The 56236-nt window shown below is 65.4% G+C and carries 58 protein-coding genes (2 of these 58 cut by a window edge); 31 read left to right on the top strand and 27 right to left on the bottom strand.

Going from position 1 to position 56236, the window contains the following annotated elements; translation table 11 throughout:
- Nucleotides 1–96, bottom strand: partial view of a cupin domain-containing protein gene (locus GLA29479_RS01675; RefSeq protein WP_211265024.1) — the beginning only. Its footprint begins 321 nt before the window's first position; the window shows 96 of its 417 coding nt (coding positions 1–96); it begins with the start codon at nucleotides 94–96; the stop codon falls past the left edge of the window.
- A gap of 91 nt (nucleotides 97–187) precedes the next feature.
- On the opposite strand from GLA29479_RS01675, the gene GLA29479_RS01670 reads away from it, so the two are divergent.
- A complete protein-coding gene (locus GLA29479_RS01670; protein WP_057970580.1) occupies nucleotides 188–634 on the top strand; it encodes a DUF6194 family protein in 447 nt (148 codons plus the stop codon).
- 102 nt (nucleotides 635–736) lie between these two features.
- The gene (locus tag GLA29479_RS01665; protein WP_057970579.1) at nucleotides 737–1426 is read left to right on the top strand and encodes a helix-turn-helix transcriptional regulator; all 690 of its coding nucleotides are present in this window, start codon (nucleotides 737–739) and stop codon (nucleotides 1424–1426) included.
- Here GLA29479_RS01665 and GLA29479_RS01660 read toward each other — a convergent pair.
- Nucleotides 1423–2325, bottom strand: a complete 903-nt coding sequence (locus tag GLA29479_RS01660) for a sterol desaturase family protein (protein ID WP_057973026.1) — start codon at nucleotides 2323–2325, stop codon at nucleotides 1423–1425. The genes GLA29479_RS01665 and GLA29479_RS01660 overlap by 4 nt on opposite strands.
- A gap of 626 nt (nucleotides 2326–2951) precedes the next feature.
- Here GLA29479_RS01660 and GLA29479_RS01655 point away from each other — a divergent pair.
- Together GLA29479_RS01655 and GLA29479_RS25125 are read left to right on the top strand one after the other, a co-directional pair.
- Nucleotides 2952–5657 (top strand): RHS repeat protein, encoded by a 2706-nt coding sequence (locus GLA29479_RS01655; protein ID WP_057970578.1) that lies wholly within the window; start codon nucleotides 2952–2954, stop codon nucleotides 5655–5657.
- 81 nt (nucleotides 5658–5738) lie between these two features.
- Nucleotides 5739–8903, top strand: coding sequence for an RHS repeat domain-containing protein (locus GLA29479_RS25125; RefSeq protein ID WP_057970577.1), 3165 nt, complete (start codon nucleotides 5739–5741; stop codon nucleotides 8901–8903).
- A 291-nt stretch (nucleotides 8904–9194) separates the two neighbouring features.
- On the opposite strand, the gene GLA29479_RS01645 is transcribed toward GLA29479_RS25125, so the two are convergent.
- Entirely contained in the window at nucleotides 9195–9401 is a 207-nt protein-coding gene (locus GLA29479_RS01645; RefSeq protein WP_169795593.1) for an energy transducer TonB, read from the bottom strand.
- 212 nt (nucleotides 9402–9613) lie between these two features.
- Here GLA29479_RS01645 and GLA29479_RS24195 point away from each other — a divergent pair, with 212 nt between their 5' ends.
- Nucleotides 9614–9925 carry a hypothetical protein gene (locus tag GLA29479_RS24195; protein ID WP_144436295.1) on the top strand — a complete coding sequence of 104 codons (312 nt, stop codon included), beginning with the start codon at nucleotides 9614–9616 and terminating at the stop codon, nucleotides 9923–9925.
- Between the two features lie 841 nt (nucleotides 9926–10766).
- On the opposite strand, the gene GLA29479_RS24190 is transcribed toward GLA29479_RS24195, so the two are convergent.
- From GLA29479_RS24190 to GLA29479_RS01635, 3 genes are all read right to left on the bottom strand, one after another.
- A complete protein-coding gene (locus GLA29479_RS24190) occupies nucleotides 10767–10994 on the bottom strand; it encodes a hypothetical protein (protein WP_144436294.1) in 228 nt (75 codons plus the stop codon).
- Nucleotides 10995–11311: 317 nt separating this feature from the next.
- Nucleotides 11312–11995: a TonB family protein gene (locus GLA29479_RS01640; RefSeq protein WP_057970575.1), complete on the bottom strand. Its 684-nt coding sequence runs from the start codon at nucleotides 11993–11995 to the stop codon at nucleotides 11312–11314.
- 48 nt (nucleotides 11996–12043) lie between these two features.
- The gene (locus GLA29479_RS01635) at nucleotides 12044–12718 is read right to left on the bottom strand and encodes an energy transducer TonB (protein WP_169795592.1); all 675 of its coding nucleotides are present in this window, start codon (nucleotides 12716–12718) and stop codon (nucleotides 12044–12046) included.
- A 361-nt stretch (nucleotides 12719–13079) separates the two neighbouring features.
- On the opposite strand from GLA29479_RS01635, the gene GLA29479_RS01630 reads away from it, so the two are divergent.
- The 3 genes from GLA29479_RS01630 (at nucleotide 13080) to GLA29479_RS01620 (ending at nucleotide 15363) form a co-directional block, all read left to right on the top strand.
- Nucleotides 13080–14081 (top strand): M23 family metallopeptidase, encoded by a 1002-nt coding sequence (locus GLA29479_RS01630; protein WP_057970573.1) that lies wholly within the window; start codon nucleotides 13080–13082, stop codon nucleotides 14079–14081.
- Between the two features lie 126 nt (nucleotides 14082–14207).
- Nucleotides 14208–14576 carry a hypothetical protein gene (locus tag GLA29479_RS01625; protein WP_057970572.1) on the top strand — a complete coding sequence of 123 codons (369 nt, stop codon included), beginning with the start codon at nucleotides 14208–14210 and terminating at the stop codon, nucleotides 14574–14576.
- Nucleotides 14577–14847: 271 nt separating this feature from the next.
- On the top strand, nucleotides 14848–15363 hold the full coding sequence (locus tag GLA29479_RS01620) for a hypothetical protein (protein WP_057919717.1): 516 nt from the start codon (nucleotides 14848–14850) through the stop codon (nucleotides 15361–15363).
- 160 nt (nucleotides 15364–15523) lie between these two features.
- Here GLA29479_RS01620 and GLA29479_RS01615 read toward each other — a convergent pair whose 3' ends face one another.
- Nucleotides 15524–15973, bottom strand: coding sequence for a hypothetical protein (locus GLA29479_RS01615; RefSeq protein WP_057970571.1), 450 nt, complete (start codon nucleotides 15971–15973; stop codon nucleotides 15524–15526).
- A gap of 256 nt (nucleotides 15974–16229) precedes the next feature.
- Here GLA29479_RS01615 and GLA29479_RS01610 point away from each other — a divergent pair, with 256 nt between their 5' ends.
- A complete protein-coding gene (locus GLA29479_RS01610) occupies nucleotides 16230–16505 on the top strand; it encodes a hypothetical protein (RefSeq protein WP_057970570.1) in 276 nt (91 codons plus the stop codon).
- A 74-nt stretch (nucleotides 16506–16579) separates the two neighbouring features.
- Here GLA29479_RS01610 and GLA29479_RS01605 read toward each other — a convergent pair whose 3' ends face one another.
- The 5 genes from GLA29479_RS01605 to GLA29479_RS01585 are packed head-to-tail and all read right to left on the bottom strand — an operon-like array spanning nucleotide 16580 to nucleotide 20745.
- Nucleotides 16580–17899 (bottom strand): sensor histidine kinase, encoded by a 1320-nt coding sequence (locus GLA29479_RS01605; RefSeq protein WP_057919720.1) that lies wholly within the window; start codon nucleotides 17897–17899, stop codon nucleotides 16580–16582.
- Nucleotides 17896–18636 carry a response regulator gene (locus GLA29479_RS01600; RefSeq protein ID WP_082638196.1) on the bottom strand — a complete coding sequence of 247 codons (741 nt, stop codon included), beginning with the start codon at nucleotides 18634–18636 and terminating at the stop codon, nucleotides 17896–17898. Before GLA29479_RS01600 ends, GLA29479_RS01605 begins: the two co-directional genes overlap by 4 nt.
- Nucleotides 18637–18654: 18 nt before the next feature.
- Nucleotides 18655–19233: a thioredoxin family protein gene (locus GLA29479_RS01595; RefSeq protein ID WP_425478869.1), complete on the bottom strand. Its 579-nt coding sequence runs from the start codon at nucleotides 19231–19233 to the stop codon at nucleotides 18655–18657.
- Between the two features lie 23 nt (nucleotides 19234–19256).
- Nucleotides 19257–19949, bottom strand: coding sequence for a cytochrome c biogenesis CcdA family protein (locus GLA29479_RS01590; RefSeq protein ID WP_057919721.1), 693 nt, complete (start codon nucleotides 19947–19949; stop codon nucleotides 19257–19259).
- Between the two features lies 1 nt (nucleotide 19950).
- Nucleotides 19951–20745, bottom strand: a complete 795-nt coding sequence (locus GLA29479_RS01585) for an alpha/beta fold hydrolase (RefSeq protein WP_057919722.1) — start codon at nucleotides 20743–20745, stop codon at nucleotides 19951–19953.
- A 345-nt stretch (nucleotides 20746–21090) separates the two neighbouring features.
- On the opposite strand from GLA29479_RS01585, the gene GLA29479_RS01580 reads away from it, so the two are divergent.
- From GLA29479_RS01580 to GLA29479_RS01560, 5 genes are all read left to right on the top strand, one after another.
- Nucleotides 21091–21753, top strand: coding sequence for an HvfX family Cu-binding RiPP maturation protein (locus GLA29479_RS01580; RefSeq protein ID WP_057919723.1), 663 nt, complete (start codon nucleotides 21091–21093; stop codon nucleotides 21751–21753).
- Nucleotides 21754–21839: 86 nt separating this feature from the next.
- A complete protein-coding gene (locus GLA29479_RS01575) occupies nucleotides 21840–22292 on the top strand; it encodes an HvfA family oxazolone/thioamide-modified RiPP metallophore (protein WP_057970569.1) in 453 nt (150 codons plus the stop codon).
- Nucleotides 22293–22347: 55 nt separating this feature from the next.
- Nucleotides 22348–23205 (top strand): HvfB family MNIO-type RiPP peptide maturase, encoded by an 858-nt coding sequence (locus GLA29479_RS01570; protein ID WP_057919725.1) that lies wholly within the window; start codon nucleotides 22348–22350, stop codon nucleotides 23203–23205.
- Nucleotides 23198–23998 (top strand): HvfC family RiPP maturation protein, encoded by an 801-nt coding sequence (locus tag GLA29479_RS01565; protein WP_057919726.1) that lies wholly within the window; start codon nucleotides 23198–23200, stop codon nucleotides 23996–23998. The genes GLA29479_RS01570 and GLA29479_RS01565 overlap by 8 nt, the downstream gene beginning before the upstream one ends.
- Nucleotides 23995–24648, top strand: a complete 654-nt coding sequence (locus tag GLA29479_RS01560; protein ID WP_057919727.1) for a cytochrome b family protein — start codon at nucleotides 23995–23997, stop codon at nucleotides 24646–24648. The genes GLA29479_RS01565 and GLA29479_RS01560 overlap by 4 nt, the downstream gene beginning before the upstream one ends.
- A 47-nt stretch (nucleotides 24649–24695) precedes the next feature.
- On the opposite strand, the gene GLA29479_RS01555 is transcribed toward GLA29479_RS01560, so the two are convergent.
- Nucleotides 24696–25637: a GAF domain-containing protein gene (locus GLA29479_RS01555; RefSeq protein WP_057919728.1), complete on the bottom strand. Its 942-nt coding sequence runs from the start codon at nucleotides 25635–25637 to the stop codon at nucleotides 24696–24698.
- Between the two features lie 189 nt (nucleotides 25638–25826).
- Nucleotides 25827–26264 carry a helix-turn-helix domain-containing protein gene (locus GLA29479_RS01550; protein WP_057919729.1) on the bottom strand — a complete coding sequence of 146 codons (438 nt, stop codon included), beginning with the start codon at nucleotides 26262–26264 and terminating at the stop codon, nucleotides 25827–25829.
- A gap of 156 nt (nucleotides 26265–26420) precedes the next feature.
- On the opposite strand from GLA29479_RS01550, the gene GLA29479_RS01545 reads away from it, so the two are divergent.
- Nucleotides 26421–27212 carry a class I SAM-dependent methyltransferase gene (locus tag GLA29479_RS01545; protein WP_345775649.1) on the top strand — a complete coding sequence of 264 codons (792 nt, stop codon included), beginning with the start codon at nucleotides 26421–26423 and terminating at the stop codon, nucleotides 27210–27212.
- A 16-nt stretch (nucleotides 27213–27228) separates the two neighbouring features.
- Nucleotides 27229–27723, top strand: coding sequence for a DUF2938 domain-containing protein (locus GLA29479_RS01540; RefSeq protein ID WP_057919731.1), 495 nt, complete (start codon nucleotides 27229–27231; stop codon nucleotides 27721–27723).
- 55 nt (nucleotides 27724–27778) lie between these two features.
- Here the strand turns inward: GLA29479_RS01540 and GLA29479_RS01535 are convergent, their stop codons facing one another.
- On the bottom strand, nucleotides 27779–27964 hold the full coding sequence (locus GLA29479_RS01535) for a hypothetical protein (RefSeq protein ID WP_057919732.1): 186 nt from the start codon (nucleotides 27962–27964) through the stop codon (nucleotides 27779–27781).
- Between the two features lie 29 nt (nucleotides 27965–27993).
- Nucleotides 27994–30108 (bottom strand): prealbumin-like fold domain-containing protein, encoded by a 2115-nt coding sequence (locus GLA29479_RS01530; RefSeq protein ID WP_057970566.1) that lies wholly within the window; start codon nucleotides 30106–30108, stop codon nucleotides 27994–27996.
- Between the two features lie 986 nt (nucleotides 30109–31094).
- Between GLA29479_RS01530 and GLA29479_RS01525 the strand changes: the two genes are divergently transcribed.
- The 3 genes from GLA29479_RS01525 (at nucleotide 31095) to GLA29479_RS01515 (ending at nucleotide 35108) form a co-directional block, all read left to right on the top strand.
- Nucleotides 31095–32924, top strand: coding sequence for a sensor domain-containing diguanylate cyclase (locus GLA29479_RS01525; RefSeq protein ID WP_144436292.1), 1830 nt, complete (start codon nucleotides 31095–31097; stop codon nucleotides 32922–32924).
- Nucleotides 32925–33020: 96 nt separating this feature from the next.
- The gene (locus GLA29479_RS01520; RefSeq protein ID WP_057970565.1) at nucleotides 33021–33464 is read left to right on the top strand and encodes a MarR family winged helix-turn-helix transcriptional regulator; all 444 of its coding nucleotides are present in this window, start codon (nucleotides 33021–33023) and stop codon (nucleotides 33462–33464) included.
- A 108-nt stretch (nucleotides 33465–33572) separates the two neighbouring features.
- Nucleotides 33573–35108: an aldehyde dehydrogenase family protein gene (locus tag GLA29479_RS01515; protein WP_057970564.1), complete on the top strand. Its 1536-nt coding sequence runs from the start codon at nucleotides 33573–33575 to the stop codon at nucleotides 35106–35108.
- A gap of 42 nt (nucleotides 35109–35150) precedes the next feature.
- Here the strand turns inward: GLA29479_RS01515 and GLA29479_RS25120 are convergent, their stop codons facing one another.
- A complete protein-coding gene (locus GLA29479_RS25120) occupies nucleotides 35151–35867 on the bottom strand; it encodes a DUF6304 family protein (protein WP_248842880.1) in 717 nt (238 codons plus the stop codon).
- Between the two features lie 213 nt (nucleotides 35868–36080).
- Here GLA29479_RS25120 and GLA29479_RS25115 point away from each other — a divergent pair, with 213 nt between their 5' ends.
- Nucleotides 36081–37064, top strand: coding sequence for an MBL fold metallo-hydrolase (locus GLA29479_RS25115; protein ID WP_169795590.1), 984 nt, complete (start codon nucleotides 36081–36083; stop codon nucleotides 37062–37064).
- Between the two features lie 38 nt (nucleotides 37065–37102).
- The gene (locus GLA29479_RS01500) at nucleotides 37103–37501 is read left to right on the top strand and encodes a hypothetical protein (RefSeq protein ID WP_057970561.1); all 399 of its coding nucleotides are present in this window, start codon (nucleotides 37103–37105) and stop codon (nucleotides 37499–37501) included.
- Nucleotides 37502–37613: 112 nt separating this feature from the next.
- On the opposite strand, the gene GLA29479_RS01495 is transcribed toward GLA29479_RS01500, so the two are convergent.
- On the bottom strand, nucleotides 37614–37943 hold the full coding sequence (locus GLA29479_RS01495) for a DUF1330 domain-containing protein (RefSeq protein ID WP_057919740.1): 330 nt from the start codon (nucleotides 37941–37943) through the stop codon (nucleotides 37614–37616).
- An 88-nt stretch (nucleotides 37944–38031) separates the two neighbouring features.
- Between GLA29479_RS01495 and GLA29479_RS01490 the strand changes: the two genes are divergently transcribed.
- Nucleotides 38032–38673: a Pr6Pr family membrane protein gene (locus GLA29479_RS01490; RefSeq protein WP_057970560.1), complete on the top strand. Its 642-nt coding sequence runs from the start codon at nucleotides 38032–38034 to the stop codon at nucleotides 38671–38673.
- Between the two features lie 140 nt (nucleotides 38674–38813).
- Here the strand turns inward: GLA29479_RS01490 and GLA29479_RS01485 are convergent, their stop codons facing one another.
- Both GLA29479_RS01485 and GLA29479_RS01480 read right to left on the bottom strand, forming a co-directional pair.
- Nucleotides 38814–39149: a hypothetical protein gene (locus GLA29479_RS01485; protein WP_057919742.1), complete on the bottom strand. Its 336-nt coding sequence runs from the start codon at nucleotides 39147–39149 to the stop codon at nucleotides 38814–38816.
- A 138-nt stretch (nucleotides 39150–39287) separates the two neighbouring features.
- Nucleotides 39288–42176 (bottom strand): LysM peptidoglycan-binding domain-containing protein, encoded by a 2889-nt coding sequence (locus GLA29479_RS01480; RefSeq protein ID WP_057970559.1) that lies wholly within the window; start codon nucleotides 42174–42176, stop codon nucleotides 39288–39290.
- A gap of 463 nt (nucleotides 42177–42639) precedes the next feature.
- Between GLA29479_RS01480 and GLA29479_RS01475 the strand changes: the two genes are divergently transcribed.
- From GLA29479_RS01475 to GLA29479_RS01465, 3 genes are all read left to right on the top strand, one after another.
- A complete protein-coding gene (locus GLA29479_RS01475) occupies nucleotides 42640–43581 on the top strand; it encodes a hypothetical protein (RefSeq protein WP_144436290.1) in 942 nt (313 codons plus the stop codon).
- A 187-nt stretch (nucleotides 43582–43768) separates the two neighbouring features.
- The gene (gene chrA / locus GLA29479_RS01470) at nucleotides 43769–45001 is read left to right on the top strand and encodes a chromate efflux transporter (RefSeq protein WP_057970557.1); all 1233 of its coding nucleotides are present in this window, start codon (nucleotides 43769–43771) and stop codon (nucleotides 44999–45001) included.
- 74 nt (nucleotides 45002–45075) lie between these two features.
- The gene (locus GLA29479_RS01465) at nucleotides 45076–45441 is read left to right on the top strand and encodes a hypothetical protein (protein WP_057919746.1); all 366 of its coding nucleotides are present in this window, start codon (nucleotides 45076–45078) and stop codon (nucleotides 45439–45441) included.
- Nucleotides 45442–45451: 10 nt separating this feature from the next.
- On the opposite strand, the gene GLA29479_RS01460 is transcribed toward GLA29479_RS01465, so the two are convergent.
- Nucleotides 45452–46093, bottom strand: a complete 642-nt coding sequence (locus tag GLA29479_RS01460) for a Vat family streptogramin A O-acetyltransferase (protein WP_082638194.1) — start codon at nucleotides 46091–46093, stop codon at nucleotides 45452–45454.
- Nucleotides 46094–46175: 82 nt separating this feature from the next.
- Nucleotides 46176–46583: a GNAT family N-acetyltransferase gene (locus GLA29479_RS01455; protein WP_057919748.1), complete on the bottom strand. Its 408-nt coding sequence runs from the start codon at nucleotides 46581–46583 to the stop codon at nucleotides 46176–46178.
- A gap of 273 nt (nucleotides 46584–46856) precedes the next feature.
- Here GLA29479_RS01455 and GLA29479_RS01450 point away from each other — a divergent pair, with 273 nt between their 5' ends.
- Complete coding sequence (locus tag GLA29479_RS01450; protein WP_057919749.1) at nucleotides 46857–47300, top strand: helix-turn-helix domain-containing protein; 444 nt, start codon at nucleotides 46857–46859, stop codon at nucleotides 47298–47300.
- Between the two features lie 110 nt (nucleotides 47301–47410).
- Here GLA29479_RS01450 and GLA29479_RS01445 read toward each other — a convergent pair whose 3' ends face one another.
- From GLA29479_RS01445 to GLA29479_RS24185, 3 genes are all read right to left on the bottom strand, one after another.
- A complete protein-coding gene (locus tag GLA29479_RS01445; protein ID WP_144436289.1) occupies nucleotides 47411–48652 on the bottom strand; it encodes an ATP dependent DNA ligase in 1242 nt (413 codons plus the stop codon).
- 434 nt (nucleotides 48653–49086) lie between these two features.
- Nucleotides 49087–49710, bottom strand: a complete 624-nt coding sequence (locus GLA29479_RS01440) for a response regulator (protein WP_057919751.1) — start codon at nucleotides 49708–49710, stop codon at nucleotides 49087–49089.
- A 318-nt stretch (nucleotides 49711–50028) separates the two neighbouring features.
- Complete coding sequence (locus tag GLA29479_RS24185; protein WP_144436288.1) at nucleotides 50029–50274, bottom strand: hypothetical protein; 246 nt, start codon at nucleotides 50272–50274, stop codon at nucleotides 50029–50031.
- A 79-nt stretch (nucleotides 50275–50353) separates the two neighbouring features.
- Here GLA29479_RS24185 and GLA29479_RS01435 point away from each other — a divergent pair, with 79 nt between their 5' ends.
- From GLA29479_RS01435 to GLA29479_RS01420, 5 genes are all read left to right on the top strand, one after another.
- A complete protein-coding gene (locus GLA29479_RS01435; protein ID WP_057920272.1) occupies nucleotides 50354–50977 on the top strand; it encodes a hypothetical protein in 624 nt (207 codons plus the stop codon).
- Nucleotides 50978–51035: 58 nt separating this feature from the next.
- Nucleotides 51036–52166 carry a TrbL/VirB6 family protein gene (locus GLA29479_RS01430; protein ID WP_057970554.1) on the top strand — a complete coding sequence of 377 codons (1131 nt, stop codon included), beginning with the start codon at nucleotides 51036–51038 and terminating at the stop codon, nucleotides 52164–52166.
- 2 nt (nucleotides 52167–52168) lie between these two features.
- Nucleotides 52169–52657 carry a DUF4189 domain-containing protein gene (locus GLA29479_RS23395; protein WP_057919753.1) on the top strand — a complete coding sequence of 163 codons (489 nt, stop codon included), beginning with the start codon at nucleotides 52169–52171 and terminating at the stop codon, nucleotides 52655–52657.
- Between the two features lie 147 nt (nucleotides 52658–52804).
- Nucleotides 52805–53209, top strand: a complete 405-nt coding sequence (locus GLA29479_RS23390) for a DUF4189 domain-containing protein (protein ID WP_082638193.1) — start codon at nucleotides 52805–52807, stop codon at nucleotides 53207–53209.
- Nucleotides 53210–53290: 81 nt separating this feature from the next.
- On the top strand, nucleotides 53291–53776 hold the full coding sequence (locus GLA29479_RS01420) for a hypothetical protein (protein ID WP_144436287.1): 486 nt from the start codon (nucleotides 53291–53293) through the stop codon (nucleotides 53774–53776).
- A 150-nt stretch (nucleotides 53777–53926) separates the two neighbouring features.
- Here the strand turns inward: GLA29479_RS01420 and pabB are convergent, their stop codons facing one another.
- Entirely contained in the window at nucleotides 53927–56116 is a 2190-nt protein-coding gene (pabB, locus tag GLA29479_RS01415) for an aminodeoxychorismate synthase component I (protein WP_057970551.1), read from the bottom strand.
- A 55-nt stretch (nucleotides 56117–56171) separates the two neighbouring features.
- Nucleotides 56172–56236: the 3' end of a 4'-phosphopantetheinyl transferase family protein gene (locus GLA29479_RS01410; RefSeq protein WP_057919757.1), read on the bottom strand. 667 nt of this gene lie beyond the right edge of the window; 65 of the gene's 732 nt are visible here — the last part of the coding sequence; the start codon falls outside the window, past its right edge — the gene reads right to left on this strand; the stop codon is at nucleotides 56172–56174.

Here is a 56236-nt window from a genome sequence, read left to right as displayed (position 1 = left end):
GGGACGCCGGGCATCTGGGCCGGGCAGGCCACTGCCCGGTTCTGGTTCGAATGGATTATCCGACAGGCCGCCCGCACGAACCGAGATGAGGAGCATTCCCGAGCTCGCCATGGACTGAGCCGAATGGCGGCCTTCCGCGCAGGCCCGATTGCTAGAATCCCTGCCCGCAGAACGCTGAGGCAGGCTCATGACCCAAGACGAAATTCGGCAGTATCTCGCTGCAAACGGCTCGGTCCGGATCCAGGTGGCGGCGCGCGAAGACGGCAGCCCGGAGATGGCCTGGGGCGATACCTTCTGCTTCGCCGTGGGCGCCGACGGGCAAGCGAAGAAAATGCCGTTCGTCACGATCGTCACCAAGGACTACCGTGGCTTCGACGAGGAGTCACGACTCGATCGCGGCCTATACCGGGTCAACCTCGATGTCGGCAAGGCGAAGTTCGAGGAGTTGTTCGGTTTCGGTCCGAGAGAGCTGGCCGATCGTCGCAGCGACTTCGACTTCGCCGCCGTCGACACGCTGATTCCGCACCCGGCCTATGGCGCGAACGGTTGGGTGTCGATCGTCGAACCCGGCGAGCGATCGCAGAACGCACTCGAACAGTTGCTGGCTTTCGCGATTCGTCGGGCGCTGGCCTGAGCGATTCAGCACCCACGCGACTCGACGCCTGGCCGAACGATGCAGCGTCCCCTGGAACGCTAGACTGACGTCGTCTACGCATCGCGCCGAACCCGAGCCCCCATGCCTGCCTCCCTGACCGATCCCGCCTGGACCGGCACCCTGTTGCTCGGTGAGCACGTCGCGGTGCTGCAGGGCCGGGCCGGCGGCAGTGGCCGCCACGCTCATTACGCCCATCAACTGCTGCTCAGCGAAGGCGCGCCGTGGCGGGTCGAGATTGACGGCGAACGACGCTCGGGCCAGCGCCTGTGGCTGCCTTCGTTTCAGCCGCATGCGGTGTTGGCCGCGCCCAGCGAAGGCTGCACGGTCTATCTCGAACCCGGCCATGCCGATGTGAAAGCGATCCTGCAGCGATTGCCGCGGCTGCCGGCCCGGCTGTCGGCGCTGCAGCCCCTGTTGCCCGAGCTCTGCCGGGCGCAGCCCCTCGACCGCCGCCTGCAGGCGGCCATCGCCGAGGTCGTTGCGCGCCTGCCCGACAGCGTCTGCGCCGCCGACATCGCCGAGGCCGCGCATCTCTCGCCGAGCCAGTTGCACCGCCGCTTCCAATCCGACCTGGCGATTACGTTGCGCGGCTGGGTGTTGTGGCGACGCCTGCATCACGCCTTGGCGCGCTTCCTGGCCGGCGACAGCCTCACCGCCAGCGCGCACGCGGCGGGTTTCGCCGACTTGCCGCATCTGTCGCGCAACTTGCGACGCATGTTCGGGATCGGCGCGGCGCAGTTACACGGCTTGCAACTGCAGGCATATCGCTAACCGCGCCGAACGCGCGCCCGCAACAGTTCCCCCGGCAACGCCGGCACCTCACCTTGCGGCAGCGCGCGGAACGGCGCCAGCAACTGGCCGACATAGTCGCGCGGGTAATCCGGCTGAGTGCCGATCCCCACGTCGCGACTCCCCAGCCGATAACCGGGCGCATCGAAAGCGGTGCCCAGCAACCGATCCCAGACAGTAAAGAACAGGCCGAAGTTGACGTCGCCGGCGGCCCCGTAGCGCAGATGATGGAAGCGGTGCAGCGGCGCCCAGGCCATCAGCCGACCCAACAGGCCGGGGCGCATGTCGACGTTGGAATGCTGCAACAGCAACTGGATGGCGATGGCGAACGCCAGCACCGCAGCGACCGGGTACGGCAGGCCGAGCAACAACAACGGCAATACCCCGCCCACCGCTTCGATCGCCTGGTGCAGCGGGTGTTTCATCAGACCGTTGAAGCCGTACATCCGGGTCACGCTGTGGTGCACTGCGTGCAAGCGCCACAGCCAGTCGATGCGATGGCTGGCGTAGTGCATGAGGGTAACGCCGAGGTCGGCGGCGACGATCGCCGTCACCAGTTGTAACGCAAACGGCCAGTCCGAAGGCCAATATCGCCACGGCATCCACGCCGCCAACAGCGGAACAAACGCGATCGATAGGAGGTTCAGCGCCTCATTGACCAGCGCGTGCGCGACATCGCGGCCCCGGTCGCCGTGGTCCTGGTTGAAGTGCGGGTCGTACGGCCAACGGCGTTCGGCCAGAAAGGACAGCGCCACCGCCAGACCCAGCAGAGGCAACAACCACAACGCATTGCCGTGACGGTAACCGACCCACCATGCGGCCGTGCCGACGAACCCGAGCAGGAACAACGGCGCATACCAGCGCAACATCCAGTCTTTCATCTTCAACCCAGGCATCGACGAGGCCAGCATGCTGACCCGACGCGGGGCTGGCGGCTTGAATAAACCGCGCATGCTGGTTGCGGCCTGTGGACTGAGTCGCCACCCGAGCTACAGGCAGGAGGCGCCGAGCGGAAGCGGAGCGACGATTAACCGGGGGCGAATCTACGCCGAATCAGAATTTTCCTACATCCGCCCGGATAGTCCCTGCATTAAGCTCGCCGGTACCTCCAAGCCGATATGCGGCCAGAAGAAAGCACATATAGCGGCATGCTTTCTTGCCGGCTATAAGCGGTTTCAGATCGGCCCAAGTACGGCTAGATATGCAGCCAGGGCCGATCGGCTCTTGCGAACACATCGTCACAGGTTAAGAATCTGATCACGAACGCCAGGTGGGTAGGGGCAAGTCACCGGCGCCGTCCAGGCGAGCACGAAGCATCCGCTGCAGCAGGAAGCACATGAGCACAAGGACCGGGCATTCTTCGCCGACTGAAGACGAATAGATCTATCCCAATGCGGACCCGCAGCCATCCAAGGCTGCGGCTTCTCAGCGTTTGGGACAAGGTGTTGTTGTACTGGGAATCCGTTGATTGACACAGCCGCCCGCTCAGGGCGCGGAAGGGGACAGCATGAAGGGATCGATCGAACGGCGCGCAGCTTGCGCGCTGGCCGCCGCCGTGGTTATCGCGATGGGGGCGGCGCACGCCCGTACGCCGGTGGCGCCGTTGGAGGAGTACTCCAAACGCGTACGTTCGGCCGAGATGGTCAGCCCACTGCAGTCCGATCTGATGGGCGAAAGCGTGAGCCTCTACAACGGCTCCACCGAATTCGTCGCGACCGATATCGATCTCCCGGGCAACAACGCCCTTCCTGTACGCCTTGGCCGGCGTTTCAAGGTCGAGTCGCGCAAGGAAGCACGCGTGCTGGGCGGATTCGGCGCTTGGGATATCGATGTTCCCTACCTGTACGGCGTGTTCTCGTCGAACGACAAATGGAACCTGTCGGGCACGGGCACTACGCCGAGATGCTCACAGGTCTGGTATCCGAACGCACCGGCCCCGTTCAGCACCTCGGATATCTGGAGCGGAACCTATATGCATATCCCGGGAGGCGGGGATACCGAAATGCTTCTTCTCTTGGCGAATACCGTCGCCCCCAGCGACGGCAATGCGTATATGTGGGGCACACGTTCGGATCATCGATTCCGCTGCAAACCCAATACCAGCAACGGTTACCCGGGCGAAGGCTTCATCGCCGTCGATACCCAGGGCAATCGCTACACCTTCGATGTCGGTATCGAACGCGAAGCCCCGGTGGTCAGCAAGTACGGATCCGAGGACGGCAGCGCCATGATCGGGCGCGTCAAGGTCTTTCTGATGGCCAGCCGAGTCGAGGACAGGCACGGCAATTGGGTCGCTTATAATTACTCGGGCGACAAGCTCGCCAGCATCATCTCCAGCGACGGCCGTTCGATACAACTGGCGTATACCGACGGACGGGTGACCAGCGCGACCGCCGATGGCCGCCAATGGACCTACGAGTACGCCGTACAGACGATCGGCGATTACCACCCCGAGAAACTTCTGTCTCGCGTGACCCAGCCGGATGGGTCGTCCTGGCAGTACCGTTTTTACGGTGAGAACGGCGTCATCAGCAACGCATTGCTGTTGCCCCAGTACCAAGGCCTCGACGCCAACCTGCGTTGTGCGCAGCCCATCGAGCCGGTGGACATGCTCGGGGTGCAGATCACCCACCCCTCGGGCGCCCTGGGCACGTTCCGATTCAACTTCATGCGCCACCTGAAGAACGGCACACCGGCCAACGCCTGCGTGTTCGATCATCGCGACAACATGGGCAACGAGTACTACTCGCTGGGTATCCCCGAGTATTTCGACAACTATTCGTTGGCCACCAAAACCATTGCAGGACCCGGCTTGCCGGCCATGCAATGGACCTACGAATACGAAGTTCCACAAGAGTTCGGCCGCGTCAATCAGATACCTTGCACTTCCTGCCGCGACTGGAAGCGGGTATGGGTTACTCAGCCCGATGGAAGCGTTCAGGAGCAGAAGTATGGGGCGCTGTGGCTGGTCAATGACGGCCGCCTGCTCGGTACGACCATCAAAAAGGCCGATGGAACCGTGCTTAGAACGCAGACCTCCGAGTACGTGTCCGAAAGCGAGATATCTTCGATGCCGTTTCCGGACATCTACGGCGTCCTGACGGGCTCCGACGACTCCAGCTCCGTCCGCATCCGTCCGATCAGACGCAACACCATCGTGCAGGACGGCGTCGAGTTCAGCTCATATGTCAACCAGTTCGACAGCTTCGCCCGGCCCGTCGCGGAGAGGAAGTGGAGCTCGCTCGGCTCCTCGAAGGTACAGACCACCGCTTATCACGACAATCTGGCGAGCTGGACTTTGGGGCAGGTCAGGTCGACCAGCGTCGACGGCGTACTGAGCGAGGAAACCCTCTACCACTCCACGACCGCGCTGCCGACCGAAATCCGTTCCTTCGGCAAAACCATCCAGACGCTGGCTTACAACCCGGATGCGACATTGCAGAGCGTGGCCGACGGCTTGAATCAGAGCACCAGTTTTTCGAACTGGAAACGCGGAGTGCCGCAGAACATCAACTACCCCGGTGGCACGTCGCAATCGGCAGTCGTCAACGACAGAGGTTGGATCGACTCGGTAACCGACGAAAATGGCTTCGCCACCAATTATGGCTATGACGCCATGGGACGTTTGGCCAGCATCGCCTACCCCACCGGCGACAGTACGGCCTGGAACCCGGTCTCGCTGTCGTTCCAGCAGATTGCCACCGATGAACATGGCCTGCCTGCCGGACATTGGCGCAGCAGTCGTGTCGAAGGCAACAAACATATCAATTTGTACATGGACGCACTGTGGCGGCCGGTACTGGAAGAGCAGCACGACGCCGCCGACACGGCCGGGACCTTGAGCCAGGTCGTCAAACGTTACGACTCCAACGGCCGGCTGAACTTCCAGTCTTATCCGCTACGGAACGTCGGCAACTTCGGCGATGTCGCTCAGGGCACCCGCACCTTCTATGACGCGCTGGACCGGGTCACGCGTGTGGAACAGGACAGCGAGCTGGGCGTCCTGGCCACGACCACCGAGTACCTGACGGGTTTCCAGCGACGGATCACCGATCCACGCCAGAAGGTATCCACGCAACGATTCCAGGTCTTCGACCAACCGTCTTATGACGCCCCCCTGGGCATAGATTCGCCCGCGGGCGTGTCGACGACCATCAATCGAGACATCTTCGGGAAACCGCTGGAGATGATTCGCTCCGGCCCTGAAGGCTGAGTTCGCACTCGTCGACACGAAGACTGAAGCTCGCAGCGATTTCGAGCGTTCCAGCGCCCTGGACCTGAAGGACCGAATCCGATGCTGTATTCAATGATTTCCCGACTGCTGCTGACACTGTTGCTGATCGGCGCCGTCACCGATGCCCGCGCCACCTACGTCACCATGACGTCCTCGGAGTACGGCAATGTCGTTGCGCCAGCCACCGTCACGATAGGCCTTAACGGGTACAACGACGACGACGGCATTCCGATCCAGCAAGTCAATCTGTTCCACAACGGGCAGTTGGTCGCGAGCAACCCGTATGGGCTGTCTCATACCTTTACCGGCCTGCAGATAGGCACCCATCACTTCACCGGCCAGGCGGTTGCGGACGGAGCCGGTGCCAGCGAAACCATTACGATCCAGGTCATCGCGCCGGGCGGCAATCCGCCGACAGTGACGATCAACGCTCCGGTTGGGGGGCCTTTCATCGCTCCGGCGACCATGACCTGGACCGCGAACGCCTCGGATCCGGATGGGCAAGTCGTTCGGGTCGAGTATTACGCCAATGGAACCCATATCGGCACCGCAACGAGTGCGCCTTATCAGATCACCGTAAACAACGTAGCGGTAGGCACTTACTCGGTCTACGCGAAAGCCGTCGACAACAATGGCGGGGCGACCTCATCGGCACCGGTATCAATCACGGTGGCGCAAACGGAAGTCACCGGTTCCATCGATAGCGTCGGCCTCGCCAACGGTGAGTACAAGGTCTTCGGCTGGGCCTGTTCGACCGGCAGGAATCAGTCCATCGACGTGCATATGTACGTGGGAGGCGCCTACGGCTCCGGGACATTTGTCGCCGTGCAAACCGCCAATCAGTCCAGCGAACCGGCGGTCGCGGCGGCGTGCCACGCTCAAGGCGCGGCCTATCGGTTTTCGATTCCATTGACGTCGGCGATGCGGCAGGAGCATGCCAACAAGAAGATCTATATCCATGGCATCTCGCCGGAAGGCGGTTCCAACCCGCTACTGAACGGCTCGGGTGTATACGGCGTGCCCGCCCCCTTGGCGCTGGCGCGTCGATACGTCTACGACCAACATCAGCGCCTTTGCAAAGTGATCGAACCGGAAACCGGCTCGACCGTGATGGAGTACGACGCGGCCGGCAACCTGGCGTGGTCCGCCAGCGGGCTGAACCTGCCCAGCACCACTGCCTGTAACCGCCCCGAGGCGCAGTCCTCGGGACGGGCCGTCGGACGCGGCTACGACGTCCGCAACCGGTTGACCGCGCTGAACTTCCCCGACGGCCGTGGCAACCAAACCTGGACCTATACTCCGGACGGGTTGCCTCAGGTATTGACGACGTACAACAGCGCGAATCAAGGCGACCCCGTAGTCAACGGTTATAGCTATAACCGGCGTCGCATGCTCGAGAGCGAGTCGGTCACTCGCCCGGGTGTACCGGCCGCGGCGGTCGGCTACGCCTATGACGCGAATGGCAGCATGAGCCGGACGACCTACCCCAGCGGCCTGGTCGTCGAGTACCTGCCCAATGCCGTGGGCCAGTCCAAAACCGTGCGGGATACGTCCGGCCAGGTGTATGCATCGGACATCGGTTACTACCCGAATGGCGCGATCCAGGCTTTCCGCTACGGCAACGGCATCCAGCACACCATGGCCCAGAACGCCCGGCAGCTGCCGGCGCGCAATACCGACGTGGGTGTGCTCGATCACGAGACCGGATTCGATGCCGCTGGCAACGTATCGCAGATTCTGGATCGCTTGAGGGGCGACCACTACAGCCGTTGGATGGCCTATGACGACCTGAACCGGCTCACCGCCGCAGGCTCTTGCAGCTTCGGCGGGGACTGCTGGCACCGCTTCAGCTACGACGCCCTCGACAATATGCGGACCTGGTCGCTGGGCGGCGTCAAGGACCATCGCTACTACTATGACTCGCGCAATCAGCTGACGAACGTCCAGAATGCAGGCGGCGCCACCGTCATCGGCTTGGGTTACGACGTACAGGGCAACCTGTCGAACAAGAATGGCGTGACCTACGACTTCGACTACGGCAATCACCTGCGCGAAGTTCGAGCGGCCGCGTCCACTCCCGCTTCGACCTGCACCTCAGGCCCTGGCTGCCTGGAACCATCCGAACCCGGCGGCGGTGGCGGAATCTTCATTCCGGACGACAGTACGCCCGCGCCAACCGCATCCACCGGGATTCTGGAGCGCTATCTCTACGATGCCGGTGGCTTGCGCGTGCTTACCGCAGGGGCCAACGGGAATGTAACGAGTCACTACGCGAAGTCCGGCCAATTGGTTCGACGCGTCAACGAGGCGACCAACAAGGAAACCGAGTACGTCTACCTCGCCGGCAGTCAGCTCGCCCAGCGCGAGCGTACGGACGCGGGTGCATGGGCAGTGAAGTATCAACATACCGACGCCCTCGGTAGCCCGGTCGCTGCGACAGACGCGAACAGAACGGTCCTCGATCCGACCGAATGGGAGCCATACGGAGCCGCCGTCAGTAAGCCTGCATACGACGGCGTTGGATACACCGGTCATGTCATGGATGGCGCGACTGGGCTGACTTATATGCAGCAGCGCTACTATGATTCATCCGTGGGAAGATTTTTATCGATCGACCCGGTTTCCGCGAACAATAATGATGGCGGCAACTTCAATCGCTATTCCTACGCAAACAATAGCCCTTACCGTTTTGTCGACCCCGACGGGCGCAATGGGCTAGATTACTCATCCAAGTATCTTAGTGCTTACAGTTCGTGCGCTCAGCAACCGGGCTGTAGCCCAATGGATGTACCCGACAGCATCGCTAGAGCACAGGAGCCATACGCGGAAGCCGTTGCTTCTCTCATACCAATGGAGCGCGTTGCTACTGGGATAATTAGTATCTTTCGAGTTGCCCAAGCCATTCGCCTGTCAAGAATGAGTGTTGCCTCGAAACTTGAAAGATACATCCTAAACCCTGATCACGCTGTCGGCGGCGCAAAAGCAAAGTGGTTTGAACAGGCTCTGGGCTTTACTCGCAAGAACATGCCAGATCTCGCAAAACAAATATCATTTAGCTCCAAAAAAGCCACCGTAACCGGAGTTAATGAATACGGAACTAAATACAATCAAATAATTAGCATAACCGGGGCAAATGGCAAAAAAATAGATGTCACTACGGCCTGGCTAAAATCAAACAAAGACGGCGTTGTCAGATTAACCACAATAATCCCCGCAAAAAAATGAAACCGACCTTTAAAGAGTATGACATCGTGATAGCCAAACAGACATTGAACGAGCGCATTAGGAAGGGTGCTAAAGGAGTCATCCTTTTAATACTGGATGCCGAAAATGGAATCTATGAAGCTGAGTTCGTAGACTCTCTCGACGTCACTCTCGGAGTCATAACAGTAGATGCAATGAGCATCGAGCATGCATGACCCCTTCAAAGCACGTTAGCTTTGACGTAGTAAGCCCAGAGTGATTCACAGAGGTTGCATGACAAGGTGGTGAACAACGTAGCCGCTCATACGCCACTCAACGAAAGCCCTCAGGCGTATTCTTGCCGTAGTGCAGGTGCATCCGAAGAACGCTGCGCGCCGGCTTACCGCCGAGCATCGCCGGCAGATACTTCCAGTTCTTCGCCGCGAACTCTGCGGCGGCACCTATAGCCGGATCGCCGCTGGTTGTTTCGCCCCTGACAGAGTGCGTTGAACCGTCTTCGTTAAGCAGCACCAGCAACACCACCTCGCCAGTGCCTGTCCACCACAATACTTAGCCAATGGGAAAAGGGTCCTGCATCGAGGACGGATAGTGCCACACCCTCCACGGGGAGCGACAACCGCAGAACGTCGGAATTACGTTCGGGAGAGAACACATGTGGAGCAACGGGATTGAGCACGAATTCGGATAGCATGAGAATGCTAGCTGGGCGGCTTCCGCTCGTGGTTAGGAGTGTGACCTACACAGATCCTTGCCTCCTGATTCACGGCCTAGGATGGCATCTGAGACTACTGACCGCGTGGCGGGTGCTCGACACAGGGAAGTTCCTGATCGGATCTGACGAAGTTGACGTTCCTTTACTTCAATCCGTTCTCGCCGGAAAGACGATCGTTGAATGCCGCAGCCAGAGCTCCACTGCTGGCTTCGATCCGGCGCTGGTTTTTGCCACAGGCCAGGTGCTGGAAGTCTTTTCTGTGTCGGCTATTGAGCCATGGATCTTCAGCATTGATGGCGCCGGACCTTTTGTAGCCTCCCCGTCGGCCTGATAGGGCACGTTCACTTCCTGGCTGCGCATGAAGCTCAGGGCCTGCATCGCGTTGTCTTTTTTGGGTCGTTGGTTGCTGGTCGCGATGCAACTGGCGCTTGCAAGCAAGGAGTCAAGTATTTTGTGCGCTGATGCTCTGCTTTACGACCGAGGTCGGCTCGTTAAGTTCCGACCGAGAAACTACTTTTAATTTGTTGGTCCAAAGTCCGGCCACACGAAGGCGCGCTCCTGCCGGGGCGATTTCGTCGCGTGGTGACACGATACTGCCCCACGATTATTTGAGCGATCTAACAATGACCCCGCTTTCCCCGAGCACTCTTTGGCCCAGCGGTGATTACATTGAACTGGCGACCCTGCAATTGGGTGAGTTACTACTAACGGGTTACTTCGGTAGAAGTTTGCTGGAAGGCGATGAGCCGGGTCTCGGGCCCTGGAGATCCATCGGTGCGCAATTGAAGTCTGGATCCGTCATTGAGCTAATTTCCTTTCTTCATCAGCAGGCAGGGCAATTTACTTTGCGCCTTGATTCCGCGAGTAGGCGGGAAGAGGTGATTGATGAAGTCATTGACTCTCTTGGCTTGGACCGTAGCGCTGTGCTTTGGGTGGCTCCGGACAGAGGAGACGAACGCAACTAATTCACTCGATGGATGGCACCATCAAAGGATTTGTTGAAGCACTTCAGGAGAAGGCAGGGCCACAATGGGTCAATTAATAGAACTAGTGTTCGAAGTGGTTCCGGTAGGTGCGTTAGAACCGCTTGTAGCGGAGCTCCTTTCCACAGAGCCGCCTTTTGATCTTTCGGCAAGCGAGCTTGAGATGGAGACCGGTGCCAACCTGGGTGATTATATTTCCGTCTTCAGTTCAGCACAGCCGCCCTCTCCTGGGATGTTGAGCTTGAGAGCAAATAGACTTTTGATTGGCGAGGCTTCAATTTCCCAGCCGTTAGTCCAGTTGATCTGTGCGGAAGGAGTTACCGATGCTCTGATCATCTTCGAGTGGAAGGACACGACTTCTGCATCGGGGCAGACGGCGACATCACTGAGACATGGAGCGGAACGGTTGGCGCTCAAGTACGGAGTTCGCTCTTTTTCGTGCGGGTACGAGCCGGTTTCTGACGGCGCCACTCTCATCTTTAGCGGCAGGATGGAAGGGCCGCTTTGGGATGCATACGCATCGCGCTAACGTGGAGGTTGCGTAGGGCGGGCTTGATTCCGTCCTACGCCAACTGAAGCTCCACGATTTGGCAGCACCCGCTCGCGAACTTTTTAAATCAGCGTATTGGCCACGGTGGGGACAGGCCGATCTCCGAATGTCGATTCGTTTACCTCTGGTGCGATCCAGATCGAGCCCCGGCTCACACCGAGCTCGCTGCCCCCGAGACGCTTTGTCAACGCGAACCAGGCTCGCCTTTGCCGTAACGCATGTGCAAACGCAGAACCGTGCGCACGGGCTTGCCATCGAGCAGCGCCGGCTCATATCTCCAGTTCTCCGCTGCATCCACGGCGGCGTAGTCGATGTCCGGGGCGCCGCTGCTGGTTGCGACCCGGACCGCATGCTTCCAGCCGTCTTCTTCGAGCAACACCAGCAACACGACCTCGCCGCTCAGCCCGTTCTCGTCGACGATGGCAGGCCATCGCGGTGGGGAGCGCTCTACCGAGGACGGCTCGGGTCGGGCCGGTGTGTCGGGAACCAGCCGGGTCCAGCAGCTTTCGTGCTCTTCGAAATCGATGGGGATGCGTATCTTGTCTGCGACGCGCGCGCCCTTCTCGTCACTTGCCGGGTAATACTTCCAGTGGCGCGCGGCTTCCAATGCGGCTCGGTCGAGGTGGGCGTTGCGGCTGGATTTCTCCACCACGGCTTCGATGAAGCTACCGTCGGCCGCGACATCGATGATCATCACCACCGTACCGGAGACGCAGGCCTTGATCGCCTCGCGCGGATAGATGGGGCGATGGCGGAGTTTCGAGGCTTGGTCGACGGTCGCATCGTAACTCGGCATATCCTGTGCGGCCGCATCGGTCGCAAACAGCACGAGCGCGCCCAACAGCGCGGCCCAACCTGCAGGTTTCATAGGGTTCAATCCAGCGATGATGGATGGGAAGGGCGTATCGAAGACGCCTCAGCGCGTCTTGTGTTTTCCGTAAGGCAGCGGCACTTGCAGCAGGGATCGCACCGGCTTGCCTTTCAGCGTTGCGGGCTGGAACTCCCACTCGAGCGCCGCGAGCATGGCCGCCTGGTCGATGTCCTCATCGCCGCTGGACACCCCGACTTTCACGTTCTTCCGGGCGCCGTCCTTGTCGACCTGGATCAGCAGCACGACCAGGCCGCTCAGGTGTTTCTCTGCGACGATCGCCGGCCATTTCGGTGGATGCTCATTCAATGAAGCGGCCGCGACACGGGCCTCGACATCCGGGTCGGCCGTCCAACAGCCTTCGTACTCGGCGAAATCCACGGGCATGCGCAACCTGCCGGGCACGCGCTGGCCGTTCTCCGTCCCCGGGTGGTATTTCCAGCGTTTGCTTGCCTCGATGGCGGCCTGGTCGAAATAGGCGTAACCGCTGGAGCGTTCGACCACGGCCTTGCTGTGTTGACCGTCCTTGTCGATGTCGACCAGCACGATCACCGTGCCGCCGACGCAGGCGTCGATAGCCTCCGGGGGATAGGCCGGCGGATTCAACCGGTACGACGATATGTCGATGCTGGCACCGATATCGGTGGCTCCTTGAGCCCGCGCGGCGGCCGCGGCGAAAACCAGAAACGCGCCGAGAACCATCCACTTGCCTGTCTGTCTCATGAGTCCATTCCTTGGGTTCGCGCTACGCGGACGCTCGGCCTTCACTTTACTCACGAAGACTAACATGCCGATAACAAACCGCTGCATCCGGCCAGCATGGCGGCTCTGCTGCGGCGCATCCGCACGGCATTGAAGCCATAACGGGAATCGCTGCAAGCGCGTCCGCCGCGGGCCCCGTTCTGCGTTTTCCTATTTGCGCATCGATCGCCTATCGCGTCGAGTTCCACGACGAACGTTCGACTGCTTCTTCTGGCTGGCATGCGTGTCGAAATTGGGACAAGCGGCGCTGTCGCGGGTTCGCGATCGCGCTAAATCGCGATCTAGAGCATCAGGAAGGCTGATGCGATACAGGAGCTGCGATATGAAGCGCTATCTCTTGCTCGTCCTGCTGTCCGCACTTCTTCATGCAACGACCGCGCATGCACTGGATGCGCGCAAAGCCGGCGCCGATCTGACCGCCGCCTTCTATGCGAAACGAATCGACACCGTATGGGATAGTTTCGACGACACCATGCGGCGCGCTATTAAATCCCGCGATGATCTCGCGAGCTTTCGCGATCAACTCGATACTCAGCTTGGCGCCGAGAAAGCCGTGATCGAAGAGTCGGTCAGCGCCGACCCCCTCGCCAGCGTTTACAAGCGCCGCGTCCGTTTCGAGAAGTCTTCGGACGTCTATGTGGTGAGCTGGTCGTTCGCGCACGACGGCAAGGTCAGCAGTTTCAGCATCCTCCCGGAGCCGAAGGTGCAAAAACAGGCGGCACCGAGCAAGCACCTCGACTATCGGACCAGGACCGCGCTGCAGCTGCCGTTCGACGAAGAGTTCATGGTGTTCTGGGGCGGCCGCACGCTCGAACAGAACTACCATGCCGAGTTCGCCGGCCAGCGTTTCGCCGCCGACTTGGCCGTCGTTCGCGGCAACGCCACTCATGCCGGCGATGGACTTCGCAATGAAGATTACTATTGCTTCGGCAAGCCTATCCTGGCGCCGGCCGCGGGCGAAGTCGTCGAGGTGGTGGACTATGTCGCCGACAATCCGCCGGGCAGGTTGAATGCCGGAGATCTGACCGGTAACCGCGTGATCATCGATCACGGCAATGGCGAGTTCTCGATGCTCGCCCACCTACGCAAGGGTTCGCTGCGCGTGAAACGGGGCGACCGCGTGGACGCCGGCGACCGCCTGGGCGAATGCGGCAACAGCGGCCATTCCTCGGAAGCGCATCTGCACTATCAGTTGCAGGACGGCCCGAAGTTCAACGGCTCGACCGCGCTGCCCGCGCAGTTCACCGACTACCTTGCCGACGGCACGCGGGTGACGCGAGGCGAGCCTACGAAAGGGCAACGCATTCGCCCATCGTCCCAGTAATGCTGGCTTCGCTCACCGCACGACCTACCCACCTAACGCGGATCGTCGCCCTGGTGCCGGGCCATGGCCGGCATGGAGCGGCGTCCGCGTTGTGCTCATCAGTCCACGACCGAAGCAGGAACCTCCATGAACCGCGAAACCAGGGATTGGGCAGGGCTGAATAAGGAAATCGGCTTCGAATACAAACTCAGACGGCTATCGGAAGAGGTTTTCCGCGTGGTCGAGTGGACCACGCTCGTCGCCGCCGTTGGCTATGTCGGAGCGAAGTTCGGCAGCAGCCTGCTGACCTATGCGTCCTATGCGCTCGCGGTATTGCTGTCGGTCTACATCGGCAATCGATCCGTCTACATCGTGGCGGGACTGCAGAAGCCATCGAAAGTCAGCGGCACCGGATGGAGGTGGAGGGCACTGCTGGCCGCGCCCATTACCTTCGCCTCCATCTGGCTGATCGTCTCGATGATCGGCTATCTGGTCAGGGCGCAAGCCGCTGCATAGTCGAAATGACGAGGTCTCGACGCTTGCTCACCATCGCGAGGTTTCGCTGCGATTGAAACGGGGCGACCGCGCGAACACCGACGACGTCCCGGAAAAATCCGGACGACTTCGAGATCGCTCCTCCGGCCGAAACGGTGCCGCTCATCGCATTCCGGATTTCGGTATTCGTGACTCGCGCTTGAAACCTGCGTGTCGAAGTGCGCAGCGGTTTTCCGTGCATCGGCGCTAGCATGCCTGCAACGCGATCCCTCAACGGCATCGGGAGATGCAAATGGACGGACAACAGGTGTTGCAAGCGATGCGTCCCGGCGACTACGCAACGATCTGGTTGAACGACGGCAGAGCCTTGGAGGCGTTCATCGAGAACATCGATGTGGGCACCGACAAGATCTTCCTGCTCGACGTCCAATCGGGAGAACCCTTGCAGCTATCGCTCGCCGAGGTCCACGGTGTGGCGGTGGACAACGAGGAGAGTGCGCCCGAGACCATCGAACAACAGATCAAGCGGATTCCGCTCGGCGAGTATCTGATGATCTGGGGTCAGTTCCCAGGGGCGATCTCGCAGACGGCGAAGCAGGGCAAGCTCAAGCACGTCGACTTTCCCAATGGCTCCCTGACCCTGTACAGCACGACCTACAACCACGATGTCTGGGTGCCTATCGACAAGATCACCTACATCGACGAGAGCCGGACCGGTCCCGGCGCGCTCGGTCCGGCGCAGTCGCCCGATTGGTATCGCCGGCCCGACGGCAATTGGTACAAGGGCGACCGAAAGTACGAAGGCTGAGCGCTACGGCCCGGCCTCGCTGCGACGATGATCGAGTCGTGCTCGTCGTCCGTCGCCTCAAGTTCGCAGCCAAACGTCTGCGAACTTGACGCTGGACTCGTCCCGGGCTTCGGCTTATCGCACCACTGAAGGTCGGATCGCCCGGCCCGAACGCTGCTGCCTAGCGCTGCTCCAGGTAGCGCAGATAGCAGATCAGGCTGGATGCCAAGGCCATCGGGAACAATGGCAAGAGCAGCCTTAGATCCAGTCGGGTGCGGATAGACGCATCGGTCCGGTACAGCAGTGCGCAATGAAGGGCCCATAGCCAGCAACCGAAAGCGATGATGGCCGGCAGGTAGTGGCCGACCTTGTGCGGCAAGTAGAGCGTGTACGTCGCCGAGCCATGGATGCTGAAGACCGCATAAGCCGACGCCCAAAGAGCACTGAGACGGTACATGAGCCGCGAGGTCGCCGGATCATTCCACATGATGCGCATCCTCGACGAGCTCCTGGCCGACGCGTCGCCCGCGTCCACGCTCTCATGATCTTCCACACCGTCCCGTCCCGAGTCGAGGCAAGCGCGATCGGCGCTCGCGGCGATCGCCATCGCCAGTGCGTTGTCCTCGCCCACCCCGGCCCGGCGCCAGGGCGGGCCAAACCGAGGCCTTCCTGTTCCCGTCAGCCCAACCAAGGCTCGATATCGCTTCCGGCCCAGCGACACGGTCGGCGCTCCCGATCCTCGGCCGGATCGCGCTCGGCCCCTACGCTGGGCGGAGGTTTCACGGCTGCGACATTTGGCGCACCAACTTGCGTCTTCCGCGCTCCGGCAAGCTATTCTCCACGCCAGGAGCAACAAGGGGGGGCGCGACGGTCGAGTCGCCAGGACAGTGCAGTTTTACGACGTCATCGAAGAACAGCCTGGCGCCTGGTGCGTGCGCGCGGAAGCGTCCGACGCGCCGCCGGTGGCGTACTCGTCGCGTGCCGATGCGATCGCCGGCGCCTGCCATGCCGCCAAGACGCATTACCAGGAGCATCAGGCGACGACCGCCGTGCGCCTGATCCATCCGCCGGACGAAGCGGAGATCATCGTGCGCTATCTGTCGCCGACAGAGCTGGATGCGTTGTGCTGGTTCGGCGACGCCACCGGCCCCAGCAGCGGCTGACCCCGCTGCGTCGCGGCCGGCATTCAAGCTGACTGGTTCAGCTGCGGTGCGAAGGGCATGCGCTCCGCTTTGCCTCAGGCAATGAGAGGCAGCACCAGGCTCGCCCGCAACCCGCCTTCGCTGCGATTGGCGAGCTGCAGTTCGCCGCCCAGGTGGGCCGCCAACTGCTCGGCGATCGCCAACCCCAATCCGGTGCCGCCGGTGTCGCGATTGCGCGAACTCTCCAGGCGATGGAAGGGCTGCAGCACCGCCCGCATGTGCTCCTCGGGAATGCCGGGGCCGGCATCGTCCACGTCGATGGCGAACCGGTCCGGCGCAATGGCGCGAACGCCGACATCGGCGCTGCCGCCGTACTTCAGCGCGTTGTCGATCAGGTTCTCGAGCACGCGGCGCAGCGCCTGCGGGCGCGTGGTCAGCGACAGATCGCTATGGCCGCTGAGGCGCACCGGCTTGCCCGCGTCCTGGTAGTCGCAGACGACGCTGTCGAGCAGAGCCTGCAGGTTGAGCTGCACCGGCGGGGTGGTAGCGCCGTGGGTGCTGCGCGCGTAAGCGATGCCCTCGCGCACCAGTTGCTCCAGCTGCGATAGGTCCTCGCCCAGGCGCGCGCGTTCCGGGACGGCGTCCATGCCTTCGACGCGCAGCTTCATGCGCGTGATCGGGGTCTGCAGGTCGTGCGAGATCGCCGCGAGAATCTGCAGGCGCTCGGCCAGGTAGTGGCTGATACGCGCCTGCAGGGCGTTGAAGGCGGTCGCGGCCTTGGCCACTTCGACCGGCCCGGACTCGCTCAGCGGCGCCGAGGGATGGGCGGGGTCGAGCCGCTCGGCGGCATCGGCCAGCCGCACCAGCGGGCGGGTCGCCAAGCGCACGGCCAGCCAGGCGCATAGCAACAGCAGGGCGAGTTGCGCCGCCAGCACCCACGGCAGCCAGCGCGCGATCGGCATCACCGACGGCGTCACTTCCAGGGTCAGCGGCTGCCCGTCGGCCAACTTCAGCTGCACCTGGAAGCGCTCCGGCGATTGCGAGACCGCCGTGGTCACGAGCCGATAGCGGTGCTGCAGGCTGCGGTCGATCAACGCCGCGACCTGGCGCGCGCGTTCGCTGGCGATCGGCTTGCCGATTTGCGCGGGTTGCAGCAGGTAGCGATAGGTGCGGCGCTCCAGACGCGGCGCCCACTGGTTGCGTTCCGCCGGCGACATCCGGTCGAGCAAGGCCACGCTGATGGCGACGTCCTGCTCCATGTTCCCCAGCATCATCGAGCGCGCCGAGACGTAGCGCTCGTAGAACAGCAGCGCGAACGACAGCGCGTGCGCCAGCAGCAGCCCGGCGAACAGGATCAGGGTGAGGCGCGCGGCGATGGTGCGCGGGAACAAGCGCCAGCGCGACGCCGCGTTCATGGCGTCTCGTCCAGCAGAGTGACGGCCTGGCAGAACACGTAGCCTTCGCTGCGCACGGTCTTGATGTAGGCCTGTTCGCGCGGATCGTCCAGCAGGCGCTGGCGCAGGCGGCTGACCAGCAGGTCGATGGAGCGATCGAACAGATTGGCGTCGCGGCCCTGGGTCAGGTTCAGCAGCTGATCGCGGCTGAGCACGCGCTGGGAATGATCGAGGAACACGCGCAGCAGGCGGAACTCGGCGCCGCTGAGCGGATAGGCCGTGCCCGCGGCATCGAGCAGATGGCGCGCGGTGGTGTCCAGGCGCCACTGGCCGAAACCGATCAGGCGCCCCGCCTCGCTGACCTGCAGGTTCGGCGGCAGCATGCGGGTGCGGCGGATGACCGCGCTGATGCGGGCCAGCAGTTCGCGCGAGGAAAACGGCTTGACCACATAGTCGTCGGCGCCCATCTCCAGGCCGACGATGCGGTCGGTCTCGTCGTCGCGCGCGGTCAGCATCACCACCGGCACGGCGCGGTGCGGGCCGGCACGCAGGCCGCGACACAGCGACAGGCCGTCTTCGCCGGGCATCATCACGTCGAGCACGATCAGGTCGACGTCGCTGGTCTCCAATGCCGCACGCATTTCGCGGCCGTCCGCGGCGGTGGTCGTGCGCAGGCCGTTCTTCTGCAGATAGTCGGCGACCATCCGGCGGATCTCGCGGTCGTCGTCGACGATCAGGATGTGGTCTACATGAGTCATGGCGTGGTCTCGGAGGGCTTATCGCACTGCGCTTGCGATGGTAACGCGCGGCGCCGACGCGGCGGACGGGCGCGCCAGCTGCTCGCGGATCGCGGCTTCGGTAACAGCGTAGTCGCCTTCGCCGAAATGGCGATAGACGATCCTGCCCTGGCGGTCGATCAGATACAGCGCCGGCCAGTACCGGTTGCCATAGGCGTTCCAGATACGGAAGCCGTTGTCCTGCACGACCGGATAACCGATGCCCAGACGCTTCACCGCCGCGCGGACATTGGCGCCGACCCGCTCGTAGCCGTATTCGGGCGTGTGCACGCCGATCACCACCAGGCCCTGCGCGGCGTATCGCTGGTGCCATTGCGAGACATGCGGCAGCACGCGGAGGCAGTTGATGCACGAGTAGGTCCAGAACTCGACCAGCACCACCTTGCCGCGCAGCTTAGGCAACGACAACGGTTCGCTGTTGATCCAGGAACCGCCGCCGGCAAGGTCGGGCGCGACGGTGGAGGTCACGGAGCCCTTGCCCTGGGCGGCCGCCTCCGGCCAGGCCAGGGCGGTCGCGATGGCGACAGCCGCAACAGTGACGGCGGCGGCGGTGAACAATGCAGCAAAGGATTTCGGCATGGTCATAGTCCGGTGGAGATCGAAGGAAGCCATGGCAGCAGCCAGGCGATGAGCGCGGTATCCAGTTGCGCGAGTTGCAGCAGGGCCATGGCCACCGCCACCACGCCGAATGCGCGGCGCAGCCAGCCGGTATGCCGTTGCAGCGAGGCCATGCGCGCGGCGGCCCAACGACCGCCGTAAATCACCGCCATCAACGGCGCCGCCGCGCCGAGCGCGTACATGCCCAGCAGCGCGCTGGCCCGCGCCGGGTCCTGCGCACCGGCGGCGAGCGCCAACACCGAAGCCAGGATCGGGCCGGCACAGGGCGTCCAGGCGATGCCGAGCGAGACCCCGACCAGCAGCGCACCGCCCGGCCCGGCGGCGCGCGGCCGCCAAGCCAGCAGCCGCGACCCGGCCAGCCAACGCGCTTGCACCCGCTCGAACACCTGGGGCCACACGCAGGACAACCCCGCGAGCAGCAACACCGTTATCGCGGCCAGGCGCACGGCGGCTTCGAAGCGCCCCGACGACGACGCCAGCAGACCGAGCGCGATGCCGCCGCCGGCGAACGCACCGATAAAGCCGACGCTGATCAGCAGCGGCTCGCGGCGATCGCCGCCGGCGCCGCGCGCCAGCACGATCGGCAGCATCGGCAGCACGCAGGGCGAGAGGAGGGTGGCCATGCCGGCGAGCGCGGCCAGGGCGAGAGCGATCACCTCAGCCTCCGCTATCGGCGGCGGTGGCAGCGGCCTGGATTCCGGCGGCTTCGAGAATCGCGTCGGTCACCGCGCCCGGTTGCGACAACAGCGACACATGGCTGGCCGACAGCGAATGCACTTGCGCGCCGATGCGGCGGGCGGTCGCGGCCTGCAACTGCGGCGACAGCATGCGGTCGTGTCGCGACAGCACGTACCAGCTCGGCTTGCCGCGCCATGCGGCTTGGGTCACCGGCTCGGCCAGGGCGCTCGCCTTCAGCGGTCCCTGAGTGCGGTAGATCAGGCGCGCCGTCGCCGGCTTGAGGTCCGGGGCGAAATCCTCGCGCACCGCCGCTTCCGGCAAGGACAAAAAACCCTCGCGTTCGAGCAGACGGCTCAAGCCCGGCGCGACCGGATAGCCCTGCCCTTGTTGGGCGGAGTTCTCGCCGGCATCGGGCGCGAACGCGGCGACATAGACCAAGGCCGACACCTTGGGGTCGTTACCGGCCTCGGTGATGACCGTGCCGCCCCAGGAGTGGCCGACCAACACCACCTTGCCGGGCGCGGCCCGGATGGCACGGCGGGTCGCGGCGACGTCGTCTTCCAATGAGGTCAGCGGGTTCTGCACCGCCACCGCGGGCACGCCCCAGGACGCCAGACGTGGAATGACCTGGCCCCAGCTGGAGCCGTCGGCGAAGGCGCCGTGGACCAGTACGACCGTCAGTGCGTGCGGATCGAGCGGGCGGACGTGCTCGGCGGCCACAGACGAGCCGGCGGTCGCGGCCAACAGCGAGGCGAACAACAGTGTGCGGATCATGGGGACACTCCTGGACTTGGGAGTGGCCATTGCACGTCGCGGCTGTATCGCCTGTGTTTCCGCGCGCATCGCTTCTTGTATCGCAAGACCTCGCCGGCGGCGCCGGATACGTTCGCTTACAAACCCCTGCCGCCGCGCCGGCACGGAACGCCCGGCGCCGGGGGCATGCCGGGTCCTGCCACGGCCGGCAGCGTCGCGGCCCGGCCGATTCGTATCGCAATGTATCCGCGGCCGCGCGCGGCCACATTGGTACACAAATCCGCGCTTCGCCCGACACCCTGCGGATACGTCGCGATCGCGTAATGGCTCCCGGTCTTTCGCCACTCGTCCAGCCAGGAGCCTCGCATGTTGCCGTCCTTCATCACCCGCCTCGGCCCGCGCCTCGATCGCGTCGGAGCATCGCTGTCGCCGCTCGGTCTGCGCGTCCTGCTGGCCTGGGAGTTCTACGAAGCCGGCATCGAAAAACTGCACGGCCAGAACTGGTTCGCCGACATCGCCCAGCGCTTTCCGTTTCCATTCTCGCGCCTCAGCCCCGATCTCAACTGGACCATGGCGACCTGGCTCGAACTGGGCTGCAGCCTCGCCCTGCTGCTCGGCCTGGGCACGCGCGCCGTCGCGTACGTCTTGTGGGTGCTGACGGTGGTGGCGATCGCCGCGGTGCACTGGCCCGAGCACTGGAACGGCCTGGCCGAGCTGTGGCGCGGCTATGCGATCAGCGACGAGGGCTTCGGCAACTTCAAGCTGCCGCTGATCTATCTGGTAATGCTGTTGCCGCTGATGCTCGGTGGCGGCGGCTCGCTGAGCCTGGACCGGCTGTTCCGGCGCGCGGCACCCGACCTCGCGCGCGGCGACTTGCTCGGCTGGGGCGTGGTCGCGGTCGCCCTGTGCCTGCCGCTGAGCGCACTGCTGCCCTTGCCGGCGACGATCGGCGCGTTGATCGGGCTGGCCTCGATCGCCTTGCACCTGACGAAATCGCGCCGGCCGGCGCCGGCCTTGTCCGCGGCCTGATCGGTTTCGCCCCTTCCCCTGCTTCCCTGCCGCCACCGCGGCATTCATCCCGCACGCCTGGCGTGCATCCCACCGGAGTACCACCCATGTCCACCTCCCACTCCCGCAACTCCCTCGTCGGCGCACTGAGCATCGTCCTGGCCGGCGGCGCACTGTTCGGCGCTCAAGCGATGGCCGCGCAACCGCAGGCCCTGACCGGCTTCGCAGGTATCGCCGCGGCCGAAGGCAAGTGCGGCGAAGGCAAATGCGGTGCCGCCAAGACCGGCACGTCGGCGAAGAAGGCCGTGGCCGAAGGCGCTTGCGGCGAAGGCAAGTGCGGCGACGCCTCGTTCGCCAAGACCGACGGCAACCACGACGGCAAGGTGTCGCGCGCCGAGTTCCTCGCCGTCGCCGCCGGCCGCGCGGCCGACTTCGACCGCATCGACCGCGGCCGCGACGGCTACATCAGCGAGGCCGAAGCGCACGACTTCCTCAAGCGCACCTACCAGGCCAACGGCAAACCCATGCCGAAGGGACTGTTCTCGCAGATCGCCGACTGAAACCCGCGCCGCCATCGCCCTGCGGTGGCGGCGCTCATCCACGCGGAGCACCGCCATGAACCAGACATTGCCTGCGGCCTCGGCCGGCCTCGGCCTGCGCCGCGGTCTGATCGACGAGTTGCTTGGGCTGGCGCCGGGCCAGGTCGATTTCCTCGAATGCGCGCCCGACAACTGGATCGGCGTCGGCGGCCATTTCGGCGAGGCCCTGGCCGAACTGTCGGCACGGTTTCCGATCACCTGCCACGGTCTGTCGCTGTCGCTCGGCGGCACCGACCCGCTCGATGGCAAGCTGCTCGCCGATACGCGCCGCTTTCTCGATCGCCACCGGGTCGGCCTGTACAGCGAACACCTGAGCTATTGCGCGGTCGGCGGTCACCTCTACGATCTGCTGCCGTTGCCGTTCACCGACGAGGCGGTGCGGCATGTGTCGGCGCGCATCGCCCAGGTCCAGGACACGCTGGGCCGGCGCATCGCGGTGGAGAACATCTCCTACTACGCGACGCCGCAGCCGGCGATGAGCGAAATCGACTTCATCAACGCGGTGTTGGCGCAGGCCGACTGCGATCTGCTGCTCGACATCAACAACGTCTTCGTCAATGCCTGCAATCACGGCTACGACGCGCTGGATTTCATCGCGCGCATTCCGCCCGAGCGCGTGGCCTCGTACCACGTCGCCGGGCACCTGGACCAGGACGACGGTTTCAAGGTCGACACCCATGGCGCACCGGTGAAAGCCCTGGTCTGGGCCCTGCTCGAACAGGCGCATCTGCGCTTCGGGGCAAGACCGACCCTGCTCGAACGCGACTTCAACTTCCCGGCCTGGGACGAACTGCTCGGCGAGCTCGCGCAGATCCGCGCGCTGCAGGCCGAGGCCGTCCGCTCGATGCATCCATCGGAGCTCGGCCATGACTGAATCGTTGAGAACCCTGCAACTGGCGTGGGCGCGGCACCTGCGCGACCCGTCGCATCCGCCGCTGCACGACGTAGCGCCGCAGCGCATGGCGCTGTACCGGTCCCTGTGCGTGGGCGCGGTCGAGAATCTATTGGCCAGCAGCTTCCCGCGGTTGCGCCGGGCGTTGCAGGCACCGGGCTGGCAGGCGTTGGTAACCCGCTTCTATGCGCGGCATCGCTGCGAGACGCCGCTGTTCCCCGAAGTCGGCGGCGAGCTCGTCGACTACCTGAGCCAGGCCGATACCTCCGACCTGCCCGGCTGGGTCGCGGAACTCGCGCATTTCGAGTGGACCCGGCAAGCGCTGTTGCTGGCCGCAACCACCGCGCCGGCGACAGGCTGCGTACCGATGACCGCCGACAGCGTGCCGATGCTGTCGCCGCTGGTGCGCGTATGCGGCTATCGCTGGCCGGTGGATGCCGCCGAAGCCGGGCTGAGCGGCCTCGAAGACCCACCCGATGCGCCGACCTTGCTGATCGTCCAACGCGGCGCCGATCACGAGCTGCGGACCCTGCGCGTAACGGCTTTCAGCTATCGCTTGTTGCTCGCAGTGTCGGCGCAGCCGCTGAGCAGCCGCGATCACCTACGGGCCTTGGCGGAGGAAGCGGGCGAACCGGCCGATCGCCTCCTCGAGCACGGCCTCGATGTGCTCGCGCGGTTACAAGCCCTCGGCATCGTCGACTCCCAGGTCCACACGACCGGCTCCGCCGGAAACTCCCGCCCCCATTCGAACCCGAGCACTGGAGCATCCGCATGACCGCCTCCTCCGTCCTGCAACGCCTCACCGGTTGGCGGCTGTTCCTGCTGCTGGCCGTCGTCCTGTGCGCCATCGCGGCAGCCGCTTTCCTGATCGGCCCCGACGCGGTCGAAGGCAGCCGCCGCGCCATCCGTGTGACCGCGCGCACCTCGTTCGTGCTGTTCCTGGCGGCCTTCACCGCCTCCTCGTTCGCGATCCTGTTGCCCGGCGACTTCAGCCGCGCACTGTTGAGAGAGCGGCGCATCGTCGGGCTGTCGTTCGCGTTCTCGCATTTGCTGCATGCGTTCGCGATCTACGCATTCGGCCAGCTCGACCCGGCGTTCTGGCCGAGCCGTTCGGCGCTGACCAACGTCCCCGGCAGCCTCGGCTACGCCTTCATCGCGCTGCTCGCGATCACCTCGTACCGGCCCCTGGCACGGCGCCTGGGACCGACCGCCTGGCATCGCCTGCACGTCGCCGGCATGTGGATCATCGCCACGATCTTCGCCTACTCGTACTTCAAACGGGTGCCGGTCAATTTCTGGTACGCGGTGCCGTCGGCGCTGCTGTTCACCGCGGTGGTGATCCGCCTGATCGCCAAACGTGCGCAGGCCATCAAGCGTGGCGCGCGCACCGCGCCGTCGGCAGGGCCGCTGAGAACGCAGCCATGAGCGCGGCAAGCTGGCCGCCAGGATCGTGACTGCGCAGCGGTGAGGACCTACGCAGCGGCAGTCATGCGGCCCGCGGCTTGATCCAATTGCCGGCTGAGCTCCTCGTCGGCGCGAAGGTAGATGGCCGGCATCGGCTCGACCGGCTCGCGCGCATGCGCCACGCCCATTGCCCACGCGGCCGAGGTCGAGGACTGGTGTCGATCCAGCGCGGCGCGCAACGCATTGAGTCGAGTCGCGACCTCGTCGCCGCGCAGAATCGCGACGTACTCGGGCGTACCGGTGATGCGGTCGATGTGATCGCCCAGATCGTGGCGCAAGCCCTGGTCGAGAACCTGGTCGAGGGCTTGCAGCAGCTTCTCGGTCGCGCGCTCGCCCAGTCTTGCGACGAGTTCGGCATAGCCTTGGATGCGGATCACCGCGATCGTCAAAGACTGTGGCGCGCGCTCCGGGCCGGGCGCCTTCGCCTGTGGTTGCAACAGGGTCTTTACCTCGGCGACGTGCTTGCCGCGGTGCGCCTCGATCAGGGCCGAGGTCACCCGCGACAGCGACCGCAGCGCATTCCTCTGCTGCTCGTCCAGCGTACGCGGGGCCTGATCGAGTACGCAGACCGTGCCGATCGCCGCGCCTTGCTCGGTCAGCAGCGGCACGCCGGCGTAGAAGCGCGCGCGGCCGTCGCGCACATAAGGAAATTCGCTGAAGCGCGGGTCGCTCGCCAGATCCCGCACCTCGAACAGCTCGGCGGGTTTGCGGATCGCGTGATCGCACACCGCCATGCTGCGAGGCATCTCCCGCTCATCGATACCGAGCTTGGCCTTGAACCATTGGCGGTCGCGGTCGACCAGCGAGATCAGCGCGATCGAGGTGTCGCAGATCGCCGCGGCCAGACACACCAGGTCTTGATACACCGGCTCCGGCAGGCTGTCGACGATGCGCGTCTGATCGAGCGCGCGTTGGCGTTCGGTTTCGGGTTTCATGGCGATGACGTTCACGGCATAGCTCCGGTGACGTGATCGGAACTACAACGCCGGCCACGTTAGGCGGTGGTGAATTCACGACCTGCATGAATGCCGAAAGTTGCCCGCGGGATGGAGCAGCCCCCCTTCTCCAACGGCGGAACGGCGGCATCCGATTACGATGAGATGCCTTGCTCGGACTGCGCGTTCCGATTGCGCGTTCGCTCAGTCGCGCGATCGCTGCGGATGCTTGCGCGTGCGGGCACCGATGGCGCCGGATGCGGCGGCCTGGACAATGCGGCGGAAGGTCGGGCATTCCATGTGGCTCGGCGCCTTGCACGCCGCGGCGTGGCGCAGGCCGTCGCGCATGGCGCTGAGCTGGCGAATGGTCCGGTCGAGCTCGTCGGCCTTGGCGCGCAGTTGCTCGCGATCGATGCGCGGGGGGCCATCGGGCGCGACCATCGATGCGATCTCGTCGAGGCTGTAGCCGGCGGCGCGTCCGAGCGCGATCAGCGCCAGCCGTTCCAGCACGCCGTCTGCGAACACGCGGCGCAGGCCGCGCCGGCCGATCGGGGCGATCAGGCCTTTTTCTTCGTAATAGCGCAGGGTCGAGGCAGGCACTCCGGAGCGCTGCGCCACCTCGGCGATGTCCAGTTCCTTCACCCTCTTGACCTCAAGTCGACTTGAATTGGCACAGTGCCGCTTCCGCCGCTGGATGGCAATCAGGACACGGACATGAACACCGCATACGACGCCGGCAACGAACAGGCGCAGCTCTGGAACGGCCTGGCCGGACAGGCCTGGGTCGACGCCCAGGCGTTGCTCGACGGCATGTTCCGACCCTTGCAGGACCGGCTCGTCGAAGCGGTTTCCGCATCGGCGCGCGAGGTGCTGGACATCGGCTGCGGCACCGGCGCGGTCGCGCTCGCACTGGCACGTCGGCTCGGCGCCGCGGGCCGCTGCGTCGGCATCGATATTTCCGAACCGATGATCGCGCTGGCGCGGACGCGGGCCGATGCCGAAGGCGGGTCCGCCGAGTTCCTGTGCGCCGATGCGCAAACCCATGCCTTCGCACCGGCGCGCTTCGATGCAATCGTTTCGCGCTTCGGCGTGATGTTCTTCGCCGACCCGGTCGCCGCCTTCGCCAATCTTCGGCGGGCCGCGAAACAGGGCGCCGAGTTGCACCTCATCGCCTGGCGCGGCGCCGCCGACAACCCGTTCATGACCACGGCCGAACGCGCCGCCGCCCCGCTGCTGCCGACGCTGCCCGCGCGCAAGCCCGATGGCCCCGGCCAATTCGCTTTCGCCGATGCGCAGCGCGTCCGTCGCATCCTCGACGACAGCGGCTGGGCGGAGATCGATATCCAACCTATCGAGGCGACCTGCAGTTTCCCGGAGAGCGAACTGGTCCGCTACCTGAGCCGGCTAGGGCCGCTCGGCCTGTTCCTGCAGGAAGCCGACGAGCGCACCCGCGCTGAAGTCGTTAAAACGGTACGCGCCGCGTTCGATCCCTATGTACACGGCGCTGAAGTCCGCTACAGGGCCGCCTGTTGGATGATCGGCGCGCGCGCCTGGTCTGCGCCGGCGTCGAACGGCGCAGACCGTGCCTGAGCTTGTCGAAGCGCTCATGCGTACCGCCGCCATCGGAATTGGTGCGACGGCGCTGATGGACCTCTGGGGTCTCCTCCGGACCCGGCTGTTGCGCATGGCCGCGGCCGATTACGGCCTGGTCGGCCGTTGGATCGCTTACTTGCCGCGCGGACGCTTCCGCCACGACCCGATCGCCGCGACGCCGCGCGTGCGCGGCGAACGCGCGATCGGCTGGACCGCCCATTATCTGATCGGCATCGCCTTCGCGGCGGTGCTGCTCGCCATGTGGGGACTCGACTGGGCGCGCCAGCCGAGCCTCGCCCCGGCCTTGATCGTCGGCATCGGCAGCGTCGCCGCACCGTTTCTGCTGATGCAGCCGGGCATGGGCGCCGGCCTCGCCGCGCGCCGCACGCCGCGCCCCGGCGTCGCGCGTCTGCAGAGCCTGATCACCCACGCCGTGTTCGGGGTCGGGCTGTACCTGGCGGCGGTCGCGGCAAACGGGCTGGCTGGGCTCCAGGCGCGCATGGCCTGAGCCGGCCCGGTGGCTCGAGGTGATCGCCGAGCCACGGATGAGTGGCGCCTGCGTGTCAGGCCACTGTCTTCGGGTCCTGCTTCGCCTTCTTGGCGACGGCCTTCGCGGCCGGCTTGTCTTCGTCGCTTTTCGCCAGCTTGGCCAGGGCCTTGGTCGCCTTGGCCGTGCCCTTGCCGTCGCGCGCGACGATCGCCGCGGCCAGCACCGCCAGGCCGGCGAAGATTTCGAATGAAGCCGGCAAGCGCCGGCTACGTTTGCCGTGTACGGCGCTCAGTCGACCGTGCACGGCAGGGTCACGGTCACGCTCGCTCCGCTCGCCAGCGTGCCGAGGGGGACACCGGCCTCAAGCGCTGCCATCGTCAGCCCGCCGGGGCAGGCGCTGCCGGTGCAGGTCGGCGTTCCGTTGCAGGTCAACCCGCTGCGGCCGGCCGCCTGGTCGCGCAGGATCGCACCGGTGACGGCGTCCGGGCCGTTGTTGGTGACGATGATCGAGTAGGTGGTGGTCGCGCCGCGGGTCAGCGTATCGGTGCCCTGATCGTCGGGACCGGAGCCTGGGGTGTTGGTCTTGCTGATGACCAGGTTGGCTAGCGGTGCGCGGGTATTGGAGAAGGTGCAAGTCAAATCGTCGCCGGCCGCGGCGGTCAGGTTGAAGCTGGCGCCGCTGCCGCTCGGCGCTTGTCCGCCGGCGAGCGCGTTGCTGCAGGCATAGGCGGTCGTGTAGTTGGCCAGGTTGGCGCCGGCCGCGCCGGCCTCGGTGAAGCTGTAGCTCGCCGCGACCGCGCCGTTCAACACGGCCTCGCCGGTCGCGATGCTGCCGGTGCCGGTGGTCGTTGCCGTGGCCGGGCCGCCGGTGCCGGCGATGCTGAGGGCGAACTGGTCGGCATCGACGAAACGGCCCAACGGTAGCGTTTTGCGCAAGCGCAGGATCGGCTGCTTCTGGAACACCAACGGACCGCTGGCGGTGTCGTTGGCGGTGTTGTAGTCGTTGTTGGTGGTGTCGCCGTCGCCGTCGGGCACGCTGCGGCCGAGCGCGGCATTCGCGGTGTAGGTGCCGCTGAGCGTCGGCGAGTTGACCGTGACCGGAATGGTGAAGCTGACCGTGCCGCCGCTGCCGCCTGGCGAGGCCGAGCCGGCGAGCGGGGTCGGGTTGAGCGCGCAAGTCACGATGGTGTTGGCGCCATTGGCGGTGCAGTTGGCCGGCAAGGCGCCGGCGGTCCAACCGGCCGGCAGGGTCGCGACCACGGTGAAGCCATCGTTGCCGTCTGTCGCACCGGGGCCGCGGTTGGTCGCGGTCAGGACGATGTTCTGCAGCTGGCCGTAGTTGCCGTACACCGGCGCCGGCGTGGTCAAGGTCACCGCGATGTCGGGCAGGCCGTTGACCACCAGCGGGCAGGCCAGGTCCTGTTCGTCGGTGCGGGTCGCGTTGGTGCAGGAGGTCGTCAAGACATAGGTGTTGGCGGCGATGCCGGCCGGCGCGATCGGCGTAGCCGAGTAGCCTGAGCCGGGAATCACGTACAGCTCGTTCGCGCTCTCGAATTGGGTAACGTTGTTGACGCCGGCCGCGCGCGGATCGCGCACGGCCATGTTGCCGCTGGTGTGAGTCAGCTGCGCGGTCCAACCGCCTGCGCCCAAGGCGGTCGACCAGGCGAAGTCGGTGAAGTTGAGTGCGGCGGAGAAGCGCGCTTGTACGAACTGGCCGCAGCGTTGCTGGATGCCGTCGATGCCCTCGCCTCCCAGGCGTCCAAGGTAGCCGACTTTTACGGTATCGATAGTGTCGGCACAGAACGGGCTGCGAAGCGTATGCACGGCATAGGCCTCGTTGATGCCGATATCCTGCGTCGACGAGCTCGCCGCCGAACGTTTGACCCAGTCGTTCGCATCCAAGACCAAGGCATAGCAGATGTGCCGGACCGAGCTCGGCCAGACGCCGGCTCCCAGATAGTTACGGTCGTAGCCACCGCCTCGTCCTACGACCTGATTGGCGGCGCAGGTATTTTCAAGCTCCGTGTTTCTTTGATCGTAGCTGGGAAAGTCGGTAAACGCGGCATCGTTCGTTACCGTGACGCTCACGCCATCGGTCGCGATGGACGCGCAACGCAAATCGTAATCGACGGTCATGCCGTCGGCGGAGTTGGCCGGCCCTATCGCGCGGTCGGTATGGCGGCCGCCGACCACTACCTTGTTCGCAGCGCAGTCCCGATTGGCGGTATTCGGATGAGGCGAGCCTACCAGCCCAGCGTCCGTGACCACGTTGCCGATACCGATGCCCTGCTGCGCGAACACCGAGGCCGCGGGCAGCGCCGACAGCAGCGACACCAGCAGCAGGGCGCAAGACCGGCTGCGGATCGGCAGCGCCGTCTGCGGCGAACGTTCTGTCTTGAACATGCTCGGGTCCCCACAATCAATCGGCAGCGGCGACGATGAAGCGGCGTGGATGGCAGGCAGGCTCGGCCCAGGCGCGCGCGCCGACGGCGTTGCGGGCCCTTCGAGCAGGCCGCGGCTCGATCGAGCCAGCAGCCGATTCGCCGGATAGATCCGATCCGCCATGATCCACAGTAACGCTTCGAGGACGGTCGAGGTTCGCAGCGCCTTCCGGCATCGCTTCTTCATCTGAGTGTTCCACTTGGTCGCCAGCCGTACGGACGGAGCCCGCAAGCCGGTTACCGTTGCTATTTAGTGATGCAAGTCACAAAAACCGTGCCAACCTCCGATATCAACCAGATGTGCCGGGGTTACCGCGTCCCGAGCTGGGCCAGTCCGGCCGAAGCCCCTTGGGCAGCGTGCAGAATGCGGCAGTTTCTGACCCTCACGGCCAAAGCACATTAGTGGCCGGCGAGCTGGGTCCCGGCGAACCAGGTCGGCCGGCTTGAAGCCCCATCGCGGGCCCGGACCGGTCGTCTATTCGCCATCGCTGCATTCGCAAGCGTCGCTCGCCGGCCCTCGCTTATCGACGGCCAGCGATTCGTACTGCCCCCATGGGGTCCGCATCGTTCGCGGGAATGCCGGATCGAAGGCCAGGAGGATGACCGCTGTCGAACCCAACTGTCGTAGTCGTATAGGAATCTCGACACCATGGGGAGACGGCTGCTTGGGCCGCCGACGAATCCGGGCCATGCCGCGATCGCAGTATCGCCACCACCGCAACGCAACCGGCGCGAGCGAGCTTCGATCGAGCCGCGCGCGCAGAAGCGCCGCATTGCCTGTGACCCGGGTCGCGCGCAAGCTTGCGGCGGCATGGTCACCCCCTCTTTACGTCGGCAGCCCTAGCCTCCGGACGAGGTGGGCCGCGGCGGGTGCAGCGAAGCGCGTCACGATAAGCAGGCAGAGCCGAGGCGCACTCTAGGGCCAGCCACCTTGTGCAGGAGGGCAGTGTGAGCGACGCACCCGCAATGCCCAAGCATCCCTGGACGGACTACGCGCTGATGGCGCTGCTGATCGGGACCTCGGCCTGGGCCTCGCTGACCCTCTCTCGCGGCCCCGGCGAACTCGCTGCCGTCTGGATCGGCAACGGCATCCTGGTCGGCTGGTTGTTGTCGCGCGCCACCGCCCACTGGCCGGGTTACATCGTCCTGGCCTTCGCGGTCGAGTTCGCGGCGCGGCTGGCGACCGCGGAAACCGTCGCCCAGGCCGCACCGATCTCCGCGACCAATGTGGTGGAAGTGCTGATCGTCGCCGGCGTGGTCAGGCGTTTCGTGCCGAACGTCGGCGACCCGAAACGCTGGATCAGTCTGGGCGGCATCGCCACCACGAGCACCCTGGTGGCCTGCGTCACCTCCGGGCTGATCGCGGCGTCGATCATCACGGCCCTGCACTCGACCTCGTTCGTCATCGACTTCGTCACCTGGTTCGCCGCGCACGTCGTCGGTATGGTGATCTTCGCCACCTCGACCCTGGTCGTGCATCGCGAGGGCAAGGGCCTGATCGTCGCGCCCGGCCGGCGCTGGTCGTTCGTCCTCACCATGCTGTTGCTCGCCGTGATCAGCCTGGCGATCTTCCTGTCGCGCTATCCGATCCTGTTCATGGCCTACCCGGTGTTGCTGCTGGGCGCGTTCCGCCATCGCTTCGCCGGCGTGGCGGTGGGGGTGATTCTGCTGACCCTGATCGGCAGCACGGCGACGGCGCTCGGCTACGGGCCGTTGTGGCTGGTCGACGGCTTCGGTACCGCCGGGCGGGTCGCGTTGCTGCAGCTCTATATCGCCGGCGGTTGCCTGATGACGATCCCGGTCGCGCTGGCGATGGCCGAACGCAAGCGGCTCGTGGCCGGGCTGCGCGAGAGCGAGCACCGCTATCGGCTGCTGGCGGACTATTCGCACGACGTGATCGTGCGCATGCGCATCGACGGCGAGCGCATCTACGTCTCGCCTTCGGCCCAGGACATCCTGGGCTGGAGCCCCGCCGAAATGCTCGGCACGCGGACCAGCCTGATCCATCCCGACGATCTGCAGCGGCAAACCCAGATCATCGCCGACGCCATCGCCTCGCACGAGCCGGTCACCTCGACCTACCGCGTCCGTCACAAGGAAGGCCATTACGTCTGGATCGAGGCGGTCACCCGCACCATTCCGTCGACCGCCGGCGAAGGATTCGATCTGATCTACGCAGGCCGCGACGTGACCCGCCGCGTCATCGCCGAGCAGGCCCTGGAAGCCAACCGCCTGGAACTGAGGCGCCTAGCCCTGGTCGACCCCCTGACCGGGCTGGCGAACCGACGCCAGTTCGACGAACGCATGGCGCTCGCGCTCGCGCGCCTGCAACGGCACGGCACGCCGACCTCGCTGATGTACCTCGATATCGACCACTTCAAACGCATCAACGACAGCTACGGCCACGCCGCCGGCGACGAGATCCTGCGCGTATTCGCCCATCGCCTGTTGAACTGCGTGCGCAGCAGCGACTTGGCCGCGCGCCTGGGCGGCGACGAGTTCGTGGTGCTGATCGAGGATGCGTGCGTGCCTCAGGCGGCCGAGGCGGTGGCTCGCAAGCTGATCAAGATCATGAACCAGGACGTCGTCGTCGACGGCACCACGATCCGCATCACCACCAGCATCGGCATCGCCTACACCCACGTGCCGACCGATGCGGCGACTTTCATGTCGGTCGCCGATGCCGCGCTGTATCACGCCAAGCGCGAACGCAACACCTTCCACATCGAATCGGTGACCGCGCCGCCGCCGGGCAATGTCGAGAACGGTTTCGCCTGAGCCTCGGCACGACGCCCCGGTCGCACGGGCCTTCAATAGTTGACATTGTCATCTCGGCGTCCCGACAATCCGTCGCTCGTCCATGATGGAACGCCCGTGCCGGCCAGCCGCGACATCGAGATACTCAACCTGGTCAACACGATCATGCATCAGGCCACCGCGCGCATGCAGCGTTCGCTGCGCGAAGCCGAGCTCGGCCTGGCGGCGATGGAAGCCCGCACATTGCGCTTCGTCGCACGCAATCGCGGCTGCACCCAGAACGACATCGTCCGCGAGAGCGGGCGCGACAAGGCCCAGATCGCGCGGATCGTCAAGACTCTGCTGGAGCGCGGCCACGTCGAGCGCATCGACAACGAAGCCGGCGAGAAACGCCAGCGCCTGTGCCTGACGGCGAGCGGGGCCGAAACGCATGCCGAGGCCGAGGCCTTGCGTGCGGTGGTGGCGAAGGAGCTGTTGCAAGACCTCAGCCAGAGCGAACGCAAACTGCTCGAAGGCCTGCTGCTGCGCATGTCGCATGGCCCGACGTCCGACCCGGGCTGACCGCCAACAAGTTGACTTTATCAACTCATATCATGATAGTTGACAATATCAACTCAACGCCGGCGCGGCATCGCGCGGGCGCGGCTTAGCTCTACGGGAGTCATCGACATGACCCAGGCTGCGAACGAAACCGCCGGCGCACCCGCGCCCGCGCACTCCAGCGAGGCACTCGACGCGCTGCGCCGTACCCTGTCGCAGCAGCCCCCGGCGGTGCTGATCGACGGCACCTGGCGTGCCTGCGTATCGGGCCGCACGCTCGAAGTCGACGACCCGGCCAGCGGAAACCGCATCGCCATGATCGCCGCCAGCGACGGCCACGACATCGATCTGGCGGTCGCCGCAGCCCGGCGCGCGTTTCGCGACGGTCCCTGGCCGCGCCTGCCCGCATCGAAGCGCGCCGCTCTGCTGTTCGCCCTGGCCGACGCCATCGAAGCCCGGCAAGAGGAATTCGCCCTGCTGGAATCGCTCGATGCCGGCCACAGCCTGGCCTCGATCCGCAAAGGCGACCTGCCGCTGGGCCTGCGCTCCTTGCGCGACTACGCCGGCTGGGCCACGAAGATCGCCGGCGAAGTGCCGATGCGCTCGGCCGACCAATCGGGCATGGACTACTTCCTGCGCGAACCGATCGGCGTCGCCGCCATCGTCACGCCCTGGAACGCGCCCTTTCTGATGGTGCTGCAGAAGCTCGCCGCCGCCCTCGCCGCGGGTTGCACGACGGTGATCAAGCCGGCCGAACTGGCGCCGCTGTCGGCGCTGCGCATCGGCGAGCTCTGCCGCCAGGTCGGCATCCCGGCGGGCGTCGTCAACATCGTCACCGGCGAGGGCGCGAGCGCCGGACAGGCGCTGGCCGATCATCCCGATGTCAACCTGATCAGCTTCACCGGCTCGACCGAGGTCGGCCGATCGATCATGGTCGCGGCCGCGCGCAGCAACCTGAAGCGGGTCGTGCTCGAACTCGGCGGAAAGTCTCCGGTCGTGGTCTTCGCCGATGCCGATCTCGACAAGGCGGCGCAGGCCATCGTCGCCGAGATCGCTTTCAAGAGCGGCCAGTATTGCGCAGCGGGATCGCGCGTCTTCGTCCAGCGTTCGATCCACGGCGTCTTGCTCGAGCGGATGCTCGCGGCGATGGACCGCCTGCGCATCGGCGCCGGCTACGACGAGGCGACCGAGATGGGGCCGATGATTTCGCAGCGGCAACGGCAGCGTGCCGAGGCCATCATCCAGCACAGCCTCGCCGCCGGCGCACGGGCGCTGCGCGGCGGCCGCGCGCGGCCGGGCCCGGGCTATTTCTTCGAGCCGACCTTGTTGACCGAGGCCAGCGCCGATATGCGGATCGCACAAGAAGAGATCTTCGCACCCGCGATCGTGGTGACCCCGTTCGCCGACGACGCCTCGCTCGCTGCCGTCGCCGCGCTCGCCAACGATTCGCGCTACGGCCTGTCGGCGAAGCTGTGGGCGCGCGACCTGGGCACCGTGCACGGCCTGATCGGCCGGCTCGAAACCGGCCAGGTCATCGTCAACGGCGGCGGCGGCGAAGCCACCCTGCCGTTCGGCGGCGTCAAGCAATCCGGCTACGGCCGCGAGAACGGCCACATCGGCCTGTCGGCGTTCACCGAGATCAAGGCGGTGCGCCTGGGCTATTGAGACCCGGCACGGCCGCAGGCAGCCGGCGCAAGGACACCGGGCTCAACCCCGATAACCGGTGCCGGGTCTGCGGCGCGCGAATTGCCCGCACAGATAGGTTTCCTGCACGAGGCGATCGTGCCGCCCATGCACCGCCCAGAACTCGTTCTTCGAGGTGACCCGAAGGTACTCGTCCTTGATGTTGCGGAAACACAACATGCTGCCGAACGAGGCCTGCCCGTAGTGGCTGTAGTCGGAATAGAGGCAGTTGATGCAGGCCTTGAGGTAAACCCCGTCGGGCAATTGCCGCTGCAGGTCGAGCAGTTCGAGCTCGAACAGATCGCCCGTGCCGGCGGAAACGAAATCGGATCCGGCGAAGGCGAGCCTCAGCCTCAGGCGTTGGCTGTCCAGACGGCCGTCGCTACTTGTCGCGCCCAGTTCGATGGTCGCCTGCACGGTGCCGATCACGGTCGTCTGGGAGCCGTTCGCCGCCGGCATCGCCACCGGCAGGGCGATATCCACCGTGAACCGGCATTCGCACAGATCGCCCCGGTTAAACGAGAACGATGCAAGCCGGTGTTCGGGCGTTCCCGCCACCGCTTCCAGCATGTCGAAGTCGCTGCCCGCGAAATCGACGCCGCGAATCGTGGTCCTCAGTTCGCTACCGTCGTTGCGGAACTGCAGGGGTTCTTCGCCGTGCTTGTCTCGATAGGTCCCCGGGTGGATCGTTTCGCTCATCGCAGCCCCTACGCCCCTCGCATCCGCCGAAAGTATATCCACGGCGTTCAACGGCGAGCCCGGCTGCGCCGGCCTGTGCTTTGTCCGGCCTGTCGCTTATCCGGCCTGTCCCTTATCCGACCGATTCCCCGTTTTCGACAGGGGGCCCGGAGCACCTACGCATGCGGCGAGCGGCAGGCAACGAAACCTCCCTCCTCCATCGAACCGCTTCGCCGCCCAAGCCGAACATCGATCCAGATCGAGCGGAGGCGCATCGTGAGAACATTGCTCGCAGTGGCACTGATGACGACGGCCGCGCAAGCCTGGAGCACGCCGGTGGCGGGCTCGCTGGGGGTGCGCTGGAACGCCGGCGCGCCGGATTGCGCGGCGACACCGCAACCGCCGCTGCAAGCGCACGCCTATGAGCCGCAGACCGTGATCCTGCGCCAAAGCCCCTGCGCCGACTTCGAAGCGAACTTTCTTTACCTGTTGATCGGCAGCGACCGCGCCTTGCTGATCGACACCGGCGCGGTGGCCGATCCGGACCGGATGCCGCTGGCCAAGACCGTGCTCGATCTGCTGCCGAGCAAGCACGGCGCAAAACTGCCGTTGCTGATCGTGCATAGCCATGGCCATGCCGATCATCGCGCCGGCGATGCGCAGTTCGCTTCGCTGCCCTCGGTCCGGATCGCGCCGACGCAGTTGCCCGAGGCGGGGACTTTTCTCGGTCTCGGCGATTGGCCGAACGGCGTCGCCCGCATCGACCTCGGCGGCCGCAGCGTCGAAGCGATCGCGACCCCGGGCCATCACCCCAGCCACATGAGTTTCTACGACGGCCGCACCGGCCTGTTCTTCTCCGGCGATTTCCTCTTGCCCGGCCGTCTGTTGATCGACGATATCGACGCGTATCGCGACAGCGCGGTGCGCGCCGCGGAGTTCCTGAAGGCCCGTCCCGTGGCTCACATCCTAGGCGGGCACATCGAACTCGACCTCGACGGCCAGGCCTATCCCCACGGCGCCGAGCACCATCCGCGCGAACGCCCGCTGCAATTGAGCCGGCAGGACTTGCTCGCCCTGCCGGCCGCACTCGACGGCTTCAACGGCTTCTACGCACGGCACCCGACTTTCATCCTGTCCAACCCCGTCCGCAACCTGCTGGCGATAGCAGCCGGCGTCCTGGTGCTGCTCGCCCTGGCGATCTACGCCGTGCGAGGTGCGCTGCTGCGGCGGCGGAAACGGGCACAAGCAACCAACCGATAACCACCGGCCAAGGGCCAACAGCATCGTCGAGGAGTGCCATGAGTGAAAGCGTGTCGGCAGAAACCCGTTCCACCCTGCTCGCCCACGAGCACAGCTATCGTCGCTCGGCGTGGTGCTGGAAGGTCGGATATCGCGCACTGTTGGTGACTTCGGCCTTGCTGAGCTCTTTCGCCGCCATCGTCGGCAAGATCGAGATCCTCGGCTTCGGCCATCCGGGCGACGTCGCCTCGATCGCCGCGGCGGCCGCAGCCGTCATCACCACCCTGATCGCGGCCCTGGACTTCGAAACCAATTCTCGTGCGAACCGACGCTCCCGGCACGAGGTCAGAATCCTGCTGATCGAAGCCGAGAAATCCACCGCCGACAACGACGCCCTGCTGGCCGGGCTCCAGGATGTGGTCAGACGCCGCAGCGACGAACTCTACAAGCTCGACTAAGCAGGCTCGACTGAGCCGGTTCGACTAAGCGGGCTCGACTAAGCCGGCTCGATCGAGCCGGCCAGCGTGCGCCGGCCCGATGGTGAGCCTGGCGGCGAATGCGGTCAGGGCTCTACCCGGCAACCGCCAATATATCGGTCGCACGATGGCCCTCGTGGGTCCCGTCGACGAGGAAGACGTCGCCGACCGAGTTGTCGCTGCGCAACGGCACGATGGCCTGGTAGGCGGGCGATTCGTACCACGCCTTCGCCTTGGCCATATCGGCAAAGCCGATCAGGATCAGATGCCCGGGAAAGCTGCCCTCGACCACCTGCGGCTGCGCGCCATGCACGAGGAAGCGGCCGCCGAACGGTTCCAGGGTGGCGTCGATCCGCTGCAGATACTCGACGATGGCGGGATTGAACGAGACTTCGCGAAGATGAGCGACGGCGTAAGCTGGCATGGTGCGTCCTGTAAGGGTTGGATGAGCGACGCTGGCCCAGCGATCATGGGTGTACCCGGATGCGCCGCGAGCGGCGCGAGGAAACGCGGTGGAGACTCGCAAGGACCTGCGCATTCGCTTCGCGTCGGCCGCAATCGCGGCGCTGGCCTGGTTCGGCGTGCTGCTGCAGTTGTGGCTGTCGATACGGCTGGCCCAGCATAACGGCAAGTCGGCGTTCGACGGCCTGATCGCCTTGCTCGGCTACTTCACCGTCCTGACCAATCTGTTCGTCGCGCTGGTGTTCTCGCAGCCTTTCGTCTTCGGCGACACCCGCTTCGGAAGATGGCTCGGAGGCGACATGCTGCGGGGCTGCGCCACCACCTCGATCGCGATGGTCGGTATCGCCTATCACTTCCTGTTGCGCAATGTATGGGCGCCGGAAGGCTGGCAGTGGGTCGCCGACGTCGCCCTGCACTACGCGACGCCGCTGGCGGCCCTCGGGTATTGGCTCGCCTTTCCGCCCGCGCGCGCGCTTGCCTTGCGGTCGGTGCTGATCTGGTGCCCGTACCCGGCGGCGTATCTGCTCTATGCGCTCGTACGCGGCGAGCTGCTCGGGTCCTATCCCTACCATTTCATCGACGTCGGCGCCCTGGGTTACGGCAAGGTGCTGGTCAATTCGCTGTGGCTGCTGCTCGGCTTCGTCCTCGTCGGCGGCGCGATCGTCGGCCTGGCGCGTCGGCGCGTTCGATAGTCCTCGCTCAAACCCGATGCAACCGACGTAGCGGCAGCGACTCCTGCTCCCGCTGGTGGGAGAAGGTGGCCGAAGGCCGGACGAGGGCGCAGGCGCCGCAGCCCTGCGAGCGCGACGTCCTTCCGACGGAGGTTCAACGCTCAAACTGAAGCAGGCCGCCCTTCCCTGCCGCTCGGATCGGCGCCGAGCAGATCCTCGTGCAGGTTGAACACGTCGTCGCCGTCCACGCCGGGGTCGCCGAGCGCGTACAGCGTGCCGAATACCGCCTCGTAGGCGGCGTCACGCATCAACAGGCACAGGTCGCGCGGGTCGGCGCCCAATGCGAGCAGACGCCCGATCGCCGCGCCGCTGTCGGCGAAGGGCGCGTCGGGCCGCTGCTCGCAGTGGGCGGCGATGCGCTGGGGCACCGCCTCGTCCAGATTCGGGTCGATCACTTCCTGCCACAGGTGCCGCAGCAGTTCTTCGCGCGTGGCCATGTCGGTGCTTCGGCTTTCGTGATCCGGTTCAGAAGGATAGGCAAGACGTGCCGGCGAGTCGCTCGCCGGTCGCGCAAGGCTGCATCATGGCCGAGGCCGCGATGCGCTCACGGGCGCATCGCGACGGACCGGCGGTGCTCAGGGCGTCGGCAGCTGCGGAATGCCGAAGTCGCGCACCACCGCATCGATGTGACCGACCGTGCCGACGATGCCGTCGACCTTCGCCGCTCCGCCGCGGGTGGCGATATAGGCTTCGGGCCGAACCACGGTGGTGTCGCTGCCGAGCTTGGACACGTCGCCGTCGAACTTGTCCAAGGCCTGGTGCAACTCGGTGCGCAAGCGCTCCAGTTTGTCGGTCGGCATGGCATTGACCCAGGCGACGAACTGGTCGCGCGGACCGGGCTCGTCGAGCTTGTAGCCCTTGGCTTCGGCATAACGCGCCAACAGCGTCACCGGGCTCCAGCCTTCGCCGCTCTGGTCGACCAGGGCCTGCGAGACCTGCGGACTGAACTTCGCATGCTCGAGGAACTTCGCCGAGGCCTCGTTCATGTGCGCATTGGAGTGCTCGATGCGGTCCTTCATGGTCAGGCCGGCGGTGGCGACCACGACCAGGCCGATGCCGACCGGGCCGAGCCAGCTGCCGGCGCCGAGCGCGGAAGCGAAGGTGGTGCCCGACAGCGCCGCCATGGTGCCGCCGACGCCGGCGGTCAGGTACATGCCGGCACGAACGTCGTCGCCCTTCTGGTGCGCCTCGACCGCATTCCAGTAATCGAAGCCGGCCGACAGATAGCCGAACACGCGGTCGGCGCGGGTCCAGCGGCCCGGATCGATGCTCACGCCGTTGAGTTTGTTGCCGGCGCCGAAACGGCCCAGGGTCGAGTCCTCGGTGACCATGCCCAGGCCGACCGCGAGTTCGGTGCCCTTCTGGCCCAGGTTGGCGGCGTCGACGATCGCCTTGAGGTCGTTCTTGTTGGTCAGGCTGAACTGGCCGTCGTTGGCCTTGCTCGCCGAGTTCATGAAGCCCATGGTCGCGAAGCCCAGGCCGACCATGCGCAGCAGCTGGCCGGCCGGCTGGTTCTTCTCGAACACCGGCCGGCTCGATTCGGCGGTGAAGCGGCGGTCGACGTTGTTCATCGCCTCGGCGTGGGTCTTGAGCTTGGCGATGATCTGCTCGGTGCCGTCGCCGGCCGCCGGCAGACTCTTCTTCAACTCGTCGACCAGCTTGACGTAGCTCTGGTACTTGCCGCCTTCGACGTCCAGGCCGAGCAACTTGATCAGCGCGGGGTTCTTGAGCTTATCGATCGACTGCTCGGCCTGCTGGATGCTTGCCGGGTTGCGCGGATCGTAGTTGTGCGCGGCCGAGAGCACGTCGTTGCGGATATAGGCATTGGCGATTTCCTTGCCGAGCTTGATGCCCTGCTCGCCGAACTTGCCGGTGTAGGCCAGGTTCTGCATCAGGCGTTTGCCGGCGAGGGAATCGATGTAGTCCGGATGCTGCTTCAGGGCCAGGCTGATCGCGTAGGCGGACTTGGTGTCGCCGAGAATGCCCTCGATGGCTTTCTTGGTCTTGTCCTGCTGGTCGGCCGGCGCGTTGCTCAGGCTATCGATCTGATCGAGCAGGGTCTTGCCCTGGTCGGCGACCTTGTTCTGCAATTCTTCGGCGGTCTTCGCCCAGCTCGAGCCGGCGCCGCTGGTGTAGTCCTTGATCGCCTGGTTGAGCTGGTCCGGCGTCATCGAACCGCCGTGGTTGTTGATCAGCCAGCTCAGTTCGTCGGTGTGCTTGGCGAGCTTGTCGACATTGCCGTTGACGCTGCCGGCGTACATCTGCACGCCCATGATCGCCGCGTCGACCGACTGCGGGCCGCCGTGGGCCTGCGCCATCGCGATCGACAGATTCGGACGCGCACCTTCGGACACGCCCAGATGAATCTGCGAGCCGTCCAGGGGCAGATCGGTCATGCCCTGGATCGCGATATCGCCTTCGGAAGTGCCGCCGATCTGGCCGGCGATGTGGACCAGCGAGCGGGTGCCGTCGATGCCGAGGCGGATGCTGTAGCCGTCCTTCTCGGCGCGGCCGAGGAAGTCCTTCAGGGCATCGACGCCGTGATCGGCCAGCGCGCCGGCGATGCGCGGCTCGGCGCCTTCGATCAGCTTCTCGAGTTTCTGCACGCTTTCCATCGGCTTGGAGGCCGGGCCGCTGCGCGAGTCCTTCCACGGCTCGCCCTTCAGCGAGTCGGTGAACGCCGGCCCGATCTTCTGCTCGACCACCGTGTCGAAGCCGTCGCTGGACAGCAGGCGGGTCTGCGCCTCGGGCGACAGCTTCGGCAACTCGCGGCTGAGCGTCTCGACCGCGCCCTTCGCATCCGGTGCGGATCCTGCCGCCTTGAGCGTGGCGTCGACCTCGTGCTGGATGCCGACTTCCTTGACCGCCGCTTCGGCCGCGGCCTTGCCGGCCGGGTCGTTGTCGTAGCGTTTGACGACTTCGGCGCCGTACTGCTGGATCGCCTTGGCGTCGAACGCGCCGCCGTTGGCGCTCGCGTCGAAATCGGCCTTGATCTCGGCGGCGATGCTCTTTTGCAGTTCCTCGCGCGCGGTCGCGCTGAGGCCGGCGTAGCCGGAACGGATCGGCTGGTAGTCCGGATCGTTGTGCTGGCGGGTATAGCCGCTGTCGAAGGCGGCGAGGTTGTCCTCGGCGTTGAGGTATTTCTTCATCGCCTCGTCGCTCTTGGCCTGCTCGGGCGACGGGTTCGGATCGGCCTTGGGTGCGGCGTGCTGCTTGATCGTCGGCACGATCAGGTCCTTGCCGGGATCGATCGGACCGTTGTCGATCTGGTTGCGCTCGGCGATTTGCTGCGCGGTGACCGGCGCTTCCGGCGTGCTGTATTGCTGGGCGATCGACTCCAGGGTGTCGCCGGCCTCGACCTGGTGGTACTCCTCCTGCGGCTGCGGCGGCGGTACCACGGCCTGCGCGGGAGCCTGCGGGTACTGCAGGTGATAGGGAACGCCATCGATGCTCGGAATGCCCATGGACTCGAACGCCTGCGAAGAGAGATCGCGGAATTAGATCAATCGATCGTCGTCTCGCCTAGCTAGGGCGAGTACGGATATGCACTGTCATCGCATTGACATGTGTTCGCGATGTTTTCGCATGTGCGTGTTTGTGCGCGATCTCGCGTTCGTGCTTTACGTCACGGACAAAAGATCGCTCTATCGCGTCCGAGTTTGCGCGCCAGAGTCGATCGGCGCTCAGCCGATGCCCGGCTCGCCGTCGATCCGGCATTTCGGGCAGCCGAACCGCTCATGGTGCGACCGGCGCGAGGACGCATCGCAGCCGCCAATCACAGAACGCCGCTGGGCTGCGGCCGCACCGCGCGATTGCGACGCAATGCCGCTGAAAACGCGGCAGGTTTACGGGCGATGACCGTGGCATAACCTTGCCGGGATTAGAGAGGCGGTTGCAGGGGATGCGCAGGATTGCGGAGACAGGCTCATGTCCAGACTCACCGTTTCTTCCAAGCGGTTGCTGTGCGCAGGCTTTGCCGCGTCGATGATGGGCGCGGGCCCGGCCGCGGCCGATTCGTTGTTGACCTATGTCGACCCGAACACCGGGCAGCGGCATACCTACACCGCCGCGACCGCCGATTTTTCGCTGCGTCAGGCCGGCGAATATCTGACGATCAGCGTGCAGGGCCGCGATGGCCGCCCGCCCTCGACGAGCGTGTTGATCGTGCCGCCCGCGGGGCAGACCCTGATTCCCGGGCGTTACTACGAAGCGCAATGTCCCGGCTTTTTGTTCGGCCGCACACCGGGACTGGTCGTGTCCGGATGGACGGGCTACGACTGCGGCGACGATCCCGGCCACGACGGCGACGAAAGTTGGGGCTGGTACGCCCTGCGGCAGATCCAACGCGATGCCGCCGGCACCATCACCGGCGCGGAAATCGCCTACAGCCAGCACTTCAACGGGCCCGACAGCCCCGCCGTGGTCGGCACCGTGCGTCATGGCGTCGAGCCGTTGTCGTTCGTATTGAACGGCCTGGTCGCTCCGGACACCTATTCCAACAAGGGCTTCTACGGCGACACCAGCTTCTTCGCATTGAGCGGCAGCACGACCGGCGTGCATTTCGAAGTCGCCGGCCGACGCGACACCTGGTCGGTCGGCATCAAGCCGCCTTGGGGGCAAACCTTGCGCGTCGGCACCTTTGCCTTGTCCGAATTCGCAGATGCGAGCCACGCCAGCGTCGGCGTCGACGGCGAGCCCAACGGCAGTTCCAACGGCGGCTACTGCCCCAGCGTGTCCGGTTCGCTGCAGATCAAATCGATCGGCTTCGACGCGGCCGGCAAGGTGACCGGGCTGTATGCGATTTTCGAACAGCGCTGCAGCGCGGATGCGCCGCAGAGCCTCAACGGGGTGATTCATTACCGCCGCTGATCGGCGTGCGGCGGTGCAGACCGATGCCGATGAGCCCGACGCGGCTCTGCGATCGGGCGCCGGAACCGGTTCATGAGCGCGCGTGAACCGGCTCCGGCGATCAGTCGTGCCCGCGGCGCAGGCGCCCGGCGCCTCTATCGCGCGCCTAGAATAGGCAGACACTGCGCCGCTGAACCGAGGAAGCCGCTTGTCCGCAGCAGATGTCCATGCCCGCGCCAACCGCCCCGGCAATGCGGGGGAAGTGTTTCGGGTGTTCCTGCGCCTCGGGCTGACCTCGTTCGGCGGCCCCATCGCCCATCTGGGCTATTTCCGCGAAGAGTTCGTACGCCGTCGCGGCTGGCTCGACGATGCGTCCTTCGCCCGCTTGTTGTCGATCTGCCAGTTCCTGCCGGGCCCGGCCAGCAGCCAGCTGGGATTTTCCATCGGCTTGATTCGCGCCGGCTGGCGCGGCGCCCTGGCGGCATTCCTGGCCTTCACCCTGCCCTCGGCGCTGCTGATGTTCGGCTTCGCCCTGTATGCGCCGCAGTTCCTGCACGGCCCGGTGGGCAGCGCCGTGGTCCACGGCCTGAAGTTGGTCGCGGTGGTGGTGGTATCGCACGGGCTCGTCGGCATGGCGCGGTCGCTGACGCCCGATCTGCAGCGCGTGGCGATCGCCGCTGGCGCGTGTGCCTTGGTGCTGCTCGCCGATGGCGCATGGTGGCAGTTCGCGGCCATTCTCGGCGGCGGCATGCTCGGTGCCTGGCTATGCCGCCCCGCGGCCTTCGACGCGGCCGCGACACCGCCACTGCGCTACGGACGACGCCTCGCCGGGGCCTGCTTCGTGCTGTTCCTGGTGGCGCTGGCATGCTCGCTGATTCCCTCGGGCAGCGCACCGTCGCTGCGCGGATTGGCCGGCGCCTTCTATCGCGCCGGCTGCTTCGTGTTCGGCGGCGGCCACGTCGTGCTGCCGCTGCTCAAGGACGAGCTCGTGGTCAACGGTTGGATCGGCGCGGATACGTTCCTGGCCGGGTATGGTGCTGCGCAGGCGATGCCCGGGCCGATGTTCACCCTGGCAGCCTACCTGGGCGCCAGCCTCGACCTCGGCCTGCCGCCGTGGTTGAGCGCCGGCGTCGCACTGATGTGCATTTTCCTGCCCGGGTTCCTGCTGCTGGTCGCCGCCCTGCCGGCCTGGACCGCGCTGATGAGCCGCCCCTGGGCGGCACGGACCGTCGCCGGCATCAATGCCGCGGTGGTCGGCCTGCTCGCCGCCGCGCTTTACGACCCGGTCTGGCGCGAGGGCGTGAGCGCACCGGCCGACGCCGCAATCGTCGCGGTCGGCTGGGTGCTGATGTGGCGACTGCGCCTGTCCGCCTTGTGGGTGCTCGCCTGGTGCGTCGGCGCGGCGGTGGCCTGGGCGCTGTCGATTGGCTCCCAGGCCTGAGCGAGCGGTGGTACTGGCGGCACGATGTCGTCGGCGCGAAGCTGACCGGTCTTGCAGCCTCAGCGGAGTACGCGATGAAGAAGTTCCTGGCCGTTTACCTGGGCTCGGCGGAAGCCTTCGAGCGCTCCGAATGGAGCAAGGCGCCGGACGAAGCCCGGCGCAAGCAACTCGAACAGGCCGGCATGAACGCCTGGGGCGCGTGGGTCGGCGCGCATCGGGCCAGCATCGTCGACCCGGGCACGCCGCTCGGCAAGACCAAGCGCATCGACGCCCACGGCGTTTCCGACAGCAGCAACCGGCTGACCGCCTACACCGTCATCGAAGCCGAGTCGCACGAAGCGGCGGCGCGCCTGTTCGAACGGCATCCGCACTTCACGATATTCCCCGGCGACTCGGTCGAGGTCATGGAGTGCCTGCCGTTGCCGGGCTCGCCTCTTTAGCGGACTGCGTTCAAATCTCGCTGGCGCAACGGCGCAAGGCCTCGATATCGCCGGCGACGAGGCACTGAAGATGCCGGGTGATCTTCTCGACCGGCCAGTCCCACCAGGCCAGCGCCTCCAGGGCGGCGATCTCGTCGGGCGCGAAGCGCTGCCGGATCGTCTTGGCCGGATTTCCGCCGACGATGGTGTAGGCCGGCACGTCGGCGACCACCACCGAGCGCGACGACACGACCGCGCCGTTGCCGATCCTGACGCCGGGCATGATCAAGGCTTCGAAACCGATCCAGACATCGTGGCCGACCACGGTATCGCCCTTGTACGGCAGTTCGCCGGGCTGGGGCATCACGCTTTCCCAACCGTGTCCGAAGATCTGGAAGGGATAGGTCGATAAGCCCGAAAGCTTGTGGTTGGCGCCGTTCATGATGAACTTGACGCCGCGCGCGAGGGCGCAGAACTTGCCGATGATCAGCTTGTCGCCGATGAACGGAAAGTGGTACAGCACGTTGCGCTCGAAGTTTTCCGAGCCTTCCGGATCATCGTAGTAGGTGTAGTCGCCGACGACGATGTTCGGATTCTTGATGGTGTTCTTGATGAAACACACCTGCGGAAACCCATCCATCGGATGAGTCTGTTCGGGACTGGGACCTTGCAAGACGAACTCCTGGACGATAGTTGGGCATCGCGCCGATACGTGTCGGGCGATCGCGCATCGTGCGATGGCGAGCCAGACGACGTCAGCGTTCGAAGGCCATGCCGACCGACGCCGGCGCGGTGAGCTCGAAACCGTATTGCGCGTACAGATGGCGCGCTTCGCCGTCGGCGATCAAACTGACATAGGCGGTTTCGGGCGCATGGTCGCGCAAATAGGCGGAGATGTCCTGCATGATCCGCTTGCCCAGGCCCCGGCCCCGATGGCCCGGCAACACCGCGATATCGACGACCTGATAGAAACAACCGTCGTCGCCGATTACCCGGCCCATGCCGATCGGCGCGCCGTCGCCGAGAATTTGCACTGCGAACAGGGTATTGGCCAGGCCGCGCGCGGCAGCGGTCTCGCTCTTCGCGCTCAGGCCGGAATCGACGCGGAGCATGCGATACACCTCGACGGAGGGGGTTTCGTGGATCGCGGTATAGACGGTCATCGGGCTCTCGACAATGAGTGAATGGCGCAGCGCGCGCGACTCGCGCTGGGCATCGCAAGTCCAACGGCGATCCCGACACCGAACGCATCCCGGTCGCGATATGCGCGGGCGCCAATGCTATCGCCGCATACCCGAATGCGGCCCGGCCCATGCGTCACTTCGCGCAAAAATCACGAATCGACCGCCCGGCGACGCCAAGACGCAAGGATTTTCCGGTATTTGGCGTAACCGCCCCCGTTCGGTACTCTTGCCCCAGCCACCCCCGGAACCGATATGCCAAACCTCGCTACGATCCTCAAAGACGAAATCGCACGTATCTCGCGCAAGGAATGCCGCCGCCTCGTCGACCCGCTGAAGAAGCAGGTCGCCGCCCAGCGCCAGGACATCGCCTCGCTCAAGCGCGAACGCGACAGTCTCAAGCGAGAGGTCGCCGCGCTCAACAAGGCGCTCAACAAACCCGGCAACAAAGCCGTCGCGGCCAAGCCGCAAGCCGAAAGCGAAGGCCGCCACCGCTTCTCCGCGGCCGGCCTGCGCACCTTGCGCAAGAAGTTGGGCGTGTCGGCAGAAGAGTTCGGCAAACTGATCGGCGCCAGCGGCCAATCGGTCTACAACTGGGAACAAGAAAAGGCGCGTCCGCGCCAGGCCTTGCTCCAACAGATCGCGGCCTTGCGCGGCATCGGCAAACGCCAGGCGCAGAAGCTGCTCGAAGCCGGCTGACGAAGTTCCGGGGATGGATGCGAGGCAGTCCCCGCTGCCGCCGTCGGTGGCGAACGTCATCGACGGCGAGCATCGCCGCGATCGCCCGGCCTATCCTGCGACGACGCGGCCTATTTGCCCGACCTGAGGCTCGCCACCGATCGGTTCGGGCAGACCAGGCGCAACAGGCCATGCCGCAGCAGGCCCGAGGCATCGAAGCCATGGCTGTCGATCTCGACCACGAAGCGCGGCTTGAACCACAGCGCGCCGGGTATTTCCCGGACGTCGGGATTCACCGTGACCGTCGGTTTGATCGTCCCGCCTTTCAGCCGCGACCCGAGCTCCGCGATCAGCACGCTGTCGAAATCGCCGCGCGCCTGGCCGGCGTAATGCCAGGCCGCCTTGCCTTTGGGTTGCGCGAGCAACAACGATCCGAAGCCCCGGTCCGCATGGCGCAGGCCGGGCGGGGTGTAGCCGACCACGGCGAACTGGCTGGACTGAAGCAAGCGCGTCTTGCGCCAGTCCGGGCTGCATCCGCGCATGTAGGATGCGAAAGCGCGTTTGGAAATCAGCCCGTCGAAGCATTGGTTGACGGTCACCGCGCGGGCGATGTCGCCGTTGCCGAGGATATGGCTGCTATAGGCCAGTTCCCGCGGCGCCTGTCGCAGCAGATGCTCGAGCACGGCCTTGCGATCGACCAGGGGCGCACGCTCGATGGCGATGCCGTCGATATGCAACAGATCGAACAACATATAGGTCAAGGGGTCGCAGCGGTCTCCCGACAACACCGCCTGCAGCGCGGCGTAATCGGCTTCGGCGCCGGCGCCGACGATCAGCTCGCCGTCGAAGGCCGCCGATTGCAGCCCCAGCCGCTCCAGCGCCTCGACGATACCCGGAACGCGCGCGGTCCATTCCGCGCCATCGCCCGACCACAGGCGCGCGCGGCCATCGGCGATCACCGCGAGCGTGCGCTGGCCGTGCCATTCCAGTTCGTGCAACCACTTGCCGTCGTTCGGCGGCGACGGCCCGGCCACGGCCCGTTGCGGCTCGAAGGCTTCGGCGGGCCACTCGGCCGGCTTCGCACCGAGCAACAGACTGGCCAAGCCGGCCCAGTCGATCTTGCTGCGCGCGATCTCCGCGACCGGTTCGATCCGGCCGGAAATATCGATGATCGCGGGCGCCATCGGGCGCGGGTCCCGCTTCGGTTCCGCAGCCGAGCTTCTATTGGTGGAAAAACCGTCTGGCGCGATGCGCTGGTCGGCGACATGCGGTTCCGATCGGGCGCGGTCCCGCTCGTTCGTGGGCCTGAAAGGTGCGTGCTCGTTAGTACCCAATGCGCTCGCTCCCTGCGGTCGGCGCCGCGACGACGCCACTAGTGTCCGCGATCCGCACGATCGCAGCTGAGGCTTGTGCGGCGAGATCGCCGTGATGCACGTCGCAAGCGTCCATCGCGGTTGCCGCAGCGACGCTCCAACGGTCCCGGACTAGCCGACCCCGCATCGGCGGCGAGATATCGTCATTGCGCTGCGATAAGGAAGCGGCGTCATGAGATCCCCCGCGACTCGGGCGCCCGGACCGAACGAATCGATCGAAACCCGCAACCGGCGTCTCTGATTACGCTTATACGCCTGCCGGTGCAGGGCAACCACTAACGACGCCGGCGGCTTCGCAAACATCGACGCACGTCAAACTAATGAGTGCGTTCACCCCGATGCGCCAGCTCACGACGGTCATCACTCGTTCTTGACACGGCTGCGAGTCGGGCCCGGCTCGACCGTTCGCCGCGGCCTTCGGCGGATGCGACCGTTCAACCGCCCTGGTCGGTGAAGCCGTGCCTGGCCGCGAGCTTGCTCAAGGAAATCGCTCCGCGCAGGCCGAGCTTCTTGTAAACGCGCGAACGGATGGTGCGCACGGTGGTTTCGTCGACCCGCAGCACTTCGGCGATCTGCCGGGTCGTGTACTCCTGCACGGTCAGCGCGGCGACCTCCTTCTCGCGCGCACTCAAGCGGCGGAACGGCGACAGGCCCAGCAGGACATTGCGCGGCAGGGCATCGTCGACGAACTCGTGTCCGGCCGCGACCTGGCGGATCGCGTACACCAGCTTGTGCGCGCTGCTCGCCTTGGTCAGATAGCCGCGCGCGCCGGCATCGAACAGCAGCCGCGGGATCGAACTGTCGTCGAGCCCGGAAACGATCAGCACCTTGCGCTCGGCGTTCTCGTGCAAGAGCTTGCGGGTCAGGCGCAGGCCGTCGGTATCGGGCAGATCGAAATCGCACAGCACGACATCGACGGCGAGCGTTGGAATCGCCGCCAGCGCCTGCGCGCCGTTACCCGACTCGCCGACGACGAGGATGTCCGTTTCCCGTTCGATGATCGAGTGCAAGCCTGTCCTGAGCACCGGATGGTCGTCGACGACATAGATCCGAATCATTCCGATCCTCTAATAAATCCATAGATCGGGGGTGCCGATACTCCAGTGTTGATCTTGCGGAACGACCGATGCGCATGGCGCATCGATAGGCAGCACAGGTCCTTCAATCCGAAGCCCTCGAAGTGTGGATGACGACAATGCAAGAAGCAAAATGTTCTATCCCACACATTACAACGCTACGGATCGATGGCAACGCGGCGATCGCAACCATGGGTTTCGCAACAGGCTTAGAAACCGAATCCGTGGCTACAAATCGTCTTCGTTCGTCTACAAATGTGGACTAGCGTCCACAACGATTTTTCGTTGACTCATGCCGCATCACAGTCCGTATGCGATAGTGGCTGCGCAAGGGACGGTGCCGTTGATAGAAGTGTTCCGCGCGGCCGAATCGAGCATCGCGGACGCGAACCGAGGCGAGCCGCGCGCACTCGATGCACGAAGGTTTCGCACGGCGGCACCGGCAAGGTTTTGCAGTCGATCGAGCAGGAAAGGAATCGCAATGAAGCCCGCAAGCACAGGAAGCATCGCCAAGACACGGTTCTGGTCCATGGCACTGCTGCTCATCGGCGGCTCGATGGCCACCGAAGCCAGCGCCCAGTTGGTCGTCAACGACCCGGTCAACCTCACCGCGCACATGCAGCAGATCGCCGAAGACGCGGTCGAGTTCGGCAAGGAGGCCAAGCGCTGGAACGACACCTACAGCCACTATCAGCAACAGCTGATCAAGCTGCAGCGCCTGAACTTCGACTCTCCGCAGATGGCCGACACGTTTCCGCTGCGTCCCGACGACTACGGCCTGCAGGACATGTGCCCCGCGGGCGGCGAGGGCGGCGGCGTGCGCGAGCGCATGACCGGCCTGCTGCGGCAGATCGCGCCGAAGATGGACGGCAACATCGTCGAAGAACAGAAGGCGATCTGCCAGCGCATGGTCCTGGCCGAGAACGCCAAATACAACGAATCGGTGCGGATGCTGAAGACCTTGATCCAGCGCAACCAGCAGTTCCAGCAGATCGAAGCGCAGCGCGACGGCGCGAGTTCCAACCAGGGCGCTTTGGCCGCCAACGACAACGAGGCGCAGCGCTTCATGGTGCGCACCTCGATGGACCTGGATTACTGGCAGGCGCGCATGAAGGCCTATAACGACTACATCGAATCGCTGAAGTGGGACCAGTCGCGTCTGGCCAAGCGCGCGCTGCAGGGCAATCGCGGCTCGCTGCTGGGCCAGGTGGTGCAGGCTGCGGCGCTCAAGGCCGCGCTCTCGAAGTAGACCTACCAAGCCGGGTCGCGACGACGCGATCCGGCCGCCACGATCCCAGGGGAAGGCGATGCACGGGTTCAACGGATTGAACGAACTGATCGATTGGATCGACCCCTACAGCCAATCGGGCATCGGCGATTTCGTCCTGTTCCAGTTGGTCAACGACTACCTGACCGACCGCATCGACGAGTTCGGCATGCAGCTGATGGGCAGGACCATGACCTGGGCCAGCAGCATCGCACTGGCCCTGGTCACGCTATGGATCCTGCTGATGGGCTATCGCATCGTCACCGGGCAATTGCGCGAACCGATGATGGCGCTGGTGACCAACGCCGCGCGCATCGCCGTGATCGTCAGCGTGGCGACGACGATGTCGTTCGGCGGCAGCGACCTGCACCGTTATCTGACCTACGACCTCGACCGCGAAATCCACGGCCTGTTCTCGGGCCGCAGCGGCAAGACCACGGCGCAGAGCATCGACGAGAACCTCGCCTGTACCCAGCTCGCCATGAGCGCGATCGACGCGGTCCAGGTCGTCCCTGGCGATCCCGAACTGCAGGACCGCAAGGCGCGCGCGGTGTTGTTCGCCGGGGTCGGGGCGGCCAGCCCAGCGATGTCGGCCGGCGCCATGCTGCTGATGTTCAAGTTCGCCATCGCCTTGTTCATCGGCCTGGGACCGTTGTTCGTCCTGTGCCTGATCTTTGACCAGACGAAGGACCTGTTCCGCCGCTGGCTGATGTACGGCATCGGCACCCTGTTCTCGATGGCGATGCTGAGCGTAGTGACCGGGATGCTGCTGGAGTTGATGGCGCGCGTGTCGGCGGCGCTGTGGGTGGCGAAGATCGGCGCGATCTGGGGCGTCGATGCCGAGGGCATCAGCAACCAGGCCATGCAGCAGGGAGGGCTCGGCCTGATCATGACCGTCGTCATCATCACCGTGCCGCCGTTCGCGGCCAATTTCTTCCAGGGCACGCTGGGCGGCTTCATGCAGTTCTCGGCATTCGGGAGTGGGGCGGCGGGGCGAGCTGGCGGGGCTGGGACTGGGGTTGGCGCACCCAATTCCCACGAAAGAACTAACAGTGAACGGGCAGGCGCCGTCACCGGCGCCTTCAACAGCGTCGGCGCTCGAATTTCTGGCGCTACAACCACACCCCACGACGGTTCGGTCGGCACGCCGGATCAAATCAGACGAGGCTGACCATGAAGATACCCCTGATCGTTCTGGCTATCGCCCTGCTTGGCATGCATCGCCAGGCTATCGCGGAAGGCGGTTGCCCTGCCGGCATGATTCCTTATTCGGGCACGTCGACTTCTTCATGCGGCCCGATACCCTCGGGTCCGAGCGGCTCCTGGCTACCAACGGCCAAATGGAAGAATCGCTGGGGTGCGGTAGCAGGTGACGACGCCAGGGGCGTGGTCGGTGCGGTGACCGATCTCCCGAGCAAACGAGAGGCAAAGCAGGCGGCCATCGAGAACTGCCGAAGTCGAGGCGGCGTCGAATGCACCCTAACGGTCGCCTACGTCAACCAGTGTGTGGTCATCGTCGCCAGCGACACCCGCTACGCCGCGACCAATGCGGAGAACGCTGAGGTTGCGGCCGAAATCGGCATGGAAAACTGCGAGAAGAAGAAGGACGGCGAGTGCCGACTCTACTACGCGGGCTGCAGCCGGCCCGTACGGGTTCGCTGAGCATGGTGCCGAAGTTAATAGGCGTGCCTCACCAGCCTCATCGGCGTGAGCGTTCATCTAGAAACCGATCATGACGACTCGATTTCTATTTTCACTCCTGTTCCTCGCTGTTTCGGGCATCGCCCAGGCCGAAGGCGGCTGTCTGGCATGATTCCTTACTCAGGAACGTCCACCGCGTCATGCGGCCCAGTACCGTCGGGCCCGAACGGCTACGGATTGCCAACCCCGAAATGGAAGAGTCGTTGGGGTGCGGTGGCCGGGGATGATGCCCAAGCAGTGGTTGGTGCTGTGATCAATCAGCCGAGCAAGCGAGAGGCGACCAAGGCGGCTATCGAGAACTGTCGAAGCCGGGGCGGCGTCGACTGCACTCTGACGGTCGCTTACGTCAATCAATGTGTGGTCATCGTCGCCAGCGATACCCGCTATGTCGCGGTCAACGCAAAGACAGCGGAGCTTGCGGCCGAGATCGGCCTGAAGGATTGCGAGAAGAAGAAGGACGGCGAATGCCGGCTTTACTACGCGGACTGCAGCCGGCCTTTGCGGGTTCGCTGAGGATTCACCGATGCACAGGACGAAGGAACGCCCATGCCCATAACTCTGCCCTCGCCGAACTCCACGGATTGGTTCGCCGAGGTGCGCTCGATCGAGAGCGCGTCGCTGTCGGCACTGATGATCTTCATCCTCGCCGTGGCCCTGGCAATGATCGGCATTCAGACCGGGATCGAGCCGCTTATCCATCTGTCGCGTTGGGTCGCGGCCGTATCGGCGCTGCTGCACGTGTGGGTCGCGCTGTCCGGAACGCGGCTGGCAGTGTCGGCCCGGCGTCACCTGATCGCGCGCTGGGGACGTACGCGTTCGGTCCGCCTGGCGCCGCTTCGGCGCGGCTTGCGCAACGTGACGGCCGGCCTGATCGCGGCCTGGGCGGTCGCGGTGTTGTTCGTGCTGATGGTGCCGTTCATGCGCCTGCCCGTGCACATTCCGGACGCTGGCTTGATCTACGCGTTATCGATCATCGCCTCGAGCATCCATGCGATCTTCGGCACCGCGCTGTACCGGCAGCTGGCCTATCGGCTGCAAGAGACGCGCCGCCTGCCCGCGGCGGGCCATATCCGCTTGTAGGGCGAAGGCGTCGGTCGGCCGCGACCGTGGAGTCGTTCGCGTCTGCGTCGTCCGTTGTGGGTTCGCGGTCGCGGCTTACGACCGCAGGACATCCCTGTGTGGCGCTGCTCCTACAGATAAGCAGCGCATCGTCGACCGTTAAACGATGCCTCAATCCTTAGCGACGCGCAGACGCAAGCGGTCGGCTTCGAGTTCGTAGGCGAACCCGTCGCTGACGTCGCCGAGGAAACGCCAGACCGGCCGCAGCACCGCCTCGGCCTTGAGCAGGACTTCCTGGAATTCGGCCTCAGGATCGGACAGGTAGGTAATCGCGCCGCCGGCGCCGAACGCGACCGTTTCGCCGTCGTAAGACAGAGTGCGAATGCCGATGTTGAGGTCGGCCACGCGGTTGTAGCCCAGATAACCGATCGAGCCGCAATAGACGCCGCGCGGGCTGCGTTCCAGGCGGTCGATGATTTCCATGGTGCGCTTCTTCGGCGCGCCGCTGATCGAGCCGCCCGGGAAGGTCGCACGCACCAGGTCGATCAGGCTGCAGTCCGGGCGCAACTGCGATTCCACCGTACTGACCAGCTGGTGCACGGTGCGATAGCTCTCGACCACGCGCAGTTCCGGTACTTCGACGGTGCCGGCGACCGAAACCCGGTTGAGATCGTTGCGCATCAGGTCGACGATCATCAGGTTCTCGGCGCCGTCCTTGACCGATTCGGCCAGCTCGCGGGCATAGCGCGCATCGAGTTGCGGGTCGCCGGAGCGGCGCGCGGTGCCCTTGATCGGCTTGGTCTGGACGCGGCCGCTGCGATCGACGCGCAGGAAACGTTCCGGCGAGGTGCTCAGCACGGCGATGCCGCGGCCGCGCAGGAAAGCGCCGAACGGCGCGGCGTTGCCGCGACGCATCTGCCGGTACAGCGCGTACGGGTCGAGCTCGGCGCGGAAACGGAAATGATTGGTCAGGCAGACCTGGTAGGTTTCGCCGTCGACGATGGCGCGCTGGCATTCGCCGATCGCGGCGAGGTAATCGTCACGGCCGAGGTCCATGTCGACCTCGAGTCCTTGCAAGCCTTGCGACGCAACCGGGGCATCGTCGCCACGCGCCTGCGCGGCCGCGGCGGCGACGCTATCGATCCAGGCTTCGGCGGCAGCGGTTTCGTCCTCGAACGCCAGCGCCAGCGCCCAGGCCCGCGCCGTGGCATGGTCGAAGGCGAGGAAGCGGCGTACGCGCATCCACAGCGCGTCCGGGGTCGGATGGCCTTCGCCGCGGTCGCCGTCGAACAGCGCCTTCATCTCATAGCCCAGGAAACCGACGAAGCCGCCGCGGAAGTCGAAAGGCAATCGCTTGCCGTCTTCCGCAATGCCGTCCTCGATGACGGCCTCTTCGAGCTCGCGCTCGATGTCTGCGAGCAAGCCTTGGCCGCGGCTCAGCGCCGCGTCGTCCTCGTCGATCCGGTAAGCGAGCAGATCGGCATCGTCGACCGCGCCCATGAACGAGCAGCCGGCGCTGTCGTCGGGCGCGACCTGGCTGTCGAGCCAGAACGCGTTGGCGCGGCCGGCGAACAAGGCCGAGAACACCGCCTCCGGATCGCCCACGCCCTGCAGCGGCCGAGCGATCACGCGCAAGCTGCGTGCCGGGCCGATGTCGGAGGACTCGGCCTGCCTCGATTCGGCCTGCCTCGATTCGGCCTGCTTCGATTCGGCCCGCCTCGACTCGGCCGGCAGCGGCCCGGGCGACGGCGTCGCCAGGCTGACGAACGGCCGCCGCTGGTGGCGGTGCGCGAGATCGCGGAAGTTCGCGATCAGATCGATGCCGTGTTCGGTCAGGATCGATTCCGGGTGGAACTGCACGCCCCACTGCGGCAGGCGACGGTGGCGCAGGGCCATGATCAGCCCGGGATCGGCATGCGCGGTCGCCACCAGGTCGGGCGGCAGCGGCGAGGCCACGATCAGGGAGTGGTAGCGGATCGCCTCGAACGGCGTCGGCACGCCGGCGAACAGGTCGCTGCCGTCGTGATGCACGGCCGAAGCGCGGCCGTGGAACGGCACCGGCGCGTGGACGATGCGGCCGCCGTGGGCATGGGCGATGCCCTGGAATCCCAGGCAGACGCCGAGCAAGGGCAAGCCGCTGTGGGCGATGGCCTCGCGCGAGACATGAACATCGGCCTCGCGGGTCACGCTGCCCGGCCCGGGCGAGATCACCACGCAGTCGAAACGGTGGCGGGCGCACAGCCCGTCCCAGTCGTCCTCGTCGTTGCGGACCACGATCGGCGCTTCGCCGAAAGCCCGGCCGATCTGGTCGGCGAGGTTCCAGGTGAACGAGTCGTAGTTGTCGATCAACAGGCAACGCATGATCCGGCCATTGTCTTACAAGTCGCCGCCGGCGGGTCCGGGCGCAGCGGCGGGATCAGTCCGGCCGGCGCACGCAGGCCACGGTGCGCACCTCGCCCTCGGCGATCAGGTAGTGGGCGG

Source organism: Lysobacter antibioticus (genome assembly GCF_001442535.1).
Classification (GTDB): domain Bacteria; phylum Pseudomonadota; class Gammaproteobacteria; order Xanthomonadales; family Xanthomonadaceae; genus Lysobacter; species Lysobacter antibioticus.
The sequence above is the reverse complement of the archived record's forward strand: the minus strand, read 5'-3'. Positions and strand labels throughout refer to the sequence as shown.

Bases quoted from the DNA above. Each gene is read 5' to 3' on its own strand.
- GLA29479_RS01670 (WP_057970580.1), top strand. From the start codon at position 188: ATGACCCAAGACGAAATTCGGCAGTATCTCGCTGCAAACGGCTCGGTC.
- GLA29479_RS01665 (WP_057970579.1), top strand. From the start codon at position 737: ATGCCTGCCTCCCTGACCGATCCCGCCTGGACCGGCACCCTGTTGCTC.
- GLA29479_RS01660 (WP_057973026.1), bottom strand. From the start codon at position 2,325: ATGAAAGACTGGATGTTGCGCTGGTATGCGCCGTTGTTCCTGCTCGGG.
- GLA29479_RS01655 (WP_057970578.1), top strand. From the start codon at position 2,952: ATGAAGGGATCGATCGAACGGCGCGCAGCTTGCGCGCTGGCCGCCGCC.
- GLA29479_RS25125 (WP_057970577.1), top strand. From the start codon at position 5,739: ATGCTGTATTCAATGATTTCCCGACTGCTGCTGACACTGTTGCTGATC.
- GLA29479_RS01640 (WP_057970575.1), bottom strand. From the start codon at position 11,995: ATGAAACCTGCAGGTTGGGCCGCGCTGTTGGGCGCGCTCGTGCTGTTT.
- GLA29479_RS01635 (WP_169795592.1), bottom strand. From the start codon at position 12,718: ATGAGACAGACAGGCAAGTGGATGGTTCTCGGCGCGTTTCTGGTTTTC.
- GLA29479_RS01630 (WP_057970573.1), top strand. From the start codon at position 13,080: ATGAAGCGCTATCTCTTGCTCGTCCTGCTGTCCGCACTTCTTCATGCA.
- GLA29479_RS01625 (WP_057970572.1), top strand. From the start codon at position 14,208: ATGAACCGCGAAACCAGGGATTGGGCAGGGCTGAATAAGGAAATCGGC.
- GLA29479_RS01620 (WP_057919717.1), top strand. From the start codon at position 14,848: ATGGACGGACAACAGGTGTTGCAAGCGATGCGTCCCGGCGACTACGCA.
- GLA29479_RS01605 (WP_057919720.1), bottom strand. From the start codon at position 17,899: ATGAACGCGGCGTCGCGCTGGCGCTTGTTCCCGCGCACCATCGCCGCG.
- GLA29479_RS01600 (WP_082638196.1), bottom strand. From the start codon at position 18,636: ATGACTCATGTAGACCACATCCTGATCGTCGACGACGACCGCGAGATC.
- GLA29479_RS01585 (WP_057919722.1), bottom strand. From the start codon at position 20,745: ATGATCCGCACACTGTTGTTCGCCTCGCTGTTGGCCGCGACCGCCGGC.
- GLA29479_RS01580 (WP_057919723.1), top strand. From the start codon at position 21,091: ATGTTGCCGTCCTTCATCACCCGCCTCGGCCCGCGCCTCGATCGCGTC.
- GLA29479_RS01575 (WP_057970569.1), top strand. From the start codon at position 21,840: ATGTCCACCTCCCACTCCCGCAACTCCCTCGTCGGCGCACTGAGCATC.
- GLA29479_RS01570 (WP_057919725.1), top strand. From the start codon at position 22,348: ATGAACCAGACATTGCCTGCGGCCTCGGCCGGCCTCGGCCTGCGCCGC.
- GLA29479_RS01565 (WP_057919726.1), top strand. From the start codon at position 23,198: ATGACTGAATCGTTGAGAACCCTGCAACTGGCGTGGGCGCGGCACCTG.
- GLA29479_RS01560 (WP_057919727.1), top strand. From the start codon at position 23,995: ATGACCGCCTCCTCCGTCCTGCAACGCCTCACCGGTTGGCGGCTGTTC.
- GLA29479_RS01540 (WP_057919731.1), top strand. From the start codon at position 27,229: ATGCGTACCGCCGCCATCGGAATTGGTGCGACGGCGCTGATGGACCTC.
- GLA29479_RS01530 (WP_057970566.1), bottom strand. From the start codon at position 30,108: ATGTTCAAGACAGAACGTTCGCCGCAGACGGCGCTGCCGATCCGCAGC.
- GLA29479_RS01515 (WP_057970564.1), top strand. From the start codon at position 33,573: ATGACCCAGGCTGCGAACGAAACCGCCGGCGCACCCGCGCCCGCGCAC.
- GLA29479_RS01500 (WP_057970561.1), top strand. From the start codon at position 37,103: ATGAGTGAAAGCGTGTCGGCAGAAACCCGTTCCACCCTGCTCGCCCAC.
- GLA29479_RS01495 (WP_057919740.1), bottom strand. From the start codon at position 37,943: ATGCCAGCTTACGCCGTCGCTCATCTTCGCGAAGTCTCGTTCAATCCC.
- GLA29479_RS01485 (WP_057919742.1), bottom strand. From the start codon at position 39,149: ATGGCCACGCGCGAAGAACTGCTGCGGCACCTGTGGCAGGAAGTGATC.
- GLA29479_RS01480 (WP_057970559.1), bottom strand. From the start codon at position 42,176: ATGGGCATTCCGAGCATCGATGGCGTTCCCTATCACCTGCAGTACCCG.
- GLA29479_RS01475 (WP_144436290.1), top strand. From the start codon at position 42,640: ATGTCCAGACTCACCGTTTCTTCCAAGCGGTTGCTGTGCGCAGGCTTT.
- GLA29479_RS01465 (WP_057919746.1), top strand. From the start codon at position 45,076: ATGAAGAAGTTCCTGGCCGTTTACCTGGGCTCGGCGGAAGCCTTCGAG.
- GLA29479_RS01455 (WP_057919748.1), bottom strand. From the start codon at position 46,583: ATGACCGTCTATACCGCGATCCACGAAACCCCCTCCGTCGAGGTGTAT.
- GLA29479_RS01450 (WP_057919749.1), top strand. From the start codon at position 46,857: ATGCCAAACCTCGCTACGATCCTCAAAGACGAAATCGCACGTATCTCG.
- GLA29479_RS01440 (WP_057919751.1), bottom strand. From the start codon at position 49,710: ATGATTCGGATCTATGTCGTCGACGACCATCCGGTGCTCAGGACAGGC.
- GLA29479_RS24185 (WP_144436288.1), bottom strand. From the start codon at position 50,274: ATGAGCAGCAGTGCCATGGACCAGAACCGTGTCTTGGCGATGCTTCCT.
- GLA29479_RS01430 (WP_057970554.1), top strand. From the start codon at position 51,036: ATGCACGGGTTCAACGGATTGAACGAACTGATCGATTGGATCGACCCC.
- GLA29479_RS23395 (WP_057919753.1), top strand. From the start codon at position 52,169: ATGAAGATACCCCTGATCGTTCTGGCTATCGCCCTGCTTGGCATGCAT.
- GLA29479_RS23390 (WP_082638193.1), top strand. From the start codon at position 52,805: ATGATTCCTTACTCAGGAACGTCCACCGCGTCATGCGGCCCAGTACCG.
- pabB (WP_057970551.1), bottom strand. From the start codon at position 56,116: ATGCGTTGCCTGTTGATCGACAACTACGACTCGTTCACCTGGAACCTC.